The organism is Staphylococcus sp. HMSC071G07, assembly GCF_001811435.1.
Taxonomy (GTDB): domain Bacteria; phylum Bacillota; class Bacilli; order Staphylococcales; family Staphylococcaceae; genus Staphylococcus; species Staphylococcus pettenkoferi.
This window is the reverse complement of sequence record NZ_KV804774.1, coordinates 1-57,671: the sequence shown is the minus strand read 5'-3', so window position 1 is coordinate 57,671 and position 57,671 is coordinate 1. Positions and strand designations below refer to the sequence as shown.

54 protein-coding genes and 1 pseudogene (1 of these 55 running past the window's edge) are annotated in these 57,671 nt (G+C 38.7%); 27 read left to right on the top strand and 28 right to left on the bottom strand.

Annotated elements, in window-relative coordinates; all coding sequences use genetic code 11:
• The 3 genes from HMPREF2802_RS08060 to HMPREF2802_RS08050 all read left to right on the top strand — a co-directional run.
• Positions 1–181, top strand: partial view of a cysteine hydrolase family protein gene (locus HMPREF2802_RS08060; protein WP_070503533.1) — the 3' end only. The gene continues 374 nt to the left of window position 1, outside the view; the window shows 181 of its 555 coding nt (coding positions 375–555); its start codon lies beyond the left edge, outside the window; its stop codon occupies positions 179–181.
• A 60-nt stretch (positions 182–241) separates the two neighbouring features.
• Complete coding sequence (locus tag HMPREF2802_RS08055; RefSeq protein ID WP_070503531.1) at positions 242–1,168, top strand: manganese-dependent inorganic pyrophosphatase; 927 nt, start codon at positions 242–244, stop codon at positions 1,166–1,168.
• A 285-nt stretch (positions 1,169–1,453) separates the two neighbouring features.
• The gene (locus HMPREF2802_RS08050; protein ID WP_070503529.1) at positions 1,454–2,833 is read left to right on the top strand and encodes an aldehyde dehydrogenase; all 1,380 of its coding nucleotides are present in this window, start codon (positions 1,454–1,456) and stop codon (positions 2,831–2,833) included.
• Positions 2,834–2,982: 149 nt separating this feature from the next.
• Here HMPREF2802_RS08050 and HMPREF2802_RS08045 read toward each other — a convergent pair whose 3' ends face one another.
• Positions 2,983–4,020 (bottom strand): 6-phosphogluconolactonase, encoded by a 1,038-nt coding sequence (locus HMPREF2802_RS08045; RefSeq protein WP_070503527.1) that lies wholly within the window; start codon positions 4,018–4,020, stop codon positions 2,983–2,985.
• A 215-nt stretch (positions 4,021–4,235) separates the two neighbouring features.
• Here HMPREF2802_RS08045 and HMPREF2802_RS08040 point away from each other — a divergent pair, with 215 nt between their 5' ends.
• Positions 4,236–4,643 (top strand): YolD-like family protein, encoded by a 408-nt coding sequence (locus HMPREF2802_RS08040; protein ID WP_070503525.1) that lies wholly within the window; start codon positions 4,236–4,238, stop codon positions 4,641–4,643.
• A gap of 50 nt (positions 4,644–4,693) precedes the next feature.
• On the opposite strand, the gene HMPREF2802_RS12015 is transcribed toward HMPREF2802_RS08040, so the two are convergent.
• Positions 4,694–4,864 (bottom strand): hypothetical protein, encoded by a 171-nt coding sequence (locus HMPREF2802_RS12015; protein WP_088606350.1) that lies wholly within the window; start codon positions 4,862–4,864, stop codon positions 4,694–4,696.
• A gap of 415 nt (positions 4,865–5,279) precedes the next feature.
• On the opposite strand from HMPREF2802_RS12015, the gene HMPREF2802_RS08035 reads away from it, so the two are divergent.
• Positions 5,280–6,320 carry a C45 family autoproteolytic acyltransferase/hydrolase gene (locus HMPREF2802_RS08035; RefSeq protein ID WP_070503523.1) on the top strand — a complete coding sequence of 347 codons (1,041 nt, stop codon included), beginning with the start codon at positions 5,280–5,282 and terminating at the stop codon, positions 6,318–6,320.
• 60 nt (positions 6,321–6,380) lie between these two features.
• Here the strand turns inward: HMPREF2802_RS08035 and HMPREF2802_RS08030 are convergent, their stop codons facing one another.
• The 9 genes from HMPREF2802_RS08030 to HMPREF2802_RS07990 all read right to left on the bottom strand — a co-directional run bounded on the left by HMPREF2802_RS08030 (position 6,381) and on the right by HMPREF2802_RS07990 (position 12,756).
• Positions 6,381–7,238, bottom strand: coding sequence for a DUF4097 family beta strand repeat-containing protein (locus HMPREF2802_RS08030; RefSeq protein ID WP_070503521.1), 858 nt, complete (start codon positions 7,236–7,238; stop codon positions 6,381–6,383).
• Positions 7,235–7,795, bottom strand: a complete 561-nt coding sequence (locus tag HMPREF2802_RS08025; protein WP_070503519.1) for a DUF1700 domain-containing protein — start codon at positions 7,793–7,795, stop codon at positions 7,235–7,237. Before HMPREF2802_RS08025 ends, HMPREF2802_RS08030 begins: the two co-directional genes overlap by 4 nt.
• A 193-nt stretch (positions 7,796–7,988) precedes the next feature.
• Entirely contained in the window at positions 7,989–8,717 is a 729-nt protein-coding gene (locus HMPREF2802_RS08020; RefSeq protein ID WP_070503517.1) for a phenol-soluble modulin export ABC transporter permease subunit PmtD, read from the bottom strand.
• Positions 8,717–9,589, bottom strand: coding sequence for a phenol-soluble modulin export ABC transporter ATP-binding protein PmtC (locus tag HMPREF2802_RS08015; RefSeq protein WP_002471750.1), 873 nt, complete (start codon positions 9,587–9,589; stop codon positions 8,717–8,719). Before HMPREF2802_RS08015 ends, HMPREF2802_RS08020 begins: the two co-directional genes overlap by 1 nt.
• A 12-nt stretch (positions 9,590–9,601) precedes the next feature.
• Positions 9,602–10,264, bottom strand: a complete 663-nt coding sequence (locus HMPREF2802_RS08010; RefSeq protein ID WP_002471743.1) for a phenol-soluble modulin export ABC transporter permease subunit PmtB — start codon at positions 10,262–10,264, stop codon at positions 9,602–9,604.
• 20 nt (positions 10,265–10,284) lie between these two features.
• Complete coding sequence (locus HMPREF2802_RS08005; RefSeq protein WP_070503515.1) at positions 10,285–10,968, bottom strand: phenol-soluble modulin export ABC transporter permease subunit PmtB; 684 nt, start codon at positions 10,966–10,968, stop codon at positions 10,285–10,287.
• A complete protein-coding gene (locus tag HMPREF2802_RS08000) occupies positions 10,965–11,870 on the bottom strand; it encodes a phenol-soluble modulin export ABC transporter ATP-binding protein PmtA (protein WP_070503513.1) in 906 nt (301 codons plus the stop codon). The genes HMPREF2802_RS08005 and HMPREF2802_RS08000 overlap by 4 nt, the downstream gene beginning before the upstream one ends.
• Positions 11,870–12,247, bottom strand: a complete 378-nt coding sequence (locus HMPREF2802_RS07995) for a PSM export ABC transporter transcriptional regulator PmtR (protein WP_002471752.1) — start codon at positions 12,245–12,247, stop codon at positions 11,870–11,872. Before HMPREF2802_RS07995 ends, HMPREF2802_RS08000 begins: the two co-directional genes overlap by 1 nt.
• Before the next feature lie 287 nt (positions 12,248–12,534).
• Positions 12,535–12,756, bottom strand: a complete 222-nt coding sequence (locus HMPREF2802_RS07990) for an SE1626 family protein (protein WP_070503511.1) — start codon at positions 12,754–12,756, stop codon at positions 12,535–12,537.
• 555 nt (positions 12,757–13,311) lie between these two features.
• Between HMPREF2802_RS07990 and HMPREF2802_RS07985 the strand changes: the two genes are divergently transcribed.
• A complete protein-coding gene (locus HMPREF2802_RS07985) occupies positions 13,312–14,598 on the top strand; it encodes an aminotransferase class I/II-fold pyridoxal phosphate-dependent enzyme (RefSeq protein ID WP_070503509.1) in 1,287 nt (428 codons plus the stop codon).
• Between the two features lie 68 nt (positions 14,599–14,666).
• Here the strand turns inward: HMPREF2802_RS07985 and HMPREF2802_RS07980 are convergent, their stop codons facing one another.
• Positions 14,667–15,131: a DinB family protein gene (locus tag HMPREF2802_RS07980; protein ID WP_070503507.1), complete on the bottom strand. Its 465-nt coding sequence runs from the start codon at positions 15,129–15,131 to the stop codon at positions 14,667–14,669.
• Positions 15,132–15,324: 193 nt separating this feature from the next.
• On the opposite strand from HMPREF2802_RS07980, the gene HMPREF2802_RS07975 reads away from it, so the two are divergent.
• The gene (locus HMPREF2802_RS07975; protein WP_070503505.1) at positions 15,325–15,861 is read left to right on the top strand and encodes a hypothetical protein; all 537 of its coding nucleotides are present in this window, start codon (positions 15,325–15,327) and stop codon (positions 15,859–15,861) included.
• An 81-nt stretch (positions 15,862–15,942) separates the two neighbouring features.
• On the opposite strand, the pseudogene HMPREF2802_RS07970 reads toward HMPREF2802_RS07975, so the two are convergent.
• The 3 genes and pseudogenes from HMPREF2802_RS07970 to groES all read right to left on the bottom strand — a co-directional run bounded on the left by HMPREF2802_RS07970 (position 15,943) and on the right by groES (position 18,710).
• Positions 15,943–16,333, bottom strand: a pseudogene (locus tag HMPREF2802_RS07970) (DUF1433 domain-containing protein).
• Positions 16,334–16,772: 439 nt separating this feature from the next.
• Positions 16,773–18,398: a chaperonin GroEL gene (gene groL / locus HMPREF2802_RS07965; protein ID WP_070503503.1), complete on the bottom strand. Its 1,626-nt coding sequence runs from the start codon at positions 18,396–18,398 to the stop codon at positions 16,773–16,775.
• Positions 18,399–18,425: 27 nt separating this feature from the next.
• The gene (gene groES, locus HMPREF2802_RS07960) at positions 18,426–18,710 is read right to left on the bottom strand and encodes a co-chaperone GroES (protein ID WP_002471739.1); all 285 of its coding nucleotides are present in this window, start codon (positions 18,708–18,710) and stop codon (positions 18,426–18,428) included.
• Between the two features lie 170 nt (positions 18,711–18,880).
• Between groES and mroQ the strand changes: the two genes are divergently transcribed.
• Positions 18,881–19,621, top strand: coding sequence for an intramembrane glutamic endopeptidase MroQ (mroQ, locus tag HMPREF2802_RS07955; RefSeq protein WP_070503501.1), 741 nt, complete (start codon positions 18,881–18,883; stop codon positions 19,619–19,621).
• A gap of 55 nt (positions 19,622–19,676) precedes the next feature.
• On the opposite strand, the gene HMPREF2802_RS07950 is transcribed toward mroQ, so the two are convergent.
• A complete protein-coding gene (locus HMPREF2802_RS07950; RefSeq protein ID WP_141746387.1) occupies positions 19,677–22,025 on the bottom strand; it encodes an SdrH family protein in 2,349 nt (782 codons plus the stop codon).
• A gap of 224 nt (positions 22,026–22,249) precedes the next feature.
• Between HMPREF2802_RS07950 and HMPREF2802_RS07945 the strand changes: the two genes are divergently transcribed.
• The 5 genes from HMPREF2802_RS07945 (at position 22,250) to agrA (ending at position 26,554) form a co-directional block, all read left to right on the top strand.
• A complete protein-coding gene (locus HMPREF2802_RS07945; protein ID WP_070503497.1) occupies positions 22,250–23,035 on the top strand; it encodes a carbon-nitrogen family hydrolase in 786 nt (261 codons plus the stop codon).
• A gap of 759 nt (positions 23,036–23,794) precedes the next feature.
• Positions 23,795–24,370, top strand: coding sequence for an accessory gene regulator AgrB (locus HMPREF2802_RS07940; protein ID WP_049409366.1), 576 nt, complete (start codon positions 23,795–23,797; stop codon positions 24,368–24,370).
• Positions 24,367–24,504, top strand: coding sequence for a cyclic lactone autoinducer peptide AgrD (agrD, locus tag HMPREF2802_RS07935; protein ID WP_002471753.1), 138 nt, complete (start codon positions 24,367–24,369; stop codon positions 24,502–24,504). The genes HMPREF2802_RS07940 and agrD overlap by 4 nt, the downstream gene beginning before the upstream one ends.
• 26 nt (positions 24,505–24,530) lie before the next feature.
• Entirely contained in the window at positions 24,531–25,823 is a 1,293-nt protein-coding gene (gene agrC, locus HMPREF2802_RS07930) for a quorum-sensing sensor histidine kinase AgrC (protein WP_070503495.1), read from the top strand.
• Positions 25,824–25,837: 14 nt separating this feature from the next.
• Positions 25,838–26,554, top strand: a complete 717-nt coding sequence (agrA, locus tag HMPREF2802_RS07925) for a quorum-sensing response regulator AgrA (RefSeq protein ID WP_002471758.1) — start codon at positions 25,838–25,840, stop codon at positions 26,552–26,554.
• Positions 26,555–26,614: 60 nt separating this feature from the next.
• Here the strand turns inward: agrA and HMPREF2802_RS07920 are convergent, their stop codons facing one another.
• The 3 genes from HMPREF2802_RS07920 to HMPREF2802_RS07910 all read right to left on the bottom strand — a co-directional run bounded on the left by HMPREF2802_RS07920 (position 26,615) and on the right by HMPREF2802_RS07910 (position 30,167).
• Positions 26,615–27,586 (bottom strand): carbohydrate kinase family protein, encoded by a 972-nt coding sequence (locus HMPREF2802_RS07920; RefSeq protein ID WP_070503493.1) that lies wholly within the window; start codon positions 27,584–27,586, stop codon positions 26,615–26,617.
• Entirely contained in the window at positions 27,586–29,067 is a 1,482-nt protein-coding gene (locus HMPREF2802_RS07915; protein ID WP_070503491.1) for a sucrose-6-phosphate hydrolase, read from the bottom strand. Before HMPREF2802_RS07915 ends, HMPREF2802_RS07920 begins: the two co-directional genes overlap by 1 nt.
• A gap of 83 nt (positions 29,068–29,150) precedes the next feature.
• Positions 29,151–30,167 carry a LacI family DNA-binding transcriptional regulator gene (locus tag HMPREF2802_RS07910; protein ID WP_070503488.1) on the bottom strand — a complete coding sequence of 339 codons (1,017 nt, stop codon included), beginning with the start codon at positions 30,165–30,167 and terminating at the stop codon, positions 29,151–29,153.
• Positions 30,168–30,362: 195 nt separating this feature from the next.
• Here HMPREF2802_RS07910 and HMPREF2802_RS07905 point away from each other — a divergent pair, with 195 nt between their 5' ends.
• The 3 genes from HMPREF2802_RS07905 (at position 30,363) to HMPREF2802_RS07895 (ending at position 34,198) form a co-directional block, all read left to right on the top strand.
• Positions 30,363–31,640: an MFS transporter gene (locus HMPREF2802_RS07905; RefSeq protein ID WP_070503486.1), complete on the top strand. Its 1,278-nt coding sequence runs from the start codon at positions 30,363–30,365 to the stop codon at positions 31,638–31,640.
• Positions 31,641–31,659: 19 nt separating this feature from the next.
• Complete coding sequence (locus HMPREF2802_RS07900) at positions 31,660–33,075, top strand: glycoside hydrolase family 32 protein (protein WP_070503484.1); 1,416 nt, start codon at positions 31,660–31,662, stop codon at positions 33,073–33,075.
• A 145-nt stretch (positions 33,076–33,220) separates the two neighbouring features.
• Positions 33,221–34,198, top strand: a complete 978-nt coding sequence (locus tag HMPREF2802_RS07895; protein ID WP_070503482.1) for a LacI family DNA-binding transcriptional regulator — start codon at positions 33,221–33,223, stop codon at positions 34,196–34,198.
• 142 nt (positions 34,199–34,340) lie between these two features.
• Here HMPREF2802_RS07895 and HMPREF2802_RS07890 read toward each other — a convergent pair whose 3' ends face one another.
• The 4 genes from HMPREF2802_RS07890 to HMPREF2802_RS07875 all read right to left on the bottom strand — a co-directional run bounded on the left by HMPREF2802_RS07890 (position 34,341) and on the right by HMPREF2802_RS07875 (position 37,653).
• A complete protein-coding gene (locus HMPREF2802_RS07890) occupies positions 34,341–34,565 on the bottom strand; it encodes a sulfurtransferase TusA family protein (RefSeq protein WP_002471757.1) in 225 nt (74 codons plus the stop codon).
• A gap of 18 nt (positions 34,566–34,583) precedes the next feature.
• Positions 34,584–35,681 (bottom strand): YeeE/YedE family protein, encoded by a 1,098-nt coding sequence (locus HMPREF2802_RS07885; RefSeq protein WP_070503480.1) that lies wholly within the window; start codon positions 35,679–35,681, stop codon positions 34,584–34,586.
• Between the two features lie 278 nt (positions 35,682–35,959).
• Positions 35,960–36,895, bottom strand: coding sequence for a zinc ribbon domain-containing protein (locus HMPREF2802_RS07880; protein ID WP_070503478.1), 936 nt, complete (start codon positions 36,893–36,895; stop codon positions 35,960–35,962).
• A gap of 119 nt (positions 36,896–37,014) precedes the next feature.
• Positions 37,015–37,653 (bottom strand): redox-sensing transcriptional repressor Rex, encoded by a 639-nt coding sequence (locus HMPREF2802_RS07875; RefSeq protein ID WP_070503476.1) that lies wholly within the window; start codon positions 37,651–37,653, stop codon positions 37,015–37,017.
• 497 nt (positions 37,654–38,150) lie between these two features.
• Between HMPREF2802_RS07875 and HMPREF2802_RS07870 the strand changes: the two genes are divergently transcribed.
• Positions 38,151–40,085: an ABC-F family ATP-binding cassette domain-containing protein gene (locus tag HMPREF2802_RS07870; RefSeq protein WP_070503474.1), complete on the top strand. Its 1,935-nt coding sequence runs from the start codon at positions 38,151–38,153 to the stop codon at positions 40,083–40,085.
• Positions 40,086–40,450: 365 nt separating this feature from the next.
• Positions 40,451–42,085 (top strand): MutS-related protein, encoded by a 1,635-nt coding sequence (locus HMPREF2802_RS07865; RefSeq protein ID WP_070503473.1) that lies wholly within the window; start codon positions 40,451–40,453, stop codon positions 42,083–42,085.
• 320 nt (positions 42,086–42,405) lie between these two features.
• On the opposite strand, the gene HMPREF2802_RS07860 is transcribed toward HMPREF2802_RS07865, so the two are convergent.
• The 5 genes from HMPREF2802_RS07860 to tsaE all read right to left on the bottom strand — a co-directional run bounded on the left by HMPREF2802_RS07860 (position 42,406) and on the right by tsaE (position 45,463).
• The gene (locus HMPREF2802_RS07860; RefSeq protein ID WP_070503470.1) at positions 42,406–42,828 is read right to left on the bottom strand and encodes a VOC family protein; all 423 of its coding nucleotides are present in this window, start codon (positions 42,826–42,828) and stop codon (positions 42,406–42,408) included.
• A gap of 75 nt (positions 42,829–42,903) precedes the next feature.
• Positions 42,904–43,926 carry a tRNA (adenosine(37)-N6)-threonylcarbamoyltransferase complex transferase subunit TsaD gene (gene tsaD / locus HMPREF2802_RS07855; protein WP_070503468.1) on the bottom strand — a complete coding sequence of 341 codons (1,023 nt, stop codon included), beginning with the start codon at positions 43,924–43,926 and terminating at the stop codon, positions 42,904–42,906.
• On the bottom strand, positions 43,919–44,344 hold the full coding sequence (gene rimI / locus HMPREF2802_RS07850) for a ribosomal protein S18-alanine N-acetyltransferase (RefSeq protein ID WP_371091355.1): 426 nt from the start codon (positions 44,342–44,344) through the stop codon (positions 43,919–43,921). Before rimI ends, tsaD begins: the two co-directional genes overlap by 8 nt.
• An 11-nt stretch (positions 44,345–44,355) precedes the next feature.
• Positions 44,356–45,021, bottom strand: coding sequence for a tRNA (adenosine(37)-N6)-threonylcarbamoyltransferase complex dimerization subunit type 1 TsaB (gene tsaB, locus HMPREF2802_RS07845; protein WP_070503466.1), 666 nt, complete (start codon positions 45,019–45,021; stop codon positions 44,356–44,358).
• Complete coding sequence (gene tsaE, locus HMPREF2802_RS07840; protein WP_070503464.1) at positions 45,002–45,463, bottom strand: tRNA (adenosine(37)-N6)-threonylcarbamoyltransferase complex ATPase subunit type 1 TsaE; 462 nt, start codon at positions 45,461–45,463, stop codon at positions 45,002–45,004. The genes tsaB and tsaE overlap by 20 nt, the downstream gene beginning before the upstream one ends.
• Positions 45,464–45,942: 479 nt before the next feature.
• Between tsaE and ilvD the strand changes: the two genes are divergently transcribed.
• From ilvD to ilvA, 9 genes are all read left to right on the top strand, one after another.
• Positions 45,943–47,631, top strand: coding sequence for a dihydroxy-acid dehydratase (gene ilvD, locus HMPREF2802_RS07835; RefSeq protein ID WP_070503462.1), 1,689 nt, complete (start codon positions 45,943–45,945; stop codon positions 47,629–47,631).
• 124 nt (positions 47,632–47,755) lie between these two features.
• Complete coding sequence (gene ilvB, locus HMPREF2802_RS07830) at positions 47,756–49,429, top strand: biosynthetic-type acetolactate synthase large subunit (protein ID WP_242249984.1); 1,674 nt, start codon at positions 47,756–47,758, stop codon at positions 49,427–49,429.
• Positions 49,426–49,899: an acetolactate synthase small subunit gene (gene ilvN / locus HMPREF2802_RS07825; RefSeq protein ID WP_070503458.1), complete on the top strand. Its 474-nt coding sequence runs from the start codon at positions 49,426–49,428 to the stop codon at positions 49,897–49,899. Before ilvB ends, ilvN begins: the two co-directional genes overlap by 4 nt.
• A 54-nt stretch (positions 49,900–49,953) precedes the next feature.
• Complete coding sequence (ilvC, locus tag HMPREF2802_RS07820; RefSeq protein ID WP_070503456.1) at positions 49,954–50,961, top strand: ketol-acid reductoisomerase; 1,008 nt, start codon at positions 49,954–49,956, stop codon at positions 50,959–50,961.
• A 211-nt stretch (positions 50,962–51,172) separates the two neighbouring features.
• Positions 51,173–52,723 (top strand): 2-isopropylmalate synthase, encoded by a 1,551-nt coding sequence (locus HMPREF2802_RS07815; protein ID WP_070503455.1) that lies wholly within the window; start codon positions 51,173–51,175, stop codon positions 52,721–52,723.
• On the top strand, positions 52,720–53,760 hold the full coding sequence (gene leuB, locus HMPREF2802_RS07810; protein ID WP_070503453.1) for a 3-isopropylmalate dehydrogenase: 1,041 nt from the start codon (positions 52,720–52,722) through the stop codon (positions 53,758–53,760). The genes HMPREF2802_RS07815 and leuB overlap by 4 nt, the downstream gene beginning before the upstream one ends.
• Before the next feature lie 18 nt (positions 53,761–53,778).
• Entirely contained in the window at positions 53,779–55,149 is a 1,371-nt protein-coding gene (gene leuC / locus HMPREF2802_RS07805) for a 3-isopropylmalate dehydratase large subunit (protein ID WP_070503451.1), read from the top strand.
• Positions 55,150–55,737: a 3-isopropylmalate dehydratase small subunit gene (gene leuD / locus HMPREF2802_RS07800; RefSeq protein WP_070503450.1), complete on the top strand. Its 588-nt coding sequence runs from the start codon at positions 55,150–55,152 to the stop codon at positions 55,735–55,737.
• A gap of 19 nt (positions 55,738–55,756) precedes the next feature.
• The gene (gene ilvA, locus HMPREF2802_RS07795) at positions 55,757–57,025 is read left to right on the top strand and encodes a threonine ammonia-lyase IlvA (protein WP_070503448.1); all 1,269 of its coding nucleotides are present in this window, start codon (positions 55,757–55,759) and stop codon (positions 57,023–57,025) included.
• Positions 57,026–57,671: the final 646 nt, after the last annotated feature.

The window sequence follows — 57,671 nt, the reverse complement described above, 5'->3', positions numbered from 1 at the left end:
GGAGCTTGAAATCGTCGGTGTCTGCACAGATATTTGTGTTCTACACACAGCTGTATCAGCTTATAATTTAAACTACAAACTGACGATCCCAGCTAAAGGGGTAGCTTCATTCGATGACAATGGCCACAAGTGGGCTTTAGGTCATTTCGCAAATTCTTTAGGTGCTGTGGTAGAACAATAAGTCCTAATCGTGCTAAAATATTAACAAATGAGAAACAAGTATGAAGAGGAGAATCAACAAATGGCTAAAACATATATTTTCGGACATAAAAACCCTGATACAGATGCAATCTCATCTGCATTAATCATGGCAGATTTCGAAAAGCAAACAGGAAACACTGATGCGACAGCTTACCGTTTAGGCGACATCAGTCCAGAAACTCAATTTGCCTTAGATCACTTCAAAGTGTCTGCACCTGAGTTACTCACTGATAACCTTGAAGATCAAGATGTTATCTTAGTTGACCATAACGAATTCCAACAAAGTGCAGACTCCATCGCTGATGCGAATATCAAACACGTGATCGACCATCACCGTATCGCTAACTTCGAAACAGCAGCACCGCTTTACTATCGTGCTGAACCTGTAGGCTGTACTGCAACAATTCTTTATAAAATGTTCAAAGAACGCGGTTTTGAAATCAAACCTGAAATCGCAGGTCTCATGATTTCCGGTATCATTTCAGACAGCTTATTATTCAAATCTCCAACTTGCACAGACGAAGATCGCAATGCTGCTGAAGATTTGAAATCAATCGCTAACGTAGACTTAGAAGAATATGGTCTTGAAATGTTAAAAGCAGGTGCTTCTACAGCGGACAAATCAGCTGCAGAACTTATCGATTTAGATGCGAAATCATTCAACATGGGTAATCACGTAACACGCATTGCACAAGTGAATACAGTAGATATCGATGAAGTATTCGACCGTGCTGAAGAATTAGAGAACGAAATGAACAAAGTAAGTGCAGAACAACAATATGATGTCTTCGTCTTACTCGTAACTGACATCATTAACAGTGACTCTAAAGTATTAGTGACTGGTGCAGATAAAGACAAAGTGGGCGAAGCATTTAACGTTCAATTAGAAAATGGTACTGCATTCTTACCAGGTGTTGTATCTCGTAAGAAACAAGTCGTACCCCCAATTACTGAGGCGTTAAGCTAAGCGATACTAGCACACGCGCTTGAAACTAATAAATGAGGGTATATAAAGAACTGAGAAAATGACTTCTCAGTTGTAATGGAAAGTAGGATTTCAGTTGAAATTCTACTTTCTTCTTATTCTTACAATCTTTCTTTATATGAGGAGAATACATAATTTTCTGTGTGGTGCAGTGCTATTTGTGTCATTCTGAACCTGACGATGGTTCATTTTACCCAAAGGCGATTTCTAAGTAGCGAGATTCCCTGCCCACGTCTTAGATATAGAACTTATATAGGAGGCTTCACTGTGAGTACGATTGAAGCACGCGTTCGCGCAAACCAACAATACTTTAATACCCATGTCACTAAAGACATTAAATTTCGTAAAAAGCATCTCAAGGCACTCAGTAAGAGTATTAAACATCATGAAGATCAGTTGCTCTCAGCTTTGAAAGAAGATTTAGGTAAAAGCAATATCGAAGCGTATATGACTGAAATTGGCTATACCTTAAAAAGCATCAAACATGCACGTAAAGAATTGAAAAATTGGTCGAAAACGAAACAAGTCGATACACCGCTCTACATGTTTCCTTCAAAAAGTTACATTATGAAAGAACCTTATGGCAGCGTTCTGATTATCGGACCATTTAACTACCCTTTCCAACTCGTAATGGAGCCATTGATTGGAGCTATCGCAGCAGGTAACACTGCAGTGGTGAAACCCTCAGAATTCACACCACACGTAAGTCAAGTGCTTCGAGAGATTATTGCTGAAGCATTTGATGAGAATTACGTTACCGTGATCGAAGGTGGTGTTGAAACCAATCAAGCATTGCTAGCACAACACTTTGACTACATCTTCTTTACTGGTAGCGAGAAAGTTGGACGTATCGTCTATGAGGCAGCAAGTAAACATCTCACGCCAGTGACACTTGAACTTGGTGGTAAGTCGCCAGTGATCGTCGATGAGACCGCTAATATTAAGGTCGCGAGTGAGCGCATTATATTTGGTAAGATGATGAATGCAGGTCAAACGTGTGTGGCACCTGATTATATTCTCGTTCAGGAGAAAGTTAAAAATGATCTTATCGAAGCGCTGAAAAAGACAATTACTGAATTCTATGGTCAAGATCCAAGTCAAAGCCCTGATTTCGGTCGTATCGTGAATGATAAGCATTTCAATCGCTTAAATGATTTACTCAATATTCACAAACCTGAAATTATTATGGGTGGAGAAACTCGACGCGAGGAGAGATTTATTGCACCGACGTTGTTAGATACAGTGACGACTGACTCAGCGATTATGCAAGAAGAAATCTTTGGACCGCTTCTCCCTATCTTGACATATGGCGAGCTAGATGAAGCCTTTGATATTATCAAATTTAGACCTAAACCGCTTAGCTTATATTTATTTAGTGAAGATGAGAATGTAACTGATCGCGTATTGAACGAGCTTTCCTTTGGTTCAGGTGCGATCAATGATACGGTGATGCAATTGGCTAATCCTAACTTACCGTTTGGTGGCGTGGGTCAATCAGGCATGGGTCACTATCATGGTCGTTACAGTTTCGATACTTTTAGTCATGATAAATCTTATGTCTTTAAATCCACTCGATTGGAATCTGGACTGATGTTCCCACCTTATAAAGGTAAATTTAAATATATTAAACAATTTTTCAATAAATAAAATGAGGTCGCGTGCACTCAACTTTGACGCTCCCCTCTTCACTTTAGTTGTGTAGAGCGGGTCGAGCGTTCGTTGCGAGTGCGTCGCGACCTTTTGTAAGTTTAAAAAGAGTCTGGGACGAATATTCAACGTCCCAGACTCTTATTTTATTATTGAACAAATTGCACGCATACACCTTCTGGCGCATGAGCTTGATTATCAGTCATCGTCAATTCCCCTGTTGCTTTATCTCTTTTAAACACCGTAAGAACAGAATCGTCTTCTTGATGTGCACAAACGAGATAATCATCAGAAAGACTAATATTGAAATCGCGTGGGAAGCTACCACCACTTTTAACAATATCTACTAACTCTAATCCTTTAGCAGCTTCAGTTACTTTGAAAATAGCAATGCTGTCGTGACCGCGGTTACTGATATAGACAAACTTCTGGTCGTGAGAAAGACGCACAGCTGCGAGTTTCGTATCTCCATCAAATGATTCAGGAATCGTTAAATGACGTTCCAACTCTTTGAACTCACCGTCTTCATACGTCATCACACTCACATAATTGGACAATTCGTGAACAACATATGCATGCTTACCATCCTCATGGAAAGCGATATGACGTGGTCCATCTCCTGGCTCAAAGTCGTAAACAGCATATTCTTTCAAGCCGTCCATACCAAACTGATATGTCACAAGCTTGTCTGTGCCCAAGTCGAGCGCTACCACATACTGATGATCCGGCGTTTCTTTCATCATGTGCACGTGTGGCGCATCTTGACGTTCTTTAGGACCTGTTTCATAGTCATGCTTTAACTCATGCATAAGCCCTTCAATATGACCAAATTGAGAGTTAATCTTGTAGAGACGAGCAAGTCCTGCGCCGTAACATGCTTCAAACACGTACTCTCCATTTGAAGTCGCTTCTACATAGCAACCATTACCTCGAGAAACGAGACAGTCGTTGATATAACCGAGCGTGCCGTCTTCTTTAATCTTAAAGCTAGTGATGCCACAATCTTCACCGTCTTCTTCTTTCGTTACAGCATACAAGAAATCTTGGTGTTGATTAATATATGTTGAACCTTCTAATTCATATCCAGTTTCTACATTTGAAATTGTCCCTTGTGATTCGTCGAGATCAAAGCGATAAATACCTTTGCCTGACGCTTTCGTATACGTACCTACAAAGCCTTGCGTCATTATTGAACCCTCCAATGTATTGTTAACTTCATTCTAATAAATACCCGTTTGAATTAACACTGAAATGTTTTTAGTGAGGTGAATTCGCCTGTGGTGTTTGCGAGGTTAGACTTTTTATCCTATATGAGTAAAATTAATTGTCTGAAATCTTGAAAAAAAGACTTGCGATATACGAACACTTGTTCTATAATATTGAGTGAAAGGTGGAGGTTACAATGATTCCTGATAAGTACAAAGACGAGACGGATTATCGCAAGATCCCTAGAGAATACTTGGATTCTCAGATTCCGCAAGGTCGAGGTATGGTCAAATGGGCACCGTTCGCTACTTTACCCGAACAGTTCGAACGTATTCATGAATACATACTTGATCAAGATAAGATTCAGCGTCCGACATTATCAGAGGATCAGTTGAATGAATTGAATTGCAAGATGCATCAAGCCTTGCATGATGAGCAACCTGTGCAGATGGAATACTATCAAGCCGGTGCTCTACATACCGTCGAACTGCATATTACGCATATTGATATGTTGAATATGAGTTTGAAAGGTCGCGATTACCATTCCGATAAACCACTCACTTTCTCCCTATTAGATATAACTGCTATTCATTTTCTCGCTTAGTATAGAAAAAACGGTTATAGCAACTGCTATAACCGTTCATATTCACATGATTAATCGTGTGATTCAATATCAGAAACGATTTGTTTCGTTTTGTTTTCGATGTCTTCAAAGTCTTTTTTGAATACAAAAGCGAAAACTACAGCACCAACACCTGCAAGTAAAGAAAGTGTTAAAATTGTGCCGAATGTAAATTTAAATAAACCTTTGATAAAATTCCACATGTCTTGTTCACCTCGTATTTATATTGCGTCACTATCACTATGATAGCACATTTCGAAGTATCAATAAATATATACCCTTTCTCATCTCAGTTATGCAAAAAGGTATTATATTTCTCTATTACTCAATAGAAGTTAGATTGACTGACACTTCAAACACCTTGTGATACTATCAAAGTTGAATTGAAATCCGCAAATCATCTATACGTCTTTGGTGAATATGTGGGGTCTAACATCGTAAGCTAAAGTAACAGATTCTTATCTTGCCCACCAGTTCTTGAGGACATTGACTACAGTGCGGTAAATAATAATCACTCCCTTAGATTGATTTAATTATATTCTAAATGACTAACACTAATATTACAATTAATATTAAATTACACTATAATTACAATTTTGTAAGAAAGAGGTTTTGGCGGTGCAACAGGTTTCATCTGAAATTATGACGTTCAAAGGGTCGCATTATGACTTAGGCGTAGAAACAGCTAAGTGGTTACAAACAACTGAAATTTTGAAAAATCGTGAAAAAGAATGGCGTAAACGAACACCGAGATTTGATATCGATATCAATGAAACATATCAAATCTTCCAAACCTATGCGCCTCAGATCTGGGAAGAACTCAAAGGAATTCAAGATGTACTTAATTTGCCTACACGACAAATGCTTCTCAATTTCGCACATTATCGCTTTACCGATTTGAAAGATAGTGGCTGTACCGTTTACATCGGTGATGATTATTTATTGAGAAACTATGATTATCATCCAGCTACATATGACGGCCGATATTTACTCTTTAAACCAAACGATGGCGGTCTTGCTCAAATCGGCCCTACCTCAAGAATTACAGGACGCATGGATGGAATGAACGAGGCAGGTTTAGTCATGGGTTACAACTTTATGCATCGAAAGAAACCTAAGAACGGCTTCGTTTGTTATATGATTGGTCGACTTGTTCTTCAGTATTGTAAAGATGTACCTGAAGCCATTCAATTTCTTAAAGAATTACCGCATCGTAGTTCATTTAGCTATATCGTTATGGATAAACACCTTAACCATGCCATCATCGAAGTTTCACCACGTTCAATTGAAGTACGTTATGACAGAACGTGTACCAATCATTTTAAACTACTGACTCATGAGAATCGTAATTATACGAAAGAATCGAAAGCGCGCTTACATCAAGTGCTGAAACATACTTCTCATGGTTTGAAGCCAGATGATGCCTTTCAGTTATTTAATGACCCGCAATATGGCATTTATAGTAAGTTATTTAAAAGTTGGTCTGGCACCATCCATACTGTTCTCTATAAGCCTCAATCTTTGGAAGCTTGGATTACTTTAGGTGAAAATGATAACCCACGTGTCTTTAACTTTAATGATTGGTTAAACGGAAACAAGATTAATCTATCTCCTCTTAAAGGAGCAATTGATACAGATCTTACTTTTGCGACACAATAATAAAGAAAGACCGAGTTAAGGAGAAAAGATTTTGTGTTTCTCCTTACTCGGGCCTTCATCTTATTTAATATAAATATCTCCATAATACGTATAAAGCTCGATTTTATTATTACCGTTCCCTACCCTATAATCTTTAAAATATGGATTATCAATATGTTCTTTACCAAATATAGGATTAAGCTTTAGTGATGTATCTTTCGGTTTATGTTGATAATTCAGATGTATATCGCCATTATCAGAAGATGCCTTAAAGTTACACAATGGTTGCATATCTGTAAGATTGATATCATTTTCATGATTAATCACTGCTACGTTTTTTAATAATGTTTTATGCAATTTGAGTTCGCCCTCGTCTGTCTTGAGCTTGCCCCCGAGTATTTCGCTGTTATTTACATTAGCATTGACTTTTTCAGTTAAATATTTTAAATGACCAATTTTTGTGTCAGATATATTAAAATCCAAATTATTATATTGTTCCGAATCTAAATTCATTGATTGAGTCGAGATATTTTTAATAGATAATGTCCCATTCACATTATGTATGCTCAACGAATTTAACTTTTTAGGAGGAACAGTAATAACTAAACTATCTTTCTTAAGTCGAAATGGATTGAAGTTCATACCATAACGATCTTTCTTATTTACCTTCTCACTAATTGTTAAATGATTGTTTGAATGTGTATGACGAATATATCTTTTACCTTTATAGTGAATGGCAAAGTGTTGTCCTTTCTTAATCGTCACGTCTTGTCTTACTTGGGATTTCAAATTAACCGTAAGATCATCCGCATCTTGATGAAACGTTTTTTGATATTCGTTAATTTGAAACTTTTTATGTTCAAAGCCAAACCAAACAAGGGTAGCAGCTAGAAAGCAAATGATAAAAAGGCTCAATCCAATGATGAATAATCGCTTCATGTTAAGGCTCTCCTTTTCATCTTATCGTTATTCCAACGTAAATATTTAATAATGTATCGATAGAGTACATGCGTCAAACTTAGGACGACAGCAATAATCATCAACCCTATTCCTACATACGCAAAGGTGAAGAGATAGTTACTTAAGGCCATGCTAAGGTTATCATTCATCACTCCGTTAAGTAATAAGATAAGAGGTGTGACAATAAAACCGCATCCTAATAAAAGTAAGCCAATAAAAAGAATTGCAATAATAACTATAGGTATTAGCAGAATGATTGATGATAGCAAGCTCACACTAAAGGATGTAGAAAGTGCGCGCATTACATTCTTCATCGTAGGTTCAAATTCAGCTTTCTTCAAATCGTCATTGACCATAATATCTTTAGCGATTTGCTTAGGAGCAGGTAACTCCCCTACGATCTGATATTCATTTTTTCCTTTTTGTTCTTCGTCGAAAAAATATCGTTCATACTCGAACATTTTTAAATCCCGTTTATACTTTGATAGACGGTGCAATTCTTGTTCGAGTTCGTTAAGAAAAGTAATCTTATCCATATTAAAACCGCCATTAACTAGGAATATATTATTAAAATAACAATAGTTAATTATATGTATCATTATAGACAAATAAATTATATTATTTCTTTAAATATAGCATACGCGCATGTGAGATGCATCCCATTTCAAGGGATATTTAACATAAATAAAGTGGATATAGATGAATATTCACCTATACCCACATGTCTTATTAGATATCTTTTTTAGCACCGTAGAATAAGTTAATCACAAATAATACTACGATTGACGCTGGAGTAATAAACCATTGCCAGTTTGAGAATGTTTGGTCTGTTCTTTGTGTTTTTTCAGGAATATAACCAAATGGTATATATTTAAGTGCATCTTTGATTTTATCACCGAAATGCGGAATCATTGGTAAGAATGAATCTGCAACAGGAACGATGATAATTAAGAAGATTCCTAATGTAAAAATCAATGCTGGTTTTGGGACAATTAAAGCAATTAGGAATAAGAAAAGACCATAGAATAAGTAAGTTAGGATGATAAACCATAAATAATCAAAGTATTTATGTGTTTTGATTGAATCAGTATCAACACATGCTTGTACGATTTGAGTATAAATAGTCAAGATTAACATGAATAGCACAGCGATTAGTACTATAGAAATTGTCTTAGCAATAATATAACCGATTCTGTTCTTTGTCTTGTTCATGTAGAGCTGAATCGTACCTTGAGATAAATCACGTGTAATCGTTTTGATGACGAATAATAACCCAGTAACTGTAAAGAACCAAGCTGCCATACCAATGATAGCACCAGATGGTACTGAATCATTCTGATGAACAAACATGTAAGTGATTCCAATCTGAGGTAGGATAGCTAAAATAAGTGCAATATATGTTAATGGGCTCTTAATTATGCTGTACAAATCATATTTAACTAATTGTAATGGATTCATTATTTATCACCTCTCTGATTAATACTAAAGTAAGTATCACGTAGAGAACTTTTACGTGTTTCAATGTATTTCGGATAAATATCTTTAGATGCTAAAGCTTTAAGAAGTGGTTTGTAATCTTTTTGAGCTTTAAGAATAATTTCTCCACTTTCTTTATGAGATTGCATAACATTGAACTTCTCAGTTAATAATTCAAGCGCTGTTCCAAATTCGTCTGGATTAATAGTAAGCACGGTGCTATCTGATGGCGCTCCTTCTGACATATCCACGTCTTGTACAAAATGACCATCTCTTAAGAACACAGCACGGTCACAAATCAATTCAATATCTTCTAATTTGTGACTAGAAATTAAGATTTTCATACCGAGATCTTGTACTAAAGACTGAATTGTCTTAAGTACATCGATTGAACCATCTGGGTCCATACCGTTTGTAGGTTCGTCCAAGATAAGGAACTTCGGTTTACTCATGAGAGAAACTGCGATAGCTAGCTTTTGTTTCATACCCATGGAGTATTTCTTAACTTTTTTATTCATGTAAGGACGCATACCGAATGCATCGATAATTTTGTCTGTATATCCTTTGTCGAAACCTTTACCTAATACTTGAGCGAATTGTTTCAAGTTGTTTAGACCTGTTTTATTGTCATAAAGCTTAGGATTTTCAATTAAATAACCCATGTTATGATTTTTACCTAGGTCAACTTTACCTTGATAGTTCGCAATATTACCGTTCATAATTTTCATTAATGTTGTTTTACCAACACCGTTTTTACCAATTAAACCGACAATCTGACTTTTACCGAAATCAAAGTCAATCTTATCTAAGACAGTATTATCATTATATGTCTTAGTTACTTCTTGTAATTGCATCTAATTCCTCCTTTAACTTACTTTTTTAAGTTGGATAAAATAGTTAATAATCAACATTACAGCGCTGACTAAAAGATAACCTGAGTTAAACCACGGATTAAAGACGTTAATGTAGTTATCTAGGTATCCAAGAATAAATACGCGTATACCGAGGTAAATCATTGTAATTGCTAATGGCAGTAGCAAGCACATAGCTAATATATGGAATAAATAAGTTATTCGTTCTTGTTTAACTTCGGTATATCTTCTAAACACACATGGTATGGTAAAGAAGTTTACAGCTACGTATACTAGCGGAATAGCATAAGTCCAATTCATTCCATTCATTACAGAAAGCGGAATAGAATATAGTCCTAATACAATCGCTCCACCTAGAGTGAAAATCAACATTGTAATGTAGTTCGCATTCAACATTTGTTTTTTAGATAGTGGTAAGCTCCCAAAGAACCAATAAGCTTGTTCACCTAACTTATGATGTACTCTAAATATATGGGCTGAATCTTTGATGGATAGGAAGTAAAATATTACTACCAAAAATGGGAATATAAGTTCAGAAATTGAATAAACTAATTTATATCTAATTAAAAATTGTAATGGTGAGAGGAGTGCTAAAATTAAATAAATAATAATCGTGGTCTGACGCAGCTTTAAATTTCGGATGACTAAACTTTTCATGGAATGTCACTCCTCTCATATTATTTGTTTCTGACTTTCTTACTTTGAATGTAGTAGTTGATTAAAAGCCATATTGTACTAATTGTTAAGCAGCCTATATCAATCAATATAGATATTTTATCTAAATATTCGCCTGCTACTGAGCTAGATAACACATGAGTTATGATAAAGATTGCAGTAATTACTAGAGAAATAATTATCAATATTATTGGAATAATTATATACATTAAAATTAAGTAAAAAATATAATTTACATTATCAGATTTAACTTCTGTGTATCGCTTAAATGCAATAGGCATAGCTAAGAAATTAAGTGCAATATAAGTAGTAATCCAATTTATAGACCCCAAATCTGCATCTGGTAAACTCGTTGTAGGCTGATAAACCAAAAGAACTAAACACCCTAAAGCAGTAAAAATTAGCATCGTAACTAAGTTAGCATTAAGCAAAGAGAACTTACTTACTGGTAAACTTGCTTGATAATAGTACGAATCTTTGCCTAATTTATTATGAAAACGGAACAAATGTGCTGAATCCTTGATAGTAATTGCTATTAGTAGCATTGCTAAGACTCCTATAATCCACTTTCCTAAGTTACTTCCAGTTGGTATTAGGCATTGTAAAGGCGAAATAGCTATTAGCAAAATATATACTATTAGCGTAGTTTTTCTTAGCTTGATATTTCTCAGTAACAGCTGTTTCATTGAGATGCCACCTCGTCTTGACTTTGATGAGAACTGTGGCTCCCTTCTCTATCACCTTTACCTAAATAAATCATGAGTTCTTCAATAGTTGGATTGCTTACCATCACTTGATTACCAAACAGTTCTTCAAATACGTGATGTTCTTTAGTTAGAGCAGTGAAGCCTGTTTTATTATCTTCATGGAAAATGGTTAAATCTTTAAGTTCATCATCAAGCAAATCATTAGGTCCGCGCACAATTTTGTAATTCTGAATAATTTCATCTAAGTAATTATCTAAGATGATATCGCCGTCTTTGAGATAAACTAAGTAATCGGCAATCTTTTCTAAGTCTGAAATAATGTGCGTAGAAAGTAAGACTGTCTTGTTCTCGTTGATTAATTCTTTTTGAATCAAATCTAAGACTTCATTGCGAACGATTGGATCAAGACCTGCTGTTGGCTCATCAAGAATGAATAATTCAGCATCATGACTGAATGCGAAAGCAATGTTTAGCTTCATCTTCATTCCAGTAGACAAGGTCTTAATTTTCGCTTTGTAGGGTAAATCGAATTTGTTTAAATAATCATAGAAGGTATCGTGATTCCACTTTTTATAAAATGGTGCAATCATTTTTTCAGCTTTTTTAATCGTCCACTTATCGTTCAAATAGAGTTCAGAGTAGACAAATCCGATTTTTTCTTTAATCCCTACTTCATCCATGTTCATGGATTTACCAAATAAGCGTATTGAGCCTTTATCTGCTTGTAAGAGATCCATGATCAAGCGAATAATTGTTGTCTTACCTGATCCGTTCGCCCCAATGAAACCAGTGACAAATCCTTGAGGTACATTAAATGAGATATCGTCTAACTGAAAGCGTTTCGTCTTATAGCTTACATTATTTAACTCAATCGCATTCATCATTCTTCCTCCTCATAGATGAGTGATAGAATGTCTACTAATTCGGATAACGACATGCCAATCGTCTTAGCTTCTTTCGCCATTGATTTCGCGTAGGATTCGATAACTATAAATTGCTTCTCTTTCAAGATATTACTATCTTGTTCTTTAACGAAAGTGCCCTTACCGCGAATGGTATAGACAAAGCCATCTTTCTCGAGATCTTCATAAGCACGCTTAGTTGTAATCACACTGACGCTTAAATCTTGTGCGAGCTCACGCATAGAAGGAAGATGTTCCCCAGGTGCAACGATTCCCTTAAGGATGTTCTCTTTCACTTGTTGTTTTATCTGTTCGTAAATCGGCTGTTCACTATTATTTTTTAAAAGTATTTTCATGAACGTCCTCCCCTATCAACTGTATATACATAGCATACACACTATACACAATATTGTAAACCCTCTGAGTAAAATTTATGTTAAAAAACGTGTTATTACGGGGTTTAAACTGTACATATTCTGTATATACACAGTCAAAAATCAATATGTACATCTATACATTCTTCAATTTACTGCTCAATCCCTAAGATTGTACATACAAAAAACGCTCCATAATCAAAGATTACGGAACGTGCTTATATTAATTATTCATTTTAGAAAGGCAGAATTAACTACTCTCTCACTATTTACTTCTTTTTACGTTGTTTTTCTGCTTGTTGTCTACGGTAATATTCTTCCCGCTTCTTGCGACGATCATTACTACGGTTAATAAATGCACAAATCATAAACATAATAGCGGCAATGAGCAATTTGATACCTGTACTTTCATGATCTGTCGCTTGTAAGTAATAACCAACTATAAATAAGATAATTGCTAAAGTCACAAATATTTTCGTTAAATGTTTCATCATATCACCTCAAAACATTACCAGTATAACAAAGTCCTCATCACTTTACTAAGTCGATTACCGTCATTATATCATCTTAATATTCTTTAATTCATAGCTGACGATGTGTCTATCGCGCAACTTAATGCTAACAATTATATAAATACCTTGCTGTATTATTTCACTAATGCTACAATTAAGTTGTCCACGAATTATACTACACAACCCCAAGTCAGCCGCAACCTGACTTGGGGTTTTTAACGTGTAAGGCCACCTATTTATCTTTCCATTTATTCTCTAACCAAATTCGGAAGATAATGAGGATGCCACCTGAAAGTATGGTAATGATTAAATCTTGCCACCACTCCATTATACTACACCTCCCACATATCGAAATTCCATGTAGGACTAGGACGGCCTAACGTTATTCTAACACAAATTAGCGAACACGTGTTCTATTTTATTATAATTTGTTCCGTATAAGTGACAAAACACGCTACATCACTTTATCTTTAGCTCATTTCAAGATAAACTTAAAGATGAAATATGAATTAGATGAAGAGAGGTTGAACAACTATGAACCCTTTAGCATTAGATTTAAATGAACAACTTACTAAGTCTCAACCACAAATTGCTGATATGCTTTCTGACTTGGGTAAATTGATGTATTATCCGAAAGGCATTTTATCTCAATCAGCTGAAGCGAAATCTACAGAATACAATGCCACTATCGGAATGGCTACTTATAGAGATAGAAAAATGTATGCTGACAGTTTATACAACGTCTTCTCTGAACTCGAACCGGACGAGGTGTTTCCATACGCTCCACCTCAAGGTATTGAAGACTTGCGCGATCTTTGGACAGACAAGATGCTACGAGACAACCCTGAACTCAGTAAAGATGACTTCTCAAGACCTATCGTGACGAATGCATTAACTCACGGTTTATCATTAGTTGGCGATTTGTTCGTGGATACTAATGATACGATCTTATTACCAAGTCACAACTGGGGTAACTATAAACTCGTATTCGGTACACGTCACAGTGCACAAATTGACACGTACCCTATCTTTGATAGTGAAGGTCATTACACTACACAAGCGTTAGTTGAAACGCTAGATCAAAGTAATCAAGAGAAGATCTTCTTAGTCTTAAACTATCCAAACAACCCAACAGGTTACACACCTTCTAAAGATGAAGTAAATGAAATTGTTCAAGCAATCAAACGTGCAGCGGATCGTGGCACTCATATCATTGCGGTAGTCGATGACGCTTACTTCGGCTTGTTCTACGAAGATGTGTATCCATATTCATTATTCTCTGCTTTAACGCAACTCGATTCTGACAATGTGTTACCTATTCGTTTAGATGGTGCTACGAAAGAATTGTTTGCATGGGGCTTACGTGTTGGTTTCATCACATTTGGTATTAAAGATTCTAAAGCCCAAGAAGTCATTGAAGCGAAAGTGAAAGGTTTAATCCGTAGTAATATCTCAAGCGGTCCTATGCCTTCACAAAGTATTGTTAAACATGTTCTTGAGAATCGCGATCAACTTGATAAAGAGTTAGAACAGAACTTTGAGACGTTGAAAGCACGTTATGAAGTGACGAAAGAACTTGTGTATGATGAGAAATTCAGTGATTACTGGCAACCATACGACTTTAACTCTGGTTATTTCATGGCACTTAAAGTTAAAGGTGTGAAACCTGAAGCGTTACGAACACACCTCATCGACAACTATTCTATTGGTATCATTGCCTTAAATGACACTGACATTCGTATCGCCTTTAGCTGTATAGAAAAAGATGATATTCCACATGTTTTCGAATCAATTGCTAAAGCGATTAGCGAATTACAATAATGAAACTTCAAAAGGAGGAGCACTTCGGGGTGCCCCTCCTTTTTAGTATATATTGGAATTAATACGTTTTAAATTTGCTTTAACACACGTGTCATTTCTTCAATTTTACCATTGTGAAGTGGAACGTGAATAGCATTCAAGGCGATTAACTCTCCTAACGTTTCGCATCCAATCATCGGTTCCTCTAGCTCGGTTTCAAGCTGAGTAGAAGTTAAATTTCCTACTCGCTCAGGTAACGTCTTGATATGTTCGAGAATGTCATCGATTTCGGGAACTTCCGCGTCTCCCCAGTCAGAAGGTCGCGTTCCATAGCCAAATAGCTGATTGTAACGACCTACGTCAACTTCGTTCTGCTCAACCATTGAAAGTGCAAGTTCAAATACTGTGAGTAAGTGACCGTATTGCCAATGTAGCGTGTTTGGAAAATACTCACTTTCTTTATCTAGCACTGAAGCCACTTCCCAATTATCGTAACCTTCAAGTAAGTGGTTGATTCCTAACTCTACAGCATCATTTAATGTATCTTTAGCCATAAATGACGATACACTCCTCTCACAAATTCTTGTTATTATGGAAATACCCCTAGAAAACTATCCTTATGCATTCATATTCATAAAATTAATTTAAAATTCTTATAGTTAAACCATTTGTTCTATAGTATAATCAATATTAAATGAAACTGTTAAATAACTGACATAATCATCTTTATATAAGGCGGAATGAAATATGAAAAAGGTACTACCTATTTTAACTGCATCTGCAATATTATTAGCTGCATGCGGTAATGACAATCATGAAGAAAAACATTCTACTCATCATGAAAAGAAACATAAAAGTGAAAATAAGGAGAAAGAGAAAAATAATTCAAAGAAAAGCTCAAAGAATTCCTCTGACTCTAATAATGAAAACAAAAATAATACAAACAGTTCTAGTGTCAACAACGAACAAGCTTCTAATAATAATCAAACTTCTAACGATAACGAGGAGTTAAACTCAGAGCAATCCAATCAGAACCAAGTTAACCAACAACAACCTGCTCAGACTCAAACAAGTCAACAGCAACAATCACAAGCCACAGGTTATGATCCTAATAATCCATATATGAATATGCCAGATCAAGAATGGAGAAAAAATACTGGAACCGGCTTATCTTCCGGCGAAATGCAAACTAAATTTATGATTGAAAACGGACAATACGACGGTGATGACGGAGATCAAATTCTTGAAGCTTTAGAATATTATCAAAATAAATATGGTAACTAGTATATTCGCATTAAACTAAGCTCCAGTTAGGCCCTTCTAGATGGCTAACTGGAGCTTCTCTCAATGTATCTCTATTTCTTCTCAGTTTCTATTTCTTTTCTCTTCTTCAATCTGTGAAACAGTTTTAGTATTTTTATTTAATACCTTAGAAAGTTCGCCAGTAAATGATATATCCCCTTCGAACTGATAATTTTCTGTAGATCTAACACCAGCTGTGAACTCAAGTTTTTTTATCGTTATTTATATAACCAGTTATGTCATAACCATCCATGGGGTTTCTTTTAAAATTAGTAAAGGTTATGCTTTTATAATCTTTAACATTATGTTTCATGTAAGTAATGATTCTTTCTTTTTTCTCACTATAAAATTTCTCTTTTTCGTTATGCTTATATATTAAATAAGACCCTGCAACTATTAGAATTAGAGCTATAATTCCAACATTTAAATAAGCCTTTCTCTTCACTATGATCATTCCTAAAAGATAAATTCATAAATATCATAGTAAACATAACATATTTCAATGCACTTTACCGAGATCTATCTAATTCCACAAATACTTATCTCCTCCTTATTAGCTTTACTCTTGTTAACCGAAACTCAAATTTTAATTCGCTCTCTACTAACGTATTTAATCTTTTATTCTGAATCAGACCATATCCCTATGAGTTAAAATGTCTCCCAACTTACACTTGTACTTAACCCTGAGCCTCGGTACTTCAGAATTCCGCCTTATACTATATGCATTCCGCGTCCCAACCTACCTCCCCCGAATCCACAAAAAAAGGACGCCTCCACAAGTCCAATCAACTTATGGAAAGCGTCTCCTCCAAAAATTTATATGCTCATTTTATGCACAATCGACGCACGACATAAACATCAAATCGCCGACACACTTACATCCAGCACTATTCCTACATCATACCTGGCATGCCGCCGCCCATTCCTGCTTGACCTTCGTTGTCATCTTTATCAGGAATTTCAGCAACGACTGCTTCTGTAGTTAAGAACATCGCTGCGACACTTGCTGCGTGTTGTAGTGCAGAACGTGTCACTTTTGTAGGGTCCACGATACCTGCATCGATCATATTTACCCATTCGTCGTCAGCAGCGTTGAATCCTACACCGACATCTGCATTTTTCAAGCGTTCAACGATAATTGAACCTTCTAAACCAGCGTTTTCAGCAATTTGACGTACAGGTGCTTCTAATGCTTTCAAGACGAGGTTTACACCTGTAGCCACGTCACCTTCTGCTTCGATGTCCGCAATTTTATCATAGATATTCATGTAAGCTGTACCGCCACCAGCGACGATGCCTTCCTCTACTGCAGCACGTGTAGAGTTCAACGCGTCTTCGATACGAAGTTTACGCTCTTTAAGTTCAGTTTCACTTGCAGCACCGACTTTGATCACTGCTACACCGCCTGCTAATTTCGCAAGACGTTCTTGAAGTTTCTCAATATCGAACTCAGATTCAGTTTCTTCCATACGCGCTTTGATTTGGCTTACACGCGCGTCGATATCTTCTTCTTTACCGTCGCCATCAACGATTGTAGTGTGGTCTTTCGTGATTTCTGCTTTATTTGCAGTACCTAACATGTCCATCGTAGCATCTTTCAAGTCTAAGCCGAGGTCATCAGTGATAACTTGGGCACCTGTGAGGATCGCTAAGTCCTCTAACATTGCTTTACGACGATCGCCGAAGCCTGGCGCTTTAACAGCTACTGCAGTGAACGTTCCACGCATACGGTTAAGCACGATGTTAGTTAATGCATCGCCTTCGACTTCGTCAGCCACGATTAACACTGGACGATTAGATTGTACGACTTGTTCAAGTAACGGTAAGATATCTTGGAATGATGAGATTTTTTTATCAGTGATTAAAATGTAAGGACGTTCGAGATCTGCCACCATTTTATCTGAATCTGTGACCATGTATGGAGATTGGTAACCACGATCGAATTGCATACCTTCAACAACTTCGAGTTCAGTGTTAAAGCCGTTAGACTCTTCAATCGTGATAACGCCATCGTTACCTACTTTGTCCATCGCTTCTGAAATATATTTACCAATTTCTTCGTCAGCTGCAGAAATTGAGCCAACTTGCGCTATTTCGTTTTTATTTTCTACTTTTTGAGAAATATCATGCAATGCTTGTGTTGCCACTCCCACTGCTTTATCGATACCTTGACGTATACCGACTGGGTTCGCACCGCTTGTCACGTTCTTAAGCCCTTCTTGAATCATCGCTTGAGCGAGAACTGTAGCGGTAGTTGTACCGTCACCAGCGATTTCATTAGTCTTGTTCGCAACTTCTTGAACGAGCTTCGCACCCATATTTTCATAAGGATCTTCAAGTTCGATTTCTTTAGCGATTGTCACACCATCATTCGTGATGAGTGGAGATGTATACGATTTATCTAACACAACATTGCGGCCTTTAGGACCGATCGTTACTTTCACCGCATTCGCAAGTTTATCTACACCGCGCAACATTGCTTGGCGTGCGTCTTCTGAGTATTTCAAGTCTTTAGCCATTATTGGAACCCTCCAGTTCTACTTCAATTATTGAATTACTGCTAATATATCTGCTTCACTTAAAATTAAATATTTGTCGTCGCCTTGTTTCACTTCTGTACCGGCATATTCTTGAAAGACGACTTTGTCTCCTTCTTTAACTTCTGGTTCAACGCGTGAGCCGTTATCAAGTAATTGGCCTGAGCCGACTGCTACGACTTCACCTTCGTTTGATTTCTCTTTCGCACTATCTGTTAAGACAATACCACTTTTCGTAGTTTGTTCTTGTTCAATTTTTTTGATTACAACACGATTGCCAATAGGTTTTAACATGTTGTTACCTCCTCATCGTCAGGAAAAGTTTAGCACTATCACCTTTCGAGTGCTAACATACTTTTATATTAATCAAAGTTGGTCAACATTTCAAGTTTAACACTCACGTATTTTGTACCTGAATCACTTTTACGATAAAATGAATTATAAACAAAAATTGGAGGTACATTATGTCACGTGTATCAGTCTCAATCTTAACGATTGTTATTTACTTACTCGCACAGTTCGGGCCATTGATCTTACAAGGGCTCGGTTTCTATAACGGCATGTCAGATAAAGAACTCTTGACGGCTAATATGTATACGCAAGTCATCCTCTTTATCATCGCTGCCATCATCATAATCTTCTTACATAATTTCATTCGCAATCCATTACGGCTTGAACGCCCGCCGAGAGAAGAGAAACGTTACGTGATTCTGTGGGCAGTCGCAGGTTATGTGGCTGTAATGGTCGCGCAAATGCTCACGAACATCATTAACATCTTGCTTGGTGCACCACAGTCGAGTGAGAACACAGAGAACTTGATGAAGATCGCGCGTCAGTTCCCAATGTTTATCATCTTGATTTCTATCGTGGGGCCATTGCTTGAAGAATTCGTCTTCCGTAAAGTGTTATTCGGCGAGATTTACAATATGATTAAAGGCTACAATAAATTAGCGTTTATCCTTGCGGCAGTCGTGAGTTCTACAATCTTCTCATTTGCGCATAGCGATCCGTCCCACTTCTTAACCTATTTCGTACTCGGATTTATTCTCGCTGGCTTCTATGTTTACACGAAACGCATTTGGGTCAGCATTCTGATTCATATGATGATGAATGGTACGGTCGTTTTGATGCAGATTGTGATTGGCCCAGATAAAATCAAATCATTACAAGAACAAACATCATTTATTTTACATTTCATTTTTTAAAAAACGAGAAACCATCTCTTCCGCTTCAACTTTATGGAAGAGATGGTTTCTTTGTTTATGAATCTTCTGGCTTTCTCAAGCGATAAATGTAAGCAATAATCGTGCCGAGGAAGATAACGACCATCGCTGTAATGAGTGAGATTGTCGTGCGTTTATATTTTACCGCTTCGTTCGCTGCATCTTGATTCTTGCTTGTATCTGTCATCTTGTCATCTTTATTTTGCTGGTATTCATACTGACTTTTACTCTTACCATCACCCTCATGCGGTTTCTTCAAATCCGGCATTGAACCAATATCCCCTGTGATCAGGGCGAGCACTTGTTGGTCTAAGTTTTTATAATAATGTGATGCTTTGAGCGGGTTAAAATATTGGAATTTGAAATATCGCGTTTCTTTCTGTAATGAGTTTAAATAATGATTATCCGAGAAATTTTGTTTTTTTAGGATATTATTAATTTCATTATTACTCACTTTATTATCGTTATGATGCAACTCTTTTACTTGATCCACAACGAATGGGTTGTATTTTAATGAACCTGTCGCCATAGACTTAAAACGTTGAAGAATAGAGCTGTCTTGCGAATCTTGATTACGTTGGCCTGTAAAGCGGTCGTACCAATGACTGTGTTGTTGATTTGAATCCTGTTGTGTGTTCTGAGATGTTGGACGATTATCTGATGACGTGAAATTTGTGCCATTGAAGTGGTTACGATTTGAATTATTCTGATTAGAACTCCACTGCTGATTTGAATTATGATGTGCAGGTGGAACCATACCTTGATAATCTGGGCGTTGCTGATGTGACGGCTGATGATTTACGTGCGTCGGTTCATTGTGATGTTGTTGCGCAGGAGGTACACCTTGTGGATGGTTAGTCGTTCCTTGTCCAGGTTGGTGCGCTTGCCCTGTCTGTCCACCAGGTTGTGAAGATGGTTTCTGTTGTCCATCATGGCCACTTTGCCCACCTTGCTGTCCAGATGGCTGATTAGAATGTTGTTGTGATCCTTGCGAACTTGAACCTGACGGCTGATCGCCTTGAGAAGGTTGGCTAGGTTGCGGATTTTGTCCTCCTGAGTGGCCACCTTGATGATCGCCCTGACCTGGTTTGTCGCTTGGTCGATCATCTTTGTCATGACCTGGCTTGTCACTCGGCTTGCCTTGACCACCTTGCCCCTGCTGATCTCCTTGTCCAGGCTTGTCTTGACCGCCGGGGTTGTCGCCATGTCCAGGCTTATCGCTCGGATGATCTTGACCACCACTATGTCCACCTTGACCCGGATCTTCTCCAGGACGAGAAGGGTCATCGCCAGAATGTTGACCACCAGACGGGTCTTGTGGATCATCATCAGAAGAGCCATCATGTTTACCATCTCCGGGTTGATCATGGTTCTTCTGGTCATCATAGCCTTGTTGATCATCGTCATCGCCTTGGTGTTTTCCAGGATTGTCTTGGTGGTTGTCACCGTTATCATCGTCGCCTTGACCAGGATTATCTTGATGATCGTCATCATTATTATCATCGCCATCTTGATCTTTACCTGGGTTGTTATGCTGGTCATCGTCTTTCTGATCTTTGTCAGGATCTGTGTTGTCATCTTTTTGGTCGTCGCCTTGTTGATTGTGGTCAGGGTCTTGTTTGCCGTCATTCTGGTTATCGCCTTGTTGCTGATCTGAATCGTCTTGGTCGCCATTGCCGTTTTGATGATCTGAGCCTTGGTTATCGCCGCCATTTTGCTCCTCGTCAGAACTATTCTGATTGTCATCAGGGTTATCTTGATTGTCGCTACCTTGAGAATGATCTGGATCTTTGCCGGAACCATTATTAGAATGATTAGCCTCTTGCTGATTACTGTCACCAGAGTTATTTTGCTGACCCTCGCCTTGACCACTATTATTGGATGAGTCATCTTCAGTTGGGTCTTGATTTACTTCGCCATTGTGACTCTCATTTTCATTATCAACTGAACCATTTTCTTGATTATCAGCGGAAATTTCTTCTGAATTATCTTCACCTTGCTGATTTTCACCACTTGATTGTACTTCTTTTGAATTTGTAGCGGATTTCTGGTCATGATTGTCTTGGCTTTCATTATTTCCTGTTGGTTCCGAACCTTCAGCCTGCTCGCTCTCTAACCCGATTTGCTCGTTTTCATTGGCAATTACTTCTCCATCTTGGTGAGCCGCTCCATTGGTTGCTGGTCTATCGCTCACCTGTCCCTCTTCAGTTAAATCATTTTGATCTGCTGCATTAAATAATGATTGATTTACCACATTTGCATTATTTTGCGCATTTTCCACTTGATGATCCGCAACACCTTCAGCGTTCGCTTGTTTACTTACCAACGACGTACTTAACGTGAGTATTGCACCTGTTGCAATCAATTTATGTGGCCATTTTTTCATTTCACTCACCTCTCTTTCTCCCATTTTTCACGTTGCTCTTATCTGTAACTTAACATATTTTATTATGTTAATAGTACTTTTTGAATATGAATTTAAAAAATTAATTTTATCGTAAAATCTTTGTAACACAATGGTTTCAACAAAGTCGAATTTATTATATTTTGAAAACGCTATCATTTTCTAGTATATTATGTATAATTACTTTTATAAAAGGACTGATAAAAGTGAAAGTGCTTGTATTACAATTTAGAATCGAACCCGCAAATGCACAACAAAATGAAAATAAAATCAAACAGCTCTTTGATAAACACATCACAGCAAACACAGAGTGCGTTGTACTACCAGAGATGTGGAACAATGGTTATGCGTTAGAAAAACTCAATGACTTAGCAGATCACAACTTAGAACGTAGTCAGCAATTTATTGCTCAACTCGCACAAGACTATAATGTCGCAATTGTAGCTGGATCTGTCTCAAATATTAAAAATGATAAAGTCTACAATACCGCATTTACGGTTAACAAATTAGGAGAAATCATCAATAACTACGATAAAGTGCATCTGGTGCCGATGTTACAAGAGCCTGACTATCTCGAAGCTGGCGACAAAGTACCCGAGGCATTTCAACTAACAGACGATGTGGCAGCAACTCAGATTATTTGCTATGACTTGAGATTTCCTGAACTATTACGCTATCCAGCACGTAAAGGTGCACAAATTGCTTTCTATGTCGCACAGTGGCCAGAAGCACGTAAAGCACATTGGCGTGCCCTACTCCAAGCGAGGGCGATTGAGAATGATATGTTCGTCGTAGGAAGCAATGGTTGTGGCAATGATGGATCAACAGAATATGCGGGCCATTCAATTGTCGTTAATCCAAATGGTGAAATATTAGCGGAATTAGAACACGAAGAAGGACAAATTGAGTTAGATTTAAATATGGAAGAAGTGGCTCAACAACGGAAAGCTATACCCGTGTTTGAGAACTTAAGAAAGGAACTTTATAAGTAGAAATCAGAGTCATCGGTAACAACACTACACAGATTAAACATCTTCAGACATAGGGAAAGCCGTGAGCTTGGGAGGGACTCACGGCTTGATTATTAAGGGAATGTTTTACAGTTATTTTTTCTTTATCTATTTTTTGGGGATGTTATTAATTATGAAAAAATTTAGTGAATTTACCGATTATTATAATGATAAATTGAATGATGTTACGATAGCTTACATGTTAATACTTGTTTGCTGTTGCTTAAGCAAATGTAATGACACTTGACTTGCGACTGAGCAATATTACAGTCTTAATAGGGATTATCAATGCTTACTTAGTGAATTTCTTAACTGTTTCTGCGATTAATTTAACAAATTTAGTTACTGTTTCTACGATATCTTGTGTCATAAATCTGTACCTCCTTGTTAAATATTCAAAGAAATGATATCGTTCTCATTTCAAACTATACGAAGAGTCAGTTACAACCGAACGATTCGAGTATTGATTCCTAGTTTGTATCAGTAGCGCTATCTACACTTAGAAATTCAAGTGACTCTGTATCATCTCTTTGTGATACATCTTTATTAAAACACGGTGCCAACCCTTGTGGGCACATAATCCCTAACTCGTAATTTTTTATTCTAAACTGTATTCTATTTTATGTTAAAATCAATAAGGAAAATATTTTAATAACAGTTAGGAATTAAATATGAACAGTTAAGCATGTAAATGCACAGTTCTTACTTTAATTCGTATAATTAGAGTAAGGAGAAAACGCTATGGCAAAGTTTATAGACAATATTATAGAAAAATTTGCTAGCTATCTCAGAGATCGAAATAACTTAGATTATATTACTTATTTGAAAGTTAAGTTAGGCATACAAGTTGCATATAATAATATCTCAAAAGGTATTGTAACCTATGGTATTTCGCTCCTTTGCAACATGTTCTTCTATACACTCACTGTTCATATTACCTACTTTATTTTAAAGTTGTTTGCCCATGGCGCACATGCAAAATCTGCAATACTGTGTCATATTCAAAATATAGTATCATTTATATTAGTGCCTTATTTAATAGTTAGTTTTAGACCTGATAGTCGAATTCTAATGGGTCTAGCTTTTTTGAATTTGATTATTTTACTAATTTATGCACCTAGGACAACAAAAAAACAACCTCTACCATTTAAATATCGTAAAGGTAAAAAAATCAAAACCATGATTCTCGCTACTTTAATTCTTATTTTATCGATTTTTATAAAGGAGCCTTACTCAGTTTTATTGTTATATAGCGAAATTCTAATAGGTATTTCACAATTACCTATATTTGTACCTAAGGAGGAATATAAGGGATGAAATTAATTAATATATTTTTTAAAATACTAATAACTTCATTTAGTATCTTAGGAAAACAAAGTGGCGTTTATCCATGTGGAGGTTGGTGGGATGAACCTGAAGTTCCAAAAGAAATAACTGATCTGCATAAATAACCTATTAGTTAGAAAGTGTGTAAATAATGGATTTATTAAATTCTATCTTTTTACCTGTATATCAGATGATTATGCTATTCGTTATAATAACTATTATTGGTAATATCAGGTATAGAACAAAAGATTTAGTCATCCTACTATTTATATTAATAGGATGCATGATTTTTTATTTCATAATCGGTCAATTTTCCATAATTATTTTGTCATTGAGTGTAATAGTGTATGGTTATTATAAAAAGCGTTTAGTAGGTATTATTATCGCTATATTAAGTTATCTATTATCGTTCATAATGAATTTCTTTACAATACTTACTATGGGAATATTTAGAGAGTACAGTCCTTTCAATTTGATTGATAATCTCATATATTCAGTTATTCATACGATATTCATATTAATACTAGCTTACTTATTCAATAAATTATTAAACATTTTAAACAAATCTATTTTGTCTTTAAGTAAACTATATTTAATTTTGATTTCGTTATCATTACTTGCTGCTTTTGTAGTATTATATATGTATGTACCTAAAAACTTTATACCTTTCCCTGACTTTAAGTTTCTAGCAGGTATATATATAATATTTACTTTAATATTTGTCTTTTTATTAATCACTATATCTTATAGTATAATCCGCGAAGTGCAATACAAAAGAAACATGAAAGAAGTACAAAACTACTACGAATACACGCTTAAAATTGAAAAAATCAACAATGAGATGCGCAAATTCCGCCATGATTATGTGAATATCCTCTCAACGATGTCTGAATTTATTCGTGAGGATGATATGGAAGGTTTGCGCAAATATTTTAATGAAGAAATCGTACCTATGCAAGACAATATGCAAGCGAAGTCGATTAAGATCAACGGCCTAGAGAATTTCCACGTGCGTGAAATTAAAGGGCTTCTTACGACGAAGATTCTTCAAGCGCAAGAGAAAAATATCAGAATCAGTATAGAAGTGCCTGATATTATTAAAAAGATTAATCTTCAAACGATCGACCTCTCCCGCATGATTGGCATCATCTTAGACAATGCGATTGAGGCGTCTGAACAACTTGAAGATGAGCCGCTCATCAGGGTTGGTTTTATTCAAGAGAGCGAATCTGTTACATTTATAGTAATGAATAAATGTCAACCGGACATGCCACGTGTGCACACTCTCTTTGAAGAGAATTTCTCTACTAAAGGAGACAATCGTGGTTTAGGTTTATCTACATTGAAAGAAATTGCTGAAGATAATGAGAATGTGCTACTAGATACAACGATTGAGAACGGCTTTTTCATTCAAAAAGTAGAAATATTAGACTTCGAGCCTTAAGGATGTGACGAGATTTGAAAATATTCATTTGTGAAGATGATATTAAGCAACGTGAAAGTATTGAATCGATCATTAATAACTATATTATGATTGAGGAAAAACCGATGAAGGTTGAGATGTCTACGGATGATCCTTATGCAGTACTTGAGCGTTCTAAAGAAATTAACGATATCGGTTGTTATTTTTTAGATATTCAACTAGAAGCGGACATGAACGGAATTAAGCTTGCGAGTGAGATTCGTAAACATGACCCTGTCGGCAATATCATTTTCGTAACGAGTCATAGTGAGCTCACTTATCTCACGTTCGTTTACAAAGTTTCCGCGATGGACTTTATTTTCAAAGATGAGCCAAATGAGTTACAGAAACGTATTATTGATTGTCTGGAAACATCTGAAGCACGTCTCAAACTGCTCAGTAAAGAGAGTAATGTTGAGACAATCGAATTGAAACGTGGCAGCAACTCCGCCTATGTACAATACGATGACGTGATGTTCTTTGAATCATCTTCCAAATCCCATCGACTTATCGCTCATTTAGATAATCGACAAATTGAATTCTACGGCAATCTGAAAGAACTGAGTCAGCTCGATGACCGTTTCTTTAGATGTCACAACAGCTTTGTTGTTAATCGACATAATATCGAGTCGATTGATTCGAAGTCACGAACTGTTTATTTTAAAAATGGTGAAGAGTGCTATGCTTCTGTCCGTAACGTAAAAAAGATATAATCGCTTATTTACACACGAAAGCACCGCCCTACTGATGGGACGGTGCCTTTTTACGCTATATTATTCTTCTCTCGTTAATCCCTTTTCAACGTTCTCTCGTTCAGGAATACTACTAATTGCGCCATACTGTGTCGTCACTACGCTCGCAACATAGTTACTAAAGCGCAACATGTCTTCGCCTTTCATTTTAAGCAAATCAGAAAGTGACTGCTTATCTCCTTCTAACAAGCGGGCAATAAACGCTCCGATAAAGGCATCTCCTGCTCCTGTCGTATCAATTGGTTGTACTTTAAAGCCGCCCTGACTCAATTCCGTACCGTCAGCTAGATAAAGCGTCGCCCCTTCAGCACCTTTCGTATAAACGACCGCTTCTACTTGTCCTTGGAAAAGCCAGTCAATTGCTTCTTTGTCATTACTTTTACTTGTCACGAATTCCAGTTCCTCATCAGAAATCTTCACGACATGTGCCTGAGGAATAAATTGACAAATCGCCTGCTGACATGCCTCTGGACTATCCCACAACGGCAAGCGCACATTCGGATCAAACACGACCGTTCCGCCTACACGATGAAACGTCTCAATCAATGTTTGATGTGCCTCTCTCATCTCACTCTCAACCAAGTCGACAGAACAGAAATGCATAATATCGTCTTCATGCACATCCAAAGTTTCAATATTGGCCTTATCATACAACATGTCCGCTGATGGTTTACGATAGAACGAGAAATCGCGCTCCCCACTCGCAGTTAAGCTCACAAACGCAAGTGCAGTCATCGCTTCAGACGTTCGCAACACGTGCTTCGTTCCCACGCCAATCTCATCTAACGTGCTCACAATTAAATCACCAAAGGCATCTTCACCGAGTTGCGTTACCATTTCAGCATGTCCACCTAACTTCGCTACTGTAGCCGCTACGTTACAAGGCGCACCTCCTACTTGGCGTGTGAAGCCTTCGACGTCTTTCAATAATATATCTGTTTGATTAGGGATAAAGTCAATCAACGCTTCCCCAATCGCAAATAAACGACGCATTATACATTCTCCTCTAAGTCATATTTCGTGAATTTCAAGTACACTTGCCCAGATTCTGTTGATGCTTTGATACCTGTCGCTTCTGAATCAGGGAAGATACGTGAAGTCAGTACGCGTTCACCATCATTACAGAAGATTTCAATGCTTGAAGTATCTACAAAGATTTGAAGTTGCTTTAACGGTGTATCAAGAACCGTACTCCGTGTCGTGCCATCTACAGGTTCTGGCAGAGGTCCGCTTTCAGAGCGATCTAACGTCAATTGTTGAGTCCGCGTATTATACGTAATCAATGTCGATTGTGTCTTAGAGGCACGCAGTTCGAAATAGAGTTCTGTCGCCTCATTTTCTAAAATATCTATAATGAGCTCATACTGCTTGCCCTCGTATGGCTGCAACTTGCGATTAAATTTATTCGCATAGCCGAGTGCCGTCTCCTCATTGGTACGCAACTTCTGTAAGTTCGCAATCGGACGTTGCTTTAACTTGCCATCCTCAATATGTAATGTGCGTGGGACTGTGAGACAATGCGCCCATTCGTCTTTATCAGTTGGATAAGCCGTATCTGGTAAGCCCATCCACCCTATCAAGACGCGTTCGCCATCTTCACTCTTAAACGTCTGTGGTGCGTAAAAGTCAAAGCCATGATCAAGTTCTAAGAAATCGCCATGGTTAAACTCCAATTGTTCAATATCAAATTGACCGATTAAATAACCTGATTGGTAAATATTGCGATAGCGTTCGCCATCACTTTCAATGCCTTGAGGACAGAACATGACGAAATCATGTCCGTCTAGTTCAGAGTAATCAGGACATTCCCACATATAGCCAAACGCATCGAGACGTGTGTTCACCTCTCCATGAAACTCCCACTTAACAATGTCTGTCGATTTATACAGGAGCAAGCGCCCTGCTTCATCTTCAGTTTGTGCACCTAGAATAGCATAATAAGTATCTCCACGTTGAAAGACTTTAGGATCTCTAAAGTGTTGCGTATAGCCTTCAGGTGGACCAGCAATCACAGGTTTAGGGAATTTCGTCAGCGTCCCATCGTCTTTCATTTTAGCAATCAACTGAGAAGACGTACGTGACCAATCCTCATCTCGATGGTTACCTGTATACATGTAATACAAATGTCCTTGATACTCAAAGGCACTGCCACTATAAACGCCGTGACTATCATATTCCGTATCAGGTTTCAGAATCACGCCGTGCGGTTCAAAGTGCACGAGGTCACGACTACGGTAGTTAAACCAATATTTCAAGCCATGCACCGCGCCGAGTGGGAACCACTGATGAGAGATGTAGTACTCGCCATCGTAGTAAATCAACCCGTTCGGATCGTTCAACAGCCCCGTTTCAGGTTGAATATGGAAAGTTTGGCGATACGGCGACTCCGCCACTTGTTCTTTCATCGCCTCTAGTGTGACTGGACTCACCGCTTCCATAGGTTGATATCGTTCTTCTCTCGTCCACGCTTTCATATCCGTTCCTCCTGTTACTTACTCATTAACTTATTCTAACATGGATGACCGCTCGTTTGGTATCGGTTCCACTTATTGATTCTTTATGATTCTCTTTCTGTAAAATGCACATCAATCATCTGTGGCGACTGAATTGATTGTTGATTGAGTGCTTTGAAAAGTTGTGCAATCGCCACTTTGCCTGCTTCACGATATTGATATTTCACTGTATGAATAGGTGGCGACACAAGTTCAGTCATCGGATCTCCACCAAACCCAATCATTGTCGGCCAAGGTTGTGGTATTTGATATTGGCTACTGTATTTGTAGACAGCCAAGGCAATCGCATCCGTAGCACCGACTATCGTGTCATAGTGCGTGATTGAATGTCGTTGAAAATGTGCTGTAATATCCTTCAATGCTTCTCGATAATTAAATGACGTTAATGTGAAGTTAGGCTGAATATTGTAATGGCTTAAAGCGTTGAGCATGCCCTTTTTACGCAACACACCTACTGCGTAATCTTCTTCTGTCACGCCGAAAAATTGAACTTGAGGTGATTGGGATGTTGTGTCTGTCTCTGATTTAGACGTACCACACGCCATCATCTGTTGACCTACGTAGTCGCCTACGAGTTGCCCAGCACGGTAGTCATCATGAACGACGCAATTAAAGCCATCTTTACTTTGGCCAACGATCACGACGGGTACGCCCAACTGTTCAATAATCTCTTGAAGTTCTTCAGTAATATCCGTCGCCATAAAGACGATGCCATCCACCTTACTACGTTGAAACATCTTTAATGCCTCAATTTCCAAATTCTTATCCAAATTAGTGAAGTTTAGTAAGAGCTGGCAATCATGCTCATCACAGGCCTCTTTCACGCCACTAATCGTCTCATCCACCGCATGTGAATTCATACGAGGAATTATAGCCCCTATCAAATTCGTACGTCGCGCTCTCAAACTTTGCGCAAACTGATTAGGCTGGTAATTCGTTTCTTGAATAATTTGATCTAATAACTGTTTCGTTTGTTCGCTCACTGAACCATTATTCAGATATCGCGATACCGTACTTTTAGACACGCCTGCCATCTTCGCTATATCTGTAATATTCTTCATATCTAAGACCTCTCAACACTCTTGTCATTTGCGATTTCAATCCATATTTTACCACACAGCTTGGAGTGAACCTACTCTTTAATGGGAATTAAGCTAAAACAAATTAAATATGTCAGCCGGTTGACATATTTTCAGAAAGCGATTACACTTTATTTAAAAGAAAGCGCTTTCCAATACATTATGAGGAGGTTCATCATGAAACCTACACAATTTATAGATACCTTTAAAAACAAATCTTATTTACAAAGTTCACTCATGTTTATGCTATTCTTCGCTTCTTGGAGTATTTGGTGGTCATTCTTCCAAATATGGCTAACATCCGGTAGCAATGGTTTAGGTTTATCGGGTGGAAAAGTCGGAATTATTTATTCTGCAAATTCTTTCGTTACGCTTATATTGATGTTCATTTATGGAGTAATTCAAGATAAATTAGTTATTAAACGAACATTACTTGTCTTCTGTTCCCTCTTCTCAACATTTGTAGGTCCATTCTTTATATGGTTATATGCGCCATTTATACAACATCATTTTTGGTTAGGCGTAATATTAGGATCTATTTTTCTTTCTTGTGGTTTTTTAGCAGCTGTGAGTGCCTACGAAGCAGTTGGTGAAAGATTTAGTCGTTACTTTAACTTTAAATATGGTCAAGCTCGTGCTTGGGGTTCGTTTGGTTACGCTGTAATGGCTCTTGTTGCTGGCTATACTTTTGTTATAAATCCTCATCTCAACTTCTGGTTAGGATCTTTAATTGGTTTAATATTACTATTAACGATACTTTTCTGGAAATCTGATGAAGAAGTTAATGCAAAAGAAAGAATCGAAGATAATAAAGAAGAAGCTGCACCTTCGTTAAGTCGAATCATCTCGTTACTTAAGGTAAAAGATTTATGGATCATTATTATCTTTATTACATTTTCATGGTCCTTCTATACTATCTTTGATCAGCAAATGTTTCCTGATTTCTATACAAAACTATTTTCATCTTCAAGTGTAGGACAACAGATGTATGGTACATTAAACTCTGTTCAAGTATTTGTTGAAGCATTGATGATGGGAATTGTTCCAATTATTATGGCTAAAATTGGAGTCCGAAAAACATTACTCTTAGGTGCTACAGTAATGTTTTTACGTATAGGTTTGTGTGGTATAGCTCAAGGTCCAATAAGTGTTTCATTTATTAAAATGTTTCATGCATTAGAAGTGCCGTTATTTGTATTACCTATATTTAGATACATCACATTACATTTTGACACAAAATTATCAGCAACAATATACATGGTTGGATATAGTGTCTCAGCTCAAGTGGGACAAATTATATTATCGGGTCCACTAGGTACTCTAAGGGATCACATTGGGTATCAACCTACTTTCTTTGTTATTTCAACTATCGTCTTATTAGCAGGAATTTTCGCTTTTATAACATTAAGAAAAGACAACGAATACGTTTACGGAGATCCTTTTGTAAAAGAATAAATAAAGGAGAGTTAATATAATGAAAGAGCAAAATAATGATGGAATCTCAAATCATAGATATCGTTTAGGTTATCATGTAATGCCTAAATCAGGATGGATTAACGATCCAAACGGTTTTTCATTTTTTAATGATTATTACCATATTTTCTATCAACATTATCCATACGAACCACAATGGGGTCCTATGCATTGGGGGCATGCTCGTAGTAAAGATTTAGTACATTGGGAGACCCTACCTATCGCTTTAACTCCAGGCGATAAAGAAGATAAAGATGGTTGTTTCTCAGGAACTGGTATTGTAAAAGATGAGAAATTATATTTATTCTACACTGGTCATCACTATTACGATGATAACGATCCTGATCATTTCTGGCAAAATCAGAATATGGCCTATTCTCAAGACGGGGTCCATTTTACTAAGTACCAGCAGAACGCTGTAATACCTGAACCTCCACAAGATAACACGCAACATTTCAGAGATCCTAAAGTATGGCAACACGGTGATTATTACTATATGATAGTTGGCAGTCAAAATACTGATGAACTAGGTCGAATCATTCTTTACCGTTCTAAAGATTTGTTATCTTGGGATTATATCGGACCTGTCGATGTATCTAATGGTCAAGAAATTGAAGGATATATGTGGGAATGCCCTGATATCTTTGAATTAGATGGTAAACATATACTGCTTTTCTCACCACAAGGCATGAAAGCAGAGAAAGAACAATATCTTAATTTGTTCCAAAATGGATACTTTGTAGGTCATTTCAATTACGATTCTCATCAATTTACGCGTAATCACTTTAAGGAATTAGACCATGGACATGATTTTTATGCTCCTCAAACAATGCTAGCTCCTGATGGTAGACGCATTCTAATTGGTTGGATGGCAATGTGGAACAATGCAATGCCTGAACAAGTTGACGGTTGGTCTGGTGCCCTAACGTTGCCACGTGAATTACGTTTAAAAGACGATCACTTATATATGACACCCGTTGAAGAACTCAAACAGTTACGTAAAGATATAATTTCGTGTGATTATAAAACAGTAAAAAATAAAACTTTATTAGTTGAAGATATAGCTCAAACTGAAATTAATCTCTCACTATCACATCAAAACTTTAAGATTCAAATGACGGACGAGAAAAATGATTTGCTATCCATTAACTTTAATGCAGATAACAATAAGTTTATACTTTTCCGTGAAGATTTATTAGATAGTAGATATGCAACGATTCAATCAACCAATGAGATACATTTACAAATCTTTATTGACACAAGTTCTCTCGAATTATTCATTAACGATGGGGAAGCCGTTTTTACAGAAAGATTCTATAGTGAGACACCTCCTAAATTATGGCTTTCTGCAGAAGCACCTATAAATATGAGTTCGGAAATTTACGAGCTCGAAGATAATGCTATTCGCTTTGATTAAATAATAAATATTCAAGGTTTATCCTACTAAGAAGCGTGACTCTTTTCATGATCTATGAGTCCGCTTCTTTTTATTTAGATCGCATTTTACTTCTAAAAAGTGCATAATGAAGTATATAAACTATATTAAGTAGGAGGATCACGCAATGAAACCTAAATTAGAAGATGTAGCTAAAATAGCACAAGTTTCTAAAACAACGGTCTCACGTGTCCTAAATAATCGAGGATATATAAGTGAAAGAACCAAAAACAATGTCTATCAAGCAATGGAAGAGTTGAACTACCAACCGAACTCGGCAGCTCGCCAACTTTATCAGCAGAAGACAAATATCATTGGATTGTTATTCCCAACAGTAGCTAATCCGTTCTTTGGTGAACTTATTCTAGAATTAGAGAAAAAATTATATGCTAAAGGTTACGTAGTTATAATCGGTAATTCAATGAGTGATCCTGAAAAAGAACGACATTATATGAATCAACTATTATCAAATCAAGTTGATGCCCTTATCGTAGGTACACATAATATTGGAATTGAACAATACAATAACAGAAATTTATCTATCGTCGCTATTGATAGAATCATGAATCAAGATATACCAGATGTTCGTTCTGATAATCTTAACGGCGGCATGATAGCTACTGAACGTCTGATTCAACAAGGTGCCCGTCATATTATCCATACTAATGGCCCTATTGATGTCAATACGCCTGCAAACTTAAGACAAACAGGTTATGAGCAAACGATGCAAAAGTATGGACTCAAACCAATAACTTATACGATTGATTTTAGTCTTAGCTATGAAGAGAAATCAGAAATATTTTCTCGCATTTTTCAAGATCATCCAAATGTTGATGGTATCTTTGCCTCAAATGATACTGATGCGATTCAAATTTATCATATTGCTCAACAATTAGGTAAACGTATTCCTGAAGATTTAAAGTTAATAGGTTATGATGGTACTCAACTAATGAGATATATGCATCCTTATTTAACTACGATTATACAACCTATAAGCCAAATTGCAGATAAAGCAATAGAGATATTAGAACAAAGAATCCAAAATAAGTCTACTAATCAAGAACATATCTTTCCAGTTCAACTGTGGGAAGGAACGACTGGATAATATAATAGAGGTTAAAGTTATAGTTTGAAGAAAAATAATTTATCCACGATTAGAATAAATTATAGACTTTTAAAATCATTCTCATTTTTACAGTAAAATGCCGCTTCAATCATCACGAAAGAAGCGGCATCACTTATATTTATTAAGCTTTCTGAACTGTAATCGTCCATGAAGCGTCATCAAGTTGTTCGTAATTTGTTACTGGATAACCTTGTTCTGCTGCCCAGTTTGGAATTGCTTCAGTGGCTTGTGTGCAGTCGAAATCGATCTTCAATTCATCTCCAGAATCTAACGTTTCCATCTTCTTCTGTGCTTCGATGAGTGGGAATGGGCAGACCATACCTACTGTACCTAATTCATGTACCATACTTATACCTCCTATATATTAAGTCGTTTGTGTTTGATGAGTTTTAACTTGTGCTAATTGTGATTGAGTCGCTTTCTTCACTTGTTTCATTGGTTTAACAAACATGAAATAACTCATAAACCAAGTTCCGAGGATCATTGATGCGAGTGCAACCCAGCCTTTCCATGAGAACATCGCTGTTTCTACAAGACCATTACCGATTGAGCAACCGCCAGCTACTGAAGCACCGAAGCCCATGCATACACCGCCGATTACGCTATTGCGAATTGTCTTCTTGTCTGGTAAACGCCATTTGAATTCGCGAGAACCACGTGCGGCGATATAAGAACCGATAAAGATACCTAAGACGAGCATTACGCCCCAGTCGATAAGTTTAAGATCACCTGTCACTAAAAATTGTGAGATGTTTGCTGAAGGTGTCGTAATACCTAGCCCGTGCATACGCCCTGTCATTTCACTTAAAGGCCATGCAAGTAAGGCCACTAAACCGACACCGATCGCAGCTACAAATGGGTGATAGCGTTTTTCGAATAAGAGATGTCTAAGACCTGTGTATTTTTGTTTTAATTTCGGTACTGCAATTTTAGGTTTTGGTTTGCGTAGTGTTTTTACCACAAAGAATAGTGTGATTAATGTCAACGCAATAACCCAGACCCAGTTTGGAATACCTGTCGTATCGGCCATACTTGTACGGTATTGTGTAGGCTGATTGACGCGTCCCATCACAGGTTGAAGAATACCGAATTTCGTCACTGCTGAAGTGAAACCGTAAGCGACGAGTGCGACCCAACTTCCGATGAGACCTTCACCTGCACGATACCAAGTTCCAGTTGCACAGCCACCTGCGAGAACGATACCGATACCAAAGATAAATGAACCAATGATTGTGCCAATGAGTGGATAAGATTCGTGAGGTACTTTCACGACGCCAAATGCAGATAATGTAAATAGCCCAATACTTTGAACTGCAATGGCAATTAATAACGCGTAGAACATCTTGTTGTTCTTCTGGACATACATGTCACGGAATCCACCAGCGAGACAGAATCTCGTACGCTGCATAATAAACCCGAGTAGTATACCGACGATAATCCCTGTTAAGATCAACCAGTTCATAACTTCACTCCCTATTCCCGATAAAACTAATATGATTAATAACAATAATAATACTATAATATTACTATTTCAAGACTTCTGTCTAACATTATTTTTGATATATTTCGTGTTTGAGATAAAAGTGAAGATGTATACTATCAAAACGAGTGACAAGCTTGCTTCAGCGCATAACAAAAGAGCGGAACCTTAATGAGTTCCGCTCTTTGAATAAAATATATGTTCATTTGTGCTGGTGACATGAGCCTTTTAACCCTAGCTACATCGTCAAAGTTCTTAAATTAACGATCTAGTTGGTCAATATTCTCAATTGTCTTCACTGAACCACCGTCAACAGTTACGACCACACTAAAGTTATTTGTCGTATCTGAGTCATATACGAGGTCGTCACCTTCGTAATCGTCAGGTTCACTATACACATCGATGTACTCACTCTTGCTGACACCGTGAGGCGCAATCGCAACTTGTTCAACTTCATCGTCATCATTGTAGTAAACGGCTAGATCATGATACTGCTTGAAGACGTGGTCGCGTCCATCGACTTCACCTTCAGGATGGCCAAGTTTCTTCTCAACTTGCTCTCTCGACATACCATTATTAATACCGTTGTAGCCTTGTTTAGATGGTGCTTTCATATAGTTTTTATCAAAGTGATCACTGAATACGTCTACTTTTGCTGCATCAGGGTCTGTCGGATTATCTGCTGGGTCGTCCTTTTTATCCTTATCGCTAGAACTATCATCAGAATCACTAGACTTCGATTTGTTTGAGTCTTTCTTAGATGCATGTTGTGACTGCTTGTGATCGTCTGATTTGTTCGTATAGTGATCATAAAGTTTATAGGCACCAAAGATGAGCGCTGCAAGAATCGCTAAGAAGATGATTGTTGAAATCACAATCCACACTTTAGAGCCGCCTCGTTTGTCTGGCTCTTGTTGATATGTATGTGGTGTTTGACGTGTTTGTTGATGTGCGCCATAAGATTGAGAAGCCGAAGACTGTGTAGCTTGATGCGCACGACCTTGGTTGCCGCCTTGATGATGTTGTTGCTGTGTAGATGTGTGTTGAGAATCATGTTGTTGTGATTGTGTTTGTTCCTTATCTTGATTTTGTGATGTTTGTTGAGAAACATTTGCATTTCTGAGTGGTGCGCCACAATTTACACAGAACTTTTGATTTTCTGAGTTTTTATGGCCGCAATTGGTGCAGAAGACCATTGTTATACATACCCCTTTCAATCGTATTACGAAAAATGTGACATTTATTTTTAGAGCTAATAAAAATAGGATAATAACAGAATGTAGTAATCATTATCCCATTCTCACTAGCTTTAATCTTAACTTTGATAATTCTTCATAAAGAATAGTAGTGACTGCAATTCGATACCTAAATCAATTTGATGAACTTGCACAGATTCTGGAGTCTCAATACGTGCAGGTGAGAAATTCAGAATTCCCTTGACCCCTGCTTCCACCAATTGATTGGCGACATGCTGAGCTGCAGATTCAGGTGTCGTCAGAATCACCACATCTATCGCTTCATGCGCCAAAGTCTCTTGCAGTTGATCCATATGTTTTACAGCAACACTACCGATTTGTTTGCCGATAATCTCATCTCGGATATCAAACGCCTCAGTAATCGTCATTTCATCATGGATAGAGAAGTTGTACGTGAGTAAGGCTTTACCGAGGTTACCGACACCGACGAGAGCAATCTTAATATCTTGGTTCTCGTTAATTTCATTTTTAAAAAAGTTTAACAAACTATCGATGTTATAACCATAGCCTTTCTTGCCTAACTCTCCAAAGTAGGAAAAATCACGACGTATCGTTGCTGAATCTATATTTAGACCCTCGCTAATGGTCTTAGAATTAACTCGATCAATTCCCTTTGCTTTCAAGGTATTGACGAATCTATAATATAAAGGTAAACGCTTTAAAGTAGCGCGAGGAATCTTATCGCTATGAATAGCCATTTGGGCTTCCTCCTCAATATGAGTCTTCTATTAATAGAACTATTACTCTTAGATAAAAATTAATGGTTATAGTAATAGAGATGTACAAGTATAAGTTACATATTTTGAAACACTTACACTTTAACACTTTACTATTACTACTATTTTTATCTTTATGAATGGTAAATAGAATTAAATAATAAGCAAAGAAGATATAATTATTTCTTTGCCCTTAGTAAGAGTCAATTTGGATTTCGTTTTCCCAAGACGATTTGACACGCTTGAGAGATTAAGATCACAACGAAAATCCATTTTTGGAGCTATACAAGCGACAAAAATTAGTTGAGTGTGATCCTCTAAGCAAGGGAAAATCGTCAAAGTGAAAACGTGTTATTTTTTCTATTTTACCCTCAATCTAAAAAATATTATACCTTAATACTTTATGAAAATAAACAACTCTTATTTTATCCAAAACCTTAATAATGTAGAATATGAAAGTGAGTGAGGTGCAAAGCAGAATGATTCTATTACAACTCAACCATATTACTAAATCATTCGACGGCGAAGACATCTTCAATGATGTCAATTTCGAAGTAAAAAGCGGCGAGCGCATCGGTATCGTTGGACGAAACGGCGCCGGTAAGTCCACATTAATGAAGATAATTGCTGGCGTAGAGGACTATGACTCAGGTCACATTTCCAAAGTGAAAGACTTGAAACTTGGTTACCTCACCCAACAAATGACGCTCGATACAGAACAGACGGTCTTCGAAGCCATGTCGCAACCGTTTGAATACATCATTTCATTAGAAGAACGTATGCGTGAAGAAACAGAGTGGCTCGCTCAACACGCAGACGACTACGAAAGTTCAGAGTATCAAGAACATATTGCGACTTACGAGAAACTCTCTAACGACTTTGAGCAGCGTGAAGGCTACCAATATCAGAGCAAGATCAAGACTGTGCTACACGGTTTGTCCTTTACGGAGACAGATTTCGACCGCCCTATCAACGACTTTAGCGGTGGTCAGAAGACGCGACTCTCTCTTGCGCAAATGTTGCTGAGCGAACCTGATTTGCTCCTTCTTGACGAGCCGACCAACCATTTGGACATGGAGACGACGGAGTGGCTCGAACAATATCTTAATTTCTTTAATGGCGCCATCGTTATTATCAGTCATGACCGTTACTTTTTAGATAAAATTGTTAAACAAATCTACGACGTCTCACTAGGTGAAGTGCGTCACTATCATGGCAATTACAAACAATTTATCGAACAACGTGACAAATATTACGAAAAGCGCATGCAAGAATATGAAGCACAACAAGCAGAGATTAAACGCTTAGAAGACTTTGTAGATAAGAATATTGCCAGAGCTTCTACGAGTGGTATGGCTAAAAGTCGTCGCAAAACCCTTGAAAAGATTGAAAAAATCGATAAGCCGATGCTCGATGCGCGGAGTGCTAACATTCAATTCGACTTTGATCGCAATACGGGTAACGATGTCTTTCATATACGTTCGCTTGAAATTGGTTATAATCAACAACCGATTACTCAACCGATTAATTTAGAGGTCTTTAAAGGCGATCACATTGCAGTTATTGGACCGAACGGAATTGGTAAGTCAACGCTCATCAAGACAATTGCTAATCAACAACGAGCACTAGGCGGAGAAATTACGACTGGCGCTAATCTTCGCATCGGTTACTACGATCAAAAACAAGCTGAGTTTAAATCGAATAAGACGATTCTTGATTACGTGTGGGATCAATACCCTACTATGCCAGAGAAAGATATTCGTGCGGTACTTGGCCGTTTCCTCTTTGTACAAGAAGAAGTTAAGAAAGTTATCAACGACTTGTCTGGTGGCGAGAAAGCGCGTCTTCAACTTGCGCTCTTAATGCTTGAACGAAATAACGTTCTTATCTTAGACGAGCCGACGAACCATTTAGATATCGATTCTAAGGAAATGTTGGAACAAGCGTTAAGTGGTTTCGAAGGAACGATTATCTTCGTCTCCCACGACCGTTACTTTATCGATCAACTCGCGAATAAGGTCTTCGATCTAGACACGTCAGGCGGTTCGCTCTATCTTGGGGACTATCAATACTATGTTGAAAAGTTAGAAGAGAAGGAAGCGTTGGCTGAACATCGTAAGCAAGGTTCAGCATCGTCAGAACCGCAAGAGACTGCCGCTACTTCTAATACTTATCAAGATCAGAAACAGCGTCGCAAAGAGCAACGTCAAATCGAACGCCAAATTAATGAGTATGAAGAGACGATTACCAAATGTGAGACGGAAATTGAACTTTTAGATGAACAACTTACCCAACCCGATATTTTTAGTGATCCTGAAAAAGCAGCTGAAATAGCCGAACAAAAATCACAAATCGAACACACGTTAGAAGAAGCGATGATCAATTGGGAAGAATTACAAGAAAAATTGGATTAATTGTCACATAGAAGAAAGCTGAGATAGTAAAATTATGCACTGTCTCAGCTTCTTTTTTTTACATTTTCCACTATTACTTATACACACCCAAAACCCTTTAATGATACATATCCACAAAGTTATCCCAATTATCCACAAGTAATATGTAACTATCTCCTCATTTTTATCCATAACTTACTCACCCTCATACACAATTTCATACATAAGTTATCCACAAGTTGTGCACTTTGTGTTGATAAGTACGCACGTTCCCTATTGACATTTCTTAGAATTCGCGTCTCGTTTCTTTATTGGAAACTTGATTGTATTTGTAATTTATCTTTGTCATACTTTAACTATCGATTATAATCAAGAAACAGAAAGGAATGTTTATCGTGTCCGCATTATTGTGGATTTATCTCGCGATTCTCATCGCATTGATCATACTTGCGATCGTTGCCCAAATGACGATTAAAGCGATTGAGACATTGAATCTTAAGAACGCTATTCAAACGCTTTGGAACCGCAAAGCACCTCTCGAATCATTTATTCGACCTAATCATCTGTACGATCATCTCTACCTCAAACATCTTAAGCAAGATCCACACCAAGAAAGTCAATACATTGATAATAAGACGTGGTCAGACTTAGATTTGGATGAATTGTTCCAACAACTCAACTTTAACTTCTCCGCAATTGGCGAAATGCGACTGTTTGCCACGTTACGTGGAATGTACGCCATTGAAGACGAACAACTGATTGAAACATTCAAGAAACATCGCAGTTTTCGAGAATTTGTTTCTCTGAAACTGGCACAAATCGGTAAATCCGTTTACCCGAAATATCCTGACGAAATTCAAACTATTCCTCGTCAGACGTTACATATGCTGAGTCCTATCTTTCCATTTATTGGACTCATCGTTATCCCATTTTCAGTTCCATTGGGAGGATTTATCGCAATTGCCGCATTGATTTACAACGTCTTTCTTTCTAGTAAGTTAAAGAAGAGTTTCGAAGACGAGCTCAATTCCATGTATTATACGTCCAATGTGTTAAAACGCGCCCGCGCCATTTCTTTACATGACGAAGCGCCACATTTAGATGTTAACTTTGGTCATTTTAAAACGGCACGTTACCTCAGTGGTATTGTAGGTTCTGCCAGTGGTGCAGATGAAGCGGCTATGCTATCAAATGTTATCAAGAGCATGTTTAATCTTGACTATGTGCTCTTCCACTTGATTCAACAAAGTTTCAAAGAACACGAAGAAGAAGTGTTGGCTTGTTATGACTATATCGGTATGATGGACAATCATTATTCCATCGCACTATGGCGTGAAACGTTGGATACGCAAGTTAAACCAGAAACTACAGACCAACCAACTATTGATTTCAATGGTATTATTCATCCGTTACTGCCGGATGCCGTGCCAAATGATCTTAATATTCAGCAGCACATTTTACTGACAGGTTCAAATGCATCAGGTAAATCTACCTTTATGAAAGCTGTAGCCATCAATTTGATTCTGGCTCAGTATACGAACACCGCACTCGCGGAACGTTTCGTCTACAAACCGGGTCACATTTACACGTCAATGGCTAACCAGGATGATGTGATGTCAGGTGACAGTTACTTTATGGCAGAAATTAAATCCGTCCGTCGCTTGTTCAATTTACCAAGTGACCACTTCAACTACTGCTTTATTGATGAAATCTTTAAAGGGACGAATACTACTGAACGTGTCGCAGCTTCGGACTCAGTGCTTGCCTATCTCGCTGCACAAGACAACTATCGTATACTAGCGGCTACGCATGATATTGAGCTAGCAGAATGGCTGCAACAACAATATGCGAACTACCATTTCAACGAAGATATTCAAGATGACGAGATTCACTTTGACTATAAGATTAAAAAAGGTAAAGCAAATACACGCAATGCCATCGAATTGTTGAGAATTACAGACTTCCCAGAACGCGTATATTCAGACGCCAAAGCCAATACAAAGAAACTCGAAGAATCATAAATTACAGAATAAAAAAACATATTAAAGTTGATTCGGCGTAATTAGAAAAAGGGAAGATGTAGATTTATTCATTTCTCTTCTTCTCGAAACATAATTAGTTGATTAAATGCGGATAGGGTATTAAATCGAACCAATTCACTATTAAAATATTTTTTCAATGTGGACTCGAGACTCTTGAGGGATCAAGGGCACAGCGAAAATCCATTTTTCGAGCTATTAAGCGAGAAAAATTAGTTGAGCGTGACCCCCTAAGAAGCGAGAGTAAAACATTGAAAATAAAATATTAACATAATCTTTTAAATCGAATTATTTATATACCTCTATTCCGCATTAATCATCCACGTTACACCAAAAGGATCATTAAAGATACCATATAATTTCGACCAAGCCGTCTCGCCTAACGGAATTGACGCTTCACAGCCGCCTTCAATAGCTCGGCCATAGAAATCAATCGCGCGTTGACGATCCGCTTCATCATCATAATTAAACGTCAATGAGACAATTGCACCGCTGTTATCAATCTTACGATGCTTATAAGTATCGCTGCAATAGAACGTCTCACCCATAATTTCAAACGACGCATGCATCGTGAAATCATCATCTGCTTTATATTCATCAGGCATATCTTGAAAGCGCGCATCATCGCCGCCAACACGACGTATATTTGTCGCTCCAAGATGTTTCTCATAGAAATTCAAAGCTGCTAAGCTATTTCGGAAGTTAAAGTATTGAATTGCACGCATAACAGTCTAGCTCCTTTCTTCGTATTAGTCTGTTATACCCTTTCAGTGCTTTAACTATGCCTGTACTACAAATCGCTATTCACCGACTTCTTCAATATCAATACTACTACGTCCATTGAGCGCCATGTCAGCGCGCACATCATTAAGATAAAGATAATATGCAGCTGCCCCAATCATCGCAGCATTATCTGTACAGAGTTTCGGACTTGGTATCGACAGTTGAATCTCGTGTTCCTCACACGCTCGTGTCATTTCACGTCTCAAGCCACGGTTACTTGCTACGCCACCTGCGACAATCAGATACTTCACATCATATGTTTCACACGCTTGAATTGCCTTTCCAACAAGTACTTCGACCACACTGTTTTGGAAACTTGTTGCGATGTTTGCAGCATTCACTGTCTCGCCTTTTTGTTTTAAATTGTGTTGTTTATTGATTACAGCACTTTTTAAACCACTAAAGCTGAAGTCAAAGCTGTCCTTCTCTAGCCACACGCGAGGAAAGTCATACGTATCCTTACCTTCTGCAGCAAGTTGATCCACTTTAGGGCCTCCTGGATAACCGAGACCAATCGTACGCGCCACTTTGTCATACGCCTCACCCACAGCATCGTCACGCGTCTCTCCTACGACTTCGAAAGAGAGATGGTCTTTCATGTAGATGAGTTCTGTATGACCACCGGATACGATGAGCGCCATCAATGGGAAAGTTAGTGGCTCCTCTAAATGATTAGCGTAAATATGCCCTGCGATATGATGTACCGGAATCAATGGTTTATCGTATGCAAAGGCTAAGGCTTTCGCTGCATTGATGCCCACAAGCAATGCACCGATGAGACCTGGCCCTTCTGTCACTGCCACTGCGTCGATATCTTCCATCGTCACTTGGGCATCTTCTAGTGCAGTGTCGATGGTTGGTATAATACCTTCGACGTGATGTCGGCTCGCTACTTCAGGCACTACACCTCCAAAGCGTTTGTGACTGTCGATTTGGCTCAATACTGTATTAGATAAAATGCGCTGTCCATCCGCAATGACACTCACACTTGTCTCATCACAACTAGATTCAATACTTAATATTAACGTTTCTTTAGTCATTTAATTTCACCCACATCACCATAGCATCTTCACCTTCACCATAATAATTTTTCCTTTTACCACCATACTGAAAGCCTAAGTTCTCATAAACATGTTGTGCCACGTGATTGTCCACTCGAACTTCTAAACTCATAGTGTCACATTTCGTCTGCGTATAGTGCATCGCATATTTCAGCAGCAACTGACCTAAACCGTAACCACGATAATCGTGTTGAATTGCAACCGTCGTAATTTGAGCTTGATCAATCACAATCCATATTCCGATATAGCCAATGATTCGCTGGTCATATTCCATCACAAAATAATGCGCGAAGTTATTCTTCAATATCTCATGATAAAAAGCATCAATCGTCCACGAACTATCGTTAAAGCTCTCTCGTTCAAGATCAAACACTTGAGGCACATCGTCGGCACACATTAAGCGAATATTTAACTCTTGTTCTGTTGGTTTTGCCAATTGCGTTCCGCCTCAGAAAGTTTTAAATAATTAGGGGTAAAGGTTGTGATATCGACTGGAGAAGTGATTAAGTGTGTCATGAACTTCGCATGAGGCAATTGTGCATCCACTTTACCTTGTAAATGGTCACGCAACTTCTCAGCATCTTGACCTACAAATAGAGGATGTGCACCGCGGTCCTCTAGATAAGCAAGCAAATCTTGAATTGTAATATATTGCTCTGGCATCGTTTCTACAAGCTCGCCACGTTCATAACGATAAACACCTGCATAAACCGCTTCTCTACGCGCATCAAAGATAGGGACGATATCGTCTTCGCTCGTACTATCAATTGTGGCAGCTAATGCTTTAAGCGAGGAGACACCATACAATTTGGCATCGAGACTATAAGCTAACGTCTTAGCGACCGTGACTCCAATGCGTAGACCCGTGTAAGAACCAGGTCCTTGTGCTACAACGACCGCATCCACTTCGTTCTTTGTGAATGAAGCGGATTCAAACAATTTCTCAACCGCCGGCATTAACTGTGCTGAGTGATTGCGTTTCTCATTACTATTGATTTCAGCCTCAACTCTATCATCTTTAACGAGTGCGACTGATAACGGTTGATTCGACGTATCAATCAGTAAGTAGTTCATCTTCGAGTGCCTCCTTCATCTTCTGATATCTATCCCCATTAGCTTCTAAAGTTAATTCACGCGTTTCTTCCCCTGTGACAGTTAAATTGATAGTCAGATGTTCTGCAGGAAGTAAATCTTGAATAAATTCACTCCATTCAATGACAGTTACGGCGTGATCTTCAAAGTATTCTTCAAAGCCTAAATCTTCTTCACTATCTTCAAGACGATAGCAATCCATATGATGAAATTTGAGCGTCGTTCCTTTATACGATTTGATAATATTGAACGTCGGCGAATTGATGTTACGCTTCACGCCTAATTGCTTACCTATCATCTGACTTAGCGTCGTCTTACCTGCCCCTAAATCTCCATTGAGTAGTATGAGATCACCGGCTTGTAAACGCGCTGTTAAAGCTTTCGCAAAGTGTGCTAGATCTTGTAAATTGTTTATCTTAATCATAACGAGTCTCCTACACGAATTAATCTCAAGCGTTGATTATCTAAACGATATTAGTTTCAGTTTACCATAGACTTCTATACGCTTTACATAGATTAGAACCACTCTATTTTAACAAATTTCACGGGATATGACTGCTGCACGATTTAACCTGTGGGAAGAACTTTTTTACTAAATTGAAAGAAAATTCTAAAATAGTTATTGACAACGCTTTAGACTTATAGTAAATTTGATTTAACAATTTTTAGACTATTAGTAAAAATCTTACAACCATTCAGCGAAAGGAGTATAGTAAAATGGCTAACTTTACAACCCATAACCCAATCACAACTGAAAATATTTTAGTCATTTTATTATGCTAAGGGCTGGAGCATTAGATTTACACTAGTGCTTAAGTCCTATTCGAGTTGAATGGGACTTTCCAGCGTCCCAATCATTACATTGGGACGCTTTTTTATTTTTCATTTACGGGGGGAATTGAAATGAGAAGTGACACAATCAAACGAGGAGATCATCAAGCGCCGGCGCGAAGTTTACTTCATGCCACCGGAGCACTTGAACAACCAACGGATATGAACAAGCCATTCGTCGCGATATGTAATTCATACATAGATATCGTTCCAGGTCATGTTCATCTAAGAGAGCTCGCCGATATCGCGAAGGAAGCGATCAGAGAAGCTGGAGCGATCCCATTCGAATTCAATACGATCGGTGTCGATGATGGTATTGCGATGGGACACATTGGAATGCGTTATTCCTTACCGTCTCGAGAAATTATCGCAGACGCGGCAGAAACCGTCATCAACGCACATTGGTTTGATGGTGTCTTCTACATTCCGAACTGTGACAAGATTACACCGGGCATGTTACTCGCAGCAGTTCGTACGAATGTACCCGCTGTCTTCTGTTCAGGAGGTCCAATGAAAGCAGGCTTATCCGCCCAAGGTAAAGCGCTCACATTATCATCCATGTTCGAAGCAGTTGGCGCTTTCAAAGATGGTTCAATCTCTAAGGAAGAATTTTTAGACATGGAACAGAATGCCTGCCCTACTTGCGGTTCTTGTTCTGGTATGTTTACCGCTAACTCTATGAACTGCTTGATGGAAATTCTAGGACTCGCGCTACCATACAACGGTACAGCACTTGCAGTTAGCGATCAACGTCGTGAGATGATTCGCCAAGCTGCTTTCCGCTTAGTAGACAATATTAAAAAGGATATTAAACCACGTGACATCGTGACGAAAGAAGCGATTGATGATGCCTTCGCTTTAGACATGGCTATGGGTGGTTCAACGAATACTGTACTTCACACGTTAGCCATCGCGAATGAAGCTGGCATCGACTACGATTTGACACGCATCAACGAAATCGCGAAGAAGACGCCTTATCTTTCTAAAATCGCACCAAGTTCTTCTTACTCTATGCATGATGTACATGAAGCGGGTGGTGTACCTGCCATCATCAACGAGTTAATGAAGAAAGAAGGCGTGCTTCATCCAAATCGTATCACTGTTACAGGACAAACAATTAGAGAGAATAACGAAAACAAAGAAATCACTAATGATAAAGTCATCCGTCATTTAGACAATCCATACGATAAAGAAGGTGGCTTGTCCGTACTTTACGGTAACCTTGCTCCTAAAGGTGCCGTCATCAAAGTTGGTGGTGTTGACCCTTCAATCAAAGTCTTCAAAGGTAAAGCGATTTGTTTCGATTCACACGATGAAGCGGTTGAAGCGATTGACAATCACACCGTGAGAGAAGGACATGTCGTAGTCATTCGTTACGAAGGTCCTAAAGGCGGTCCAGGAATGCCAGAGATGTTATCCCCTACTTCATCTATTGTAGGACGTGGCTTAGGTAAAGACGTTGCACTCATTACAGATGGTCGCTTCTCAGGTGCCACACGAGGCATTGCAGTCGGACACATTTCACCAGAAGCTGCTTCCGGTGGTCCAATTGGTCTTTTACGTGACGGAGACGAAATTACAATCGATTTAACGAACCGCACATTAGATGTGGATGTCGATACGGAAACTTTAGAAGCACGTAAGCAAGAATTGAAACCTTTTAAAGCTAAGGTTAAAAGTGGTTATCTTGCTCGCTATACCGCACTCGTTACTAGTGCTAACACTGGCGGTATCATGCAAGTACCCGAAGAACTATTATAAGGAGTGATCCCACATGTCAAACCAAACTGAAACAATGAATAACGAAGCAACAGAAGAACTCGAAAGTGTCGATGGATCAGGTACGCAAGCACCTTATGATTTGGAGAAAGAAGAAGTGAAAGAGATGAACACAGGTTCAGCACTTCTCGTCGAAGCATTAGCGAAAGAAGATGTCGACTTTATCTTCGGTTATCCAGGCGGTGCTGTACTTCCGCTTTATGATACGTTCTATGATGGCGCAATCAAGCATATCCTCGCCCGTCACGAGCAAGGTGCAGCACATGCAGCTGAAGGTTACGCGAAAGTATCTGGCAAACCGGGTGTTGTCGTTGTAACGAGTGGACCCGGAGCTACAAACGCTATAACTGGTATCGCTGATGCATACAGCGATTCAATCCCTCTCGTAGTCTTTACAGGACAAGTTGCAACACCAGTCATCGGTAAAGATGCGTTCCAAGAAGCGGATTTATTATCAATGACAACGCCAATTACGAAACATAACTATCAAGTTAAAAATGTAGATGATATTCCTAAGATCATCCACGAAGCATTCCATATCGCTAATACAGGTCGTAAAGGACCAGTAGTCATCGACTTCCCTAAAGATATGGGTGTATTAACGACACATAAACAACCGACTAAAGAGCTAGACTTACCAGGTTACAGTGTCAATCTCGAGCCAAGTCATGATGATGTACAGAAATTGCGAGATTACTTGAAGACAGCGAAGCGCCCTCTCGTTCTAGCTGGTGCAGGTGTACATCATGCTGAAGCTAACGAGCTATTGACTGAATTTGTGACTCGACATCAACTACCAGTAGTAAACACGTTGCTCGGTCTAGGTTCTGTACCTGCCGATTATCCACTCTTCTTAGGAATGGGTGGCATGCACGGTTCCTACGCCAGCAATATGGCGATTCAGGAATGTGACTTGTTGATTAACTTTGGTAGCCGCTTCGATGACCGCTTAGCAAGTAAACCTGATAATTTTGCTAAAAATGCGAAAATTGTGCATGTTGATATCGATCCATCTGAAATCGATAAGATCATCAAGACGGATCTCGGCATCGTAGCAGACGTTAAAGCGACTTTAAAACAACTGCTCGAATTCGATAGTTACGCAGTGAAGCACGAAGAATGGAATGAACGTGTACAAGCGAATAAGGCAGCACAGCCGTTTAATCATGGCGAAGAAGATCCGCATTTTATCAAACCACAACGTACAATTGAGTATATCGGTGAAATCACGAATGGCGATGCAATTGTGACAACGGATGTAGGACAACATCAAATGTGGGTCGCGCAGTTCTACCCGTTCAAGAAACTCAACCAACTCGTAACGAGTGGTGGTCTTGGAACGATGGGCTATGGTATCCCAGCAGCAATCGGAGCGAAACTTGCACATCCTGATCAAACGGTAGTCGCTTTCGTTGGCGATGGTGGTTTCCAAATGACGAACCAAGAGATGGCGATCCTTGAAGAGTATGGCATCGACATCAAAATCGTGTTGATCAACAACGATACATTAGGCATGGTTAAGCAATGGCAAGATAAATTCTTTAATCAACGTTTCTCACACTCAGTATTCAATGACCAACCGGATTTCATCAAATTGTCTGAAGCATACAGAGTGAAGAGTTATCTCATCGAGGATCCGAATCGTTTAGAAGAGCAACTTGATGAAGCTTTCCAACATGACGGTCCAGCGATGATTGAAGTACGCATTTCCCCTATCGAACCTGTACACCCAATGGTTCCTAGTGGTAAAGCCAATGATGAAATGGAGGGTCTACTATGAGACGCACATTTAGAACGAAAGTGAGAGACAAAGCGGGTACACTCAACCGTTTAACGAGTATCTTCGTACGTCGCCAATTTAATATCGTCAACCTCTCAGCAGTTCCAACGCTTGAGCCAGGTATTACCGATATTACATTTGTAGCGGAGATTCCAGATACGGATACGTTACGTACGTTGATGCAACAGCTTGAGAAGCAAATCAATATCATCAGCGTTGAGGATATCACTGATACGAACACTTACAACCGTGAACTCGCATTAGTCAAAGTGAAGACACCTGAAGATGATGCACAATTGTACAAGATTATTAAACCTTATGATGCGCTAGTGTCCATCTTACATGCGGAAGACACTTATACTTATCTTCAAGCTTCCGGTCCACGTTATACATTGGACAACTTGTTAGATGACCTATCATCACTAGAACTTGTACAAGTTGCTCGTACAGGTTCAGCAGGTATTATTTAATTTAATTCGAACAATACTTATTTTACTAAAATTAACTTACTGGAGGAATTTCTAATGACAACAGTTTATTATGACAAAGATGTAACGAAAGACGCTTTACAAGGTAAGAAGATTGCGATTATCGGATATGGTTCACAAGGCCATGCCCATGCACAGAACTTAAAGGACAACGGTTACGATGTCATCATCGGTATCCGTCCTGGTAAATCTCATGATAAAGCGAAAGAAGACGGTTTCGATGTGTATACTGTAGACGAAGCAGCGAAACAAGCAGATGTCATCATGATCTTATTGCCAGATGAAATCCAAGGTCAAGTTTATGACAATGAAATCAAACCTCATTTAGAGAAAAATAATGCATTAGCCTTTGCACATGGTTTTAACATCCACTTCAACGTCATCCAACCACCTGAAGATGTAGACGTATTCTTAGTAGCACCTAAAGACCCAGGCCATCTCGTGCGTCGTACATTCGTTGAAGGTAGTGCAGTTCCTTCCCTCTTCGCAGTTGAACAAGACGCAAGTGGCGAAGCGCGAGACTTAGCATTGAGCTACGCGAAAGGTATCGGTGCAACAAGAGCGGGTGTCATCGAAACATCTTATAAAGAAGAGACTGAAACAGACCTCTTTGGTGAACAAGCTGTACTCTGTGGTGGGGTAACACACTTAATCCAAGCTGGTTTCGAAACGTTAGTAGAAGCAGGTTATCAACCAGAAATCGCCTATTTCGAAGTTCTACATGAAATGAAACTCATCGTTGACTTGATGTACGAAGGCGGTATGGAGAACATGCGTTACTCTATCTCCAATACAGCAGAGTTCGGTGATTACGTGTCAGGTCCACGTGTCATCACTCCAGAAGTTAAAAATAATATGAAAGATGTCTTAACTGACATTCAACAAGGTAACTTCAGTGATCGCTTCATCAAAGACAATGAAAATAACTTCGAAGAATTCATGAAATTACGCAAAGAACAACACGGTCATCAAATCGAAGCGGTTGGACGTGAACTCAGAGAATTAATGCCATTCATCAAATCGAAAAAATTGAACAATAATTGACAGTAATCCTGTCAGAGGTAAGAAGTGGTGTCGGTCAGTCAATGATACAGGCCGGCTCCCCCTCTTACTTTTATGATCTCAGTAATTAAGCTGATTCAAAAGAAAGAATATTCGTAATTTTACAATAACTAATAGTTTTAAACTGATTATTAAGGGTAGCTTCAGCAGTTTGCTACCACTGATCTATTTCATAATAAAGGAGATGTTTAACATGACTGCAACACCTGCAACTGATCATATTCAAATCTTTGATACAACGCTAAGAGATGGAGAACAAACACCGGGCGTCAGTTTCTCATTCGACGAACGTATTAAGATCGCGAAACAGTTAGAGAAATGGGGCGTCGATATTATCGAAGCGGGATTCCCTGCCTCTAGTACAGGAAGTTTCGAATCTGTAAAGGCTATTGCTGAGACATTAACAGACACAGCCGTCTGTGGTCTTGCAAGATGTGTGAAGAAAGATATCGATGCGGTTTACGAAGCAACGAAACCAGCTGCGATGCCACGGATTCACGTCTTCGTAGCCACAAGTCCAATCCACTTAGAATCTAAATTGAAGATGACACAAGAAGAAGTGCTCGCTTCTATTAAAGAACATGTCGCTTATGCGAGAGAATACTTTGATGTCGTGCAATTCTCACCTGAAGATGCGACACGGACTGAGCTCCCCTTCTTGATTGAATGTGTACAGGCTGCAGTTGATGCAGGAGCGAGCGTTATTAATATTCCAGATACTGTAGGCTTTGCTTATCCTTCTGAGTATGGGGCTATTTTTAAAAAGCTCAGAGAAGAGATTCGCACAGATCGAGAAATCGTCTACAGTGCTCACTGCCACGATGATTTAGGTTTGGCTGTCGCAAATAGTATGGCTGCGATTGAAAATGGCGCGAACCGTATTGAAGGTACGATCAACGGCATCGGCGAACGCGCAGGTAATACAGCGCTTGAGGAAGTCGCACTCGGTCTACATGTAAGACAGGACCACTATGGTACGACGACACAAATTCAACTTCAAGAGACGAAACAAACGTCAGACCTCATCTCTCGCTATGCAGGTATTCGCGTACCTAAGAACAAAGCGATTGTCGGCCAGAACGCGTTCAGTCACGAATCTGGTATTCACCAAGATGGCGTATTGAAGAATCCAGAAACATACGAAATTATGACACCTCAACTCGTCGGTGTGCAAAGTACTGAATTGCCGCTCGGTAAACTCTCAGGTAAACATGCCTTTAGTGAAAAGCTTAGTGCATTGGGCTATGATGTTGATCCTGAAGAACAGAAAGTCCTCTTCAAACAATTTAAGTCAGTAGCAGACAAGAAGAAATCGGTAACTGATCGTGATATTCACGCCTTGATTCAAGGTACAGAGCACGAACAGAATGCGATGTTCCAAGTGTCTCAACTTCAAGTTCAATTCGTTTCAAACGGCCTTCAAAGCGCTGTGGTCGTCATAAAAGATCGCGATGGACATACGTATCAAGATTCAAGCATCGGTACAGGATCCATTGTTGCAGTTTACAACGCGGTAGACCGCATCTTTAACGAAGAAACAGAATTGCTTGATTACACGATTGATTCGGTAACTGAAGGTACAGACTCACAAGCAGAGGTTCGAGTTCAACTTAAAGTGAATGGCTATACAGTAACGGGTATCGGTATCGACCATGACGTGCTCTTTGCTTCAGCTAAAGCATATGTTGAGGCACATGCTAAATATGCAAGTGAGCAAGCGCAGAAAGAAGGCGTTGAAGCATGACTTATCGCATTGTAGCGCTACCTGGTGATGGAATTGGACCAGAAATTATGCACGGCGCCCTTCACATACTCGAACAACTCTCACATCGTTTTGACTTTGACTATACCGCTGAATCTCATGATTTCGGCGGTGTAGCCATCGACAATCACGGGACACCGCTTCCTGATTCAACTTTCCAAGCATGTGAATCAGCTGATGCGATATTACTTGGTGCTGTGGGAGGCCCTCAGTGGACAGATCCAAATAACCGGCCTGAACAAGGTTTATTAGATTTGCGTCAGAAGCTCAATTTATTCGCAAATATTCGACCAACGACAGTGACGGACGGCACGAGTCACCTCTCCCCTATTAAAGAAGAACGTGTAAAGGGAACAGATTTCGTCATTGTACGTGAGCTTACAAGTGGAATTTATTTTGGACAGCCTAAAAGCTGGGATGAGCATCAAGCATTAGATTCACTGACTTATACACGTGAAGAGATTGAGCGCATTGCACGCGTCGCTTTCGATCTCGCACAATCACGTAATCATAAGTTAACATCTGTCGACAAAGAGAACGTCTTAGCATCTAGTAAACTGTGGCGTAGAGTGATTAACGAAGTAGCTCAAGACTATCCAGACGTAGAAGTTGAACATCTTCTCGTAGATGCTTGCGCGATGCACTTAATCACGAATCCGACACGTTTCGACGTTATCGTCACTGAAAATTTATTTGGCGATATCTTGAGTGATGAAGCTTCTGTAATGCCAGGTGCACTAGGGCTTTCTCCATCAGCAAGTTTTAGCTCAGAAGGACCACGTCTCTACGAACCAATCCATGGTTCAGCACCAGATATTGCCAATCAAGATAAAGCCAATCCATTCGGAATGTTGCTCTCTTTAGCTATGTGTTTACGTGAAAGCTTTAATCAAGAAGCAGCAGCATCCCATCTTGAACAAACAATTTATGATTTAGTTCGACAAGAGAAGACCACAGCGGATTTAGGTGGTCAGTACAAGACATCAGAAGTCATTCAATTTGTAGCTAATCATATTTAATAAAGGAGGAGCACTCATATGGGACAAACACTTTTTGACAAAGTATGGAACAAACATGTACTTGCCGGTAAAGAAGGTGATCCGCAGTTATTATACATCGACCTACATCTCATCCATGAGGTGACTTCTCCTCAAGCTTTCGAAGGTTTGAGACTACAGAATCGCCAATTGAGAAGACCTGACCTCACATTTGCGACTTTGGATCATAACGTGCCTACAGTCGATATTTACAACATTAAAGATGAGATTGCGAACAAGCAAATCACGACATTGCAGCAGAATGCGAAAGACTTTGGCGTCCACATCTTTGATATGGGATCTGATGAACAAGGCATCGTGCATATGGTGGGACCTGAAACAGGACTCACTCAACCTGGTAAGACGATTGTCTGTGGTGATTCACACACTGCGACACACGGGGCGTTTGGCGCAATCGCTTTCGGTATCGGTACGAGCGAAGTTGAACATGTCTTTGCGACGCAGACATTGTGGCAAACGAAGCCGAAGAATTTGAAGATTAACGTGACTGGTCAGTTGCCTCCTGGTGTGTATGCGAAAGATATTATTCTACATCTTATCAATCAACATGGTGTCGATTTCGGTACGGGATATGCCCTTGAATTTGCAGGTGAAACGATTGAAAGTCTGTCTATGGAAGCGCGCATGACTATTTGTAATATGGCGATTGAAGCGGGCGCGAAATATGGAATGATGGCACCTGACGAGACCACTTTCGAATATGTAAAAGGACGTCCATATGCGACGAACTTTGACTATGACGTCGATGAGTGGCGTGAACTTTATACAGATGAGGATGCGCAGTTTGATAAAGAGATTCATCTTGATGTCACAGACCTTGAACCTCAAATTACTTGGGGCACGAGTCCTGAGATGGGCGTGAGCTTTAATACGCCTTTCCCTGAGATTGAAAGCGTCAATGACGAACGTGCTTACAACTATATGGGACTGCAACCGGGTCAGAAAGCAGAAGATATTGATCTAGGTTATGTCTTCCTTGGTTCTTGTACAAATGCAAGACTTTCAGACCTTGTGGAAGCGAGTCATATCGTCAAAGGTCAGCAGGTCCACCCTAATATTACAGCGATTGTCGTCCCTGGTTCACGTACAGTGAAACATGAAGCAGAAGCACTTGGTTTGGATCGAATCTTTAAGGAGGCTGGCTTTGAATGGCGCGAACCTGGATGTTCCATGTGCTTAGGTATGAACCCTGACCAAGTTCCAGCTGGCGTTCATTGTGCTTCAACGAGCAACCGTAACTTTGAGGGTCGCCAAGGTAAAGGTGCACGTACGCATCTCGTCTCTCCTGCGATGGCAGCCGCTGCAGCAATTAACGGTAAATTTGTCGATGTGAGAAAGGTGGTCGTTTAAATGGATATTCAACCGATTACAACTTATACAGGTAAAATTGTTCCCCTATTTCACGACAACATTGATACCGATCAAATTATTCCGAAAGTCCATTTGAAACGTATTTCAAAGACAGGATTTGGCCCTTTCGCTTTTGATGAGTGGCGCTATTTAGAAGATGGTTCAGACAATCCTGACTTCAATCCGAATAAGCCTCAATATGAAGGCGCCTCTATCCTGATTACAGGCGATAATTTCGGATGTGGGTCTAGCCGTGAACATGCCGCATGGGCGCTCAAAGATTACGGTTTCAATATTATCATTGCAGGTAGCTTTAGTGACATTTTTTACATGAACTGTACAAAGAATGCGATGCTTCCGATTGTACTAGATCAGGAAGCACGTGAACATCTTGCTCAGTTCGAAGAAATTACAGTCGATTTACCTGAACAAACTGTTTCATCTTCTGAGCAAACATTTCATTTTACTATAGATGAAACGTGGAAGAATAAATTGGTAAATGGACTCGATGATATCGCAGTGACATTGCAATATGAAGACGAAATTGCAGCTTATGAACAGGCAAAAGCAAAAACTTACAATAACTAAGTAAAAAGGTGTGCATAGTATGACAGTTGAAACAACAGTACAAGCGAAAGATATAGATGAAGCTTTCTTACAATTGAAGGACGTAGTGAAGGAAACACCCTTACAGAAAGATCACTACCTTTCTTTAAAGTATAACTGTAACGTCTATTTAAAGCGTGAAGACTTACAGTGGGTGCGTTCATTCAAATTACGTGGTGCCTATAATGCGATTATGGCACTTTCAGATGAAGAACGTCAGCGTGGTATTACGTGCGCGAGCGCCGGCAACCACGCACAAGGTGTTGCTTTTACTGCAAGCAAACTCAACCTTAAAGCAACTATCTTTATGCCGGTAACAACCCCTCTTCAGAAGATTGACCAAGTCAAATTCTTCGGCGGAGAAAGCACAGAAGTCGTCTTAACTGGTGACACGTTCGATGACTGCTTGAAAGAAGCTTTGGAATATACAGATCGTTACGATAAGAACTTTATCGATCCTTTTAATAATATCTATACGATAGCTGGCCAAGGCACGGTTGCGAAAGAGACACTAGAACAAGCGAAAGCGGATGACACGAAGTTTGACTACCTCTTTGCAGCAATCGGCGGTGGTGGTCTCATTTCTGGTATCGGTACGTACTTTAAAGCACAATCTCCAGATACGAAGATCATCGGTGTTGAACCCGCTGGTGCAAGCAGTATGTACGAATCAGTGGTTCAGCAAGGCCAGATCGTGACGTTACCTCATATCGATAAATTTGTCGATGGGGCTTCCGTGGCACGTGTAGGTGAAATTACTTTCGATATTGCTAAAAGTGTTGTTGATGATTATGTGCAAGTGGACGAAGGTCAAGTTTGTTCAACCATCCTAGATATGTACACCAAACAAGCAATTATCGCTGAACCCGCTGGTGCTTTAAGTGTCTCAGCTTTAGAGCAGTATAAAGATGAGATTAAAGGTAAAACGGTTGTGTGTGTCATCAGCGGCGGTAACAACGATATTAACCGTATGAAAGAAATCGAAGAACGTTCATTACTCTTCGAAGAAATGAAACACTACTTTATCCTTAACTTCTCCCAACGCCCAGGTGCTTTGAGAGAATTCGTTAACGACGTGTTAGGCCCTCGTGATGACATCACTAAGTTCGAATATCTCAAGAAATCATCACAGAATACAGGTACGGTAATCATTGGTATTCAACTGAGTGATCATAACGACTTAAGTCAGTTAAAGCAAAACGTACACGACTTCGATCCACATAATATTTATATCAATGAGAATAAGATGCTCTATTCTTTACTCATATGATTTTGTAGAAGCGATTGGTACATTTTGAGGTGCATCAATCGCTTATTTGTATGGTAGATACAAAAATTGATTGGCCAAAGTGAGATGACTATTTCATCTACTTCGACCAATCATTCTAATATGTGCACAATATTATTTTCCACTTTGTTTAATATATGAGAACACTTGATTGATATCAAGGCTCTGCTTAGCAAATTACCCCTTTGCTGTATCCCCTAGTTAGTAAACTAACACACATTTGAGATTTATCACGTAAAACTCCGTAACTGTCTATTTACGTGCCTGAGTGTCATGTATTTCTTCGTTTTTGTAGTAAAAGTACTTATGTATATTAGTTATACTAGGTAAGTTGAAACCTGATTTGCTGGTCGATATTTAATTGTTAATTTCATTTACCTCGAATAGATTCCATTGGAGAGTTAAGCTCTTTTTCTAGCCTAAAAAAGAACCCTTACGGGCTCGCGTGATTGTTGGCAAACACTCGCATCTTTCGTCAGCTTATAAAACAACTTACTCATTTACTCTTGTAAAATACCTTCGTTGTTTGTTTCACTGCTCTTTATTAGCTGCAAAGCGTTTTCATTCAATCCCTCTATATATACGAAAAAAAGAGACCTTTTCAGGTCTCTTTTAATGATTGCCTGGC

Excerpts from the sequence above, each read along its gene's own strand:
- HMPREF2802_RS08055 (WP_070503531.1), top strand. The coding sequence starts at position 242 with ATGGCTAAAACATATATTTTCGGACATAAAAACCCTGATACAGATGCA.
- HMPREF2802_RS08045 (WP_070503527.1), bottom strand. The coding sequence starts at position 4,020 with ATGACGCAAGGCTTTGTAGGTACGTATACGAAAGCGTCAGGCAAAGGT.
- HMPREF2802_RS08040 (WP_070503525.1), top strand. The coding sequence starts at position 4,236 with ATGATTCCTGATAAGTACAAAGACGAGACGGATTATCGCAAGATCCCT.
- HMPREF2802_RS12015 (WP_088606350.1), bottom strand. The coding sequence starts at position 4,864 with ATGTGGAATTTTATCAAAGGTTTATTTAAATTTACATTCGGCACAATT.
- HMPREF2802_RS08030 (WP_070503521.1), bottom strand. The coding sequence starts at position 7,238 with ATGAAGCGATTATTCATCATTGGATTGAGCCTTTTTATCATTTGCTTT.
- HMPREF2802_RS08025 (WP_070503519.1), bottom strand. The coding sequence starts at position 7,795 with ATGGATAAGATTACTTTTCTTAACGAACTCGAACAAGAATTGCACCGT.
- HMPREF2802_RS08020 (WP_070503517.1), bottom strand. The coding sequence starts at position 8,717 with ATGAATCCATTACAATTAGTTAAATATGATTTGTACAGCATAATTAAG.
- HMPREF2802_RS08015 (WP_002471750.1), bottom strand. The coding sequence starts at position 9,589 with ATGCAATTACAAGAAGTAACTAAGACATATAATGATAATACTGTCTTA.
- HMPREF2802_RS08010 (WP_002471743.1), bottom strand. The coding sequence starts at position 10,264 with ATGAAAAGTTTAGTCATCCGAAATTTAAAGCTGCGTCAGACCACGATT.
- HMPREF2802_RS08005 (WP_070503515.1), bottom strand. The coding sequence starts at position 10,968 with ATGAAACAGCTGTTACTGAGAAATATCAAGCTAAGAAAAACTACGCTA.
- HMPREF2802_RS08000 (WP_070503513.1), bottom strand. The coding sequence starts at position 11,870 with ATGAATGCGATTGAGTTAAATAATGTAAGCTATAAGACGAAACGCTTT.
- HMPREF2802_RS07995 (WP_002471752.1), bottom strand. The coding sequence starts at position 12,247 with ATGAAAATACTTTTAAAAAATAATAGTGAACAGCCGATTTACGAACAG.
- HMPREF2802_RS07990 (WP_070503511.1), bottom strand. The coding sequence starts at position 12,756 with ATGAAACATTTAACGAAAATATTTGTGACTTTAGCAATTATCTTATTT.
- HMPREF2802_RS07985 (WP_070503509.1), top strand. The coding sequence starts at position 13,312 with ATGAACCCTTTAGCATTAGATTTAAATGAACAACTTACTAAGTCTCAA.
- HMPREF2802_RS07980 (WP_070503507.1), bottom strand. The coding sequence starts at position 15,131 with ATGGCTAAAGATACATTAAATGATGCTGTAGAGTTAGGAATCAACCAC.
- HMPREF2802_RS07975 (WP_070503505.1), top strand. The coding sequence starts at position 15,325 with ATGAAAAAGGTACTACCTATTTTAACTGCATCTGCAATATTATTAGCT.
- groL (WP_070503503.1), bottom strand. The coding sequence starts at position 18,398 with ATGGCTAAAGACTTGAAATACTCAGAAGACGCACGCCAAGCAATGTTG.
- groES (WP_002471739.1), bottom strand. The coding sequence starts at position 18,710 with ATGTTAAAACCTATTGGCAATCGTGTTGTAATCAAAAAAATTGAACAA.
- mroQ (WP_070503501.1), top strand. The coding sequence starts at position 18,881 with ATGTCACGTGTATCAGTCTCAATCTTAACGATTGTTATTTACTTACTC.
- HMPREF2802_RS07950 (WP_141746387.1), bottom strand. The coding sequence starts at position 22,025 with ATGAAAAAATGGCCACATAAATTGATTGCAACAGGTGCAATACTCACG.
- HMPREF2802_RS07940 (WP_049409366.1), top strand. The coding sequence starts at position 23,795 with ATGGCAAAGTTTATAGACAATATTATAGAAAAATTTGCTAGCTATCTC.
- agrD (WP_002471753.1), top strand. The coding sequence starts at position 24,367 with ATGAAATTAATTAATATATTTTTTAAAATACTAATAACTTCATTTAGT.
- agrC (WP_070503495.1), top strand. The coding sequence starts at position 24,531 with ATGGATTTATTAAATTCTATCTTTTTACCTGTATATCAGATGATTATG.
- HMPREF2802_RS07920 (WP_070503493.1), bottom strand. The coding sequence starts at position 27,586 with ATGCGTCGTTTATTTGCGATTGGGGAAGCGTTGATTGACTTTATCCCT.
- HMPREF2802_RS07915 (WP_070503491.1), bottom strand. The coding sequence starts at position 29,067 with ATGAAAGCGTGGACGAGAGAAGAACGATATCAACCTATGGAAGCGGTG.
- HMPREF2802_RS07910 (WP_070503488.1), bottom strand. The coding sequence starts at position 30,167 with ATGAAGAATATTACAGATATAGCGAAGATGGCAGGCGTGTCTAAAAGT.
- HMPREF2802_RS07905 (WP_070503486.1), top strand. The coding sequence starts at position 30,363 with ATGAAACCTACACAATTTATAGATACCTTTAAAAACAAATCTTATTTA.
- HMPREF2802_RS07900 (WP_070503484.1), top strand. The coding sequence starts at position 31,660 with ATGAAAGAGCAAAATAATGATGGAATCTCAAATCATAGATATCGTTTA.
- HMPREF2802_RS07895 (WP_070503482.1), top strand. The coding sequence starts at position 33,221 with ATGAAACCTAAATTAGAAGATGTAGCTAAAATAGCACAAGTTTCTAAA.
- HMPREF2802_RS07890 (WP_002471757.1), bottom strand. The coding sequence starts at position 34,565 with ATGGTACATGAATTAGGTACAGTAGGTATGGTCTGCCCATTCCCACTC.
- HMPREF2802_RS07885 (WP_070503480.1), bottom strand. The coding sequence starts at position 35,681 with ATGAACTGGTTGATCTTAACAGGGATTATCGTCGGTATACTACTCGGG.
- HMPREF2802_RS07880 (WP_070503478.1), bottom strand. The coding sequence starts at position 36,895 with ATGGTCTTCTGCACCAATTGCGGCCATAAAAACTCAGAAAATCAAAAG.
- HMPREF2802_RS07875 (WP_070503476.1), bottom strand. The coding sequence starts at position 37,653 with ATGGCTATTCATAGCGATAAGATTCCTCGCGCTACTTTAAAGCGTTTA.
- HMPREF2802_RS07870 (WP_070503474.1), top strand. The coding sequence starts at position 38,151 with ATGATTCTATTACAACTCAACCATATTACTAAATCATTCGACGGCGAA.
- HMPREF2802_RS07865 (WP_070503473.1), top strand. The coding sequence starts at position 40,451 with ATGTTTATCGTGTCCGCATTATTGTGGATTTATCTCGCGATTCTCATC.
- HMPREF2802_RS07860 (WP_070503470.1), bottom strand. The coding sequence starts at position 42,828 with ATGCGTGCAATTCAATACTTTAACTTCCGAAATAGCTTAGCAGCTTTG.
- tsaD (WP_070503468.1), bottom strand. The coding sequence starts at position 43,926 with ATGACTAAAGAAACGTTAATATTAAGTATTGAATCTAGTTGTGATGAG.
- rimI (WP_371091355.1), bottom strand. The coding sequence starts at position 44,344 with ATGTGTGCCGACGATGTGCCTCAAGTGTTTGATCTTGAACGAGAGAGC.
- tsaB (WP_070503466.1), bottom strand. The coding sequence starts at position 45,021 with ATGAACTACTTACTGATTGATACGTCGAATCAACCGTTATCAGTCGCA.
- tsaE (WP_070503464.1), bottom strand. The coding sequence starts at position 45,463 with ATGATTAAGATAAACAATTTACAAGATCTAGCACACTTTGCGAAAGCT.
- ilvD (WP_070503462.1), top strand. The coding sequence starts at position 45,943 with ATGAGAAGTGACACAATCAAACGAGGAGATCATCAAGCGCCGGCGCGA.
- ilvB (WP_242249984.1), top strand. The coding sequence starts at position 47,756 with ATGAACACAGGTTCAGCACTTCTCGTCGAAGCATTAGCGAAAGAAGAT.
- ilvN (WP_070503458.1), top strand. The coding sequence starts at position 49,426 with ATGAGACGCACATTTAGAACGAAAGTGAGAGACAAAGCGGGTACACTC.
- ilvC (WP_070503456.1), top strand. The coding sequence starts at position 49,954 with ATGACAACAGTTTATTATGACAAAGATGTAACGAAAGACGCTTTACAA.
- HMPREF2802_RS07815 (WP_070503455.1), top strand. The coding sequence starts at position 51,173 with ATGACTGCAACACCTGCAACTGATCATATTCAAATCTTTGATACAACG.
- leuB (WP_070503453.1), top strand. The coding sequence starts at position 52,720 with ATGACTTATCGCATTGTAGCGCTACCTGGTGATGGAATTGGACCAGAA.
- leuC (WP_070503451.1), top strand. The coding sequence starts at position 53,779 with ATGGGACAAACACTTTTTGACAAAGTATGGAACAAACATGTACTTGCC.
- leuD (WP_070503450.1), top strand. The coding sequence starts at position 55,150 with ATGGATATTCAACCGATTACAACTTATACAGGTAAAATTGTTCCCCTA.
- ilvA (WP_070503448.1), top strand. The coding sequence starts at position 55,757 with ATGACAGTTGAAACAACAGTACAAGCGAAAGATATAGATGAAGCTTTC.